This is a genomic window from Hydrococcus rivularis NIES-593, assembly GCF_001904635.1.
GTDB lineage: Bacteria > Cyanobacteriota > Cyanobacteriia > Cyanobacteriales > Microcystaceae > Hydrococcus > Hydrococcus rivularis.
In genome coordinates, this window is record NZ_MRCB01000002.1 from 172,805 (window position 1) to 230,475 (window position 57,671).

Annotated in this window: 49 protein-coding genes and 1 other RNA gene (2 of these 50 running past the window's edge); 28 read left to right on the plus strand and 22 right to left on the minus strand. The window is 43.7% G+C overall.

What is annotated here, in order from left to right; translation table 11 throughout:
- Window positions 1–241, minus strand: the 5' end (the start) of a protein-coding gene (locus NIES593_RS03145; protein ID WP_073598195.1) for a hypothetical protein. The gene continues 332 nt to the left of window position 1, outside the view; the window shows 241 of its 573 coding nt (coding positions 1–241); it begins with the start codon at window positions 239–241; its stop codon lies off the left edge, out of view.
- A 134-nt stretch (window positions 242–375) separates the two neighbouring features.
- Window positions 376–576: a fimbrial protein gene (locus NIES593_RS03150; protein WP_073598196.1), complete on the minus strand. Its 201-nt coding sequence runs from the start codon at window positions 574–576 to the stop codon at window positions 376–378.
- Between the two features lie 257 nt (window positions 577–833).
- Between NIES593_RS03150 and NIES593_RS03155 the strand changes: the two genes are divergently transcribed.
- Complete coding sequence (locus tag NIES593_RS03155; protein WP_073598197.1) at window positions 834–1,595, plus strand: pentapeptide repeat-containing protein; 762 nt, start codon at window positions 834–836, stop codon at window positions 1,593–1,595.
- 51 nt (window positions 1,596–1,646) lie between these two features.
- Here NIES593_RS03155 and NIES593_RS03160 read toward each other — a convergent pair whose 3' ends face one another.
- Window positions 1,647–3,008 (minus strand): TldD/PmbA family protein, encoded by a 1,362-nt coding sequence (locus tag NIES593_RS03160; RefSeq protein WP_073598198.1) that lies wholly within the window; start codon window positions 3,006–3,008, stop codon window positions 1,647–1,649.
- A gap of 151 nt (window positions 3,009–3,159) precedes the next feature.
- On the opposite strand from NIES593_RS03160, the gene NIES593_RS03165 reads away from it, so the two are divergent.
- From NIES593_RS03165 to NIES593_RS03175, 3 genes are all read left to right on the plus strand, one after another.
- Window positions 3,160–4,479: an aminopeptidase P N-terminal domain-containing protein gene (locus NIES593_RS03165; protein WP_073598199.1), complete on the plus strand. Its 1,320-nt coding sequence runs from the start codon at window positions 3,160–3,162 to the stop codon at window positions 4,477–4,479.
- Between the two features lie 227 nt (window positions 4,480–4,706).
- Window positions 4,707–6,062 (plus strand): glycosyltransferase family 4 protein, encoded by a 1,356-nt coding sequence (locus tag NIES593_RS03170; RefSeq protein WP_073598200.1) that lies wholly within the window; start codon window positions 4,707–4,709, stop codon window positions 6,060–6,062.
- Window positions 6,063–6,144: 82 nt separating this feature from the next.
- On the plus strand, window positions 6,145–7,029 hold the full coding sequence (locus tag NIES593_RS03175; RefSeq protein WP_073598201.1) for a 3'(2'),5'-bisphosphate nucleotidase CysQ family protein: 885 nt from the start codon (window positions 6,145–6,147) through the stop codon (window positions 7,027–7,029).
- 26 nt (window positions 7,030–7,055) lie between these two features.
- Here NIES593_RS03175 and NIES593_RS03180 read toward each other — a convergent pair whose 3' ends face one another.
- On the minus strand, window positions 7,056–7,577 hold the full coding sequence (locus tag NIES593_RS03180) for a phosphoribosyltransferase (protein ID WP_073598202.1): 522 nt from the start codon (window positions 7,575–7,577) through the stop codon (window positions 7,056–7,058).
- A gap of 67 nt (window positions 7,578–7,644) precedes the next feature.
- Window positions 7,645–7,941: a hypothetical protein gene (locus NIES593_RS03185; protein WP_073598203.1), complete on the minus strand. Its 297-nt coding sequence runs from the start codon at window positions 7,939–7,941 to the stop codon at window positions 7,645–7,647.
- Between the two features lie 208 nt (window positions 7,942–8,149).
- Between NIES593_RS03185 and pyrF the strand changes: the two genes are divergently transcribed.
- The 9 genes from pyrF to NIES593_RS03230 all read left to right on the plus strand — a co-directional run bounded on the left by pyrF (window position 8,150) and on the right by NIES593_RS03230 (window position 14,404).
- The gene (gene pyrF, locus NIES593_RS03190; RefSeq protein ID WP_073598204.1) at window positions 8,150–8,851 is read left to right on the plus strand and encodes an orotidine-5'-phosphate decarboxylase; all 702 of its coding nucleotides are present in this window, start codon (window positions 8,150–8,152) and stop codon (window positions 8,849–8,851) included.
- Window positions 8,812–9,384, plus strand: coding sequence for a hypothetical protein (locus NIES593_RS03195; RefSeq protein ID WP_073598205.1), 573 nt, complete (start codon window positions 8,812–8,814; stop codon window positions 9,382–9,384). Before pyrF ends, NIES593_RS03195 begins: the two co-directional genes overlap by 40 nt.
- A gap of 79 nt (window positions 9,385–9,463) precedes the next feature.
- Window positions 9,464–9,787 carry an ArsR/SmtB family transcription factor gene (locus NIES593_RS03200; RefSeq protein WP_073598206.1) on the plus strand — a complete coding sequence of 108 codons (324 nt, stop codon included), beginning with the start codon at window positions 9,464–9,466 and terminating at the stop codon, window positions 9,785–9,787.
- The gene (locus tag NIES593_RS03205; RefSeq protein WP_073598207.1) at window positions 9,784–10,371 is read left to right on the plus strand and encodes an SRPBCC family protein; all 588 of its coding nucleotides are present in this window, start codon (window positions 9,784–9,786) and stop codon (window positions 10,369–10,371) included. Before NIES593_RS03200 ends, NIES593_RS03205 begins: the two co-directional genes overlap by 4 nt.
- 231 nt (window positions 10,372–10,602) lie before the next feature.
- Window positions 10,603–11,376, plus strand: a complete 774-nt coding sequence (locus NIES593_RS03210) for an alpha/beta fold hydrolase (RefSeq protein ID WP_073598208.1) — start codon at window positions 10,603–10,605, stop codon at window positions 11,374–11,376.
- Window positions 11,377–11,388: 12 nt separating this feature from the next.
- A complete protein-coding gene (locus NIES593_RS03215; RefSeq protein ID WP_073598209.1) occupies window positions 11,389–12,414 on the plus strand; it encodes an NAD-dependent epimerase/dehydratase family protein in 1,026 nt (341 codons plus the stop codon).
- A 131-nt stretch (window positions 12,415–12,545) separates the two neighbouring features.
- Entirely contained in the window at window positions 12,546–13,340 is a 795-nt protein-coding gene (locus NIES593_RS03220; protein ID WP_073598210.1) for a class I SAM-dependent methyltransferase, read from the plus strand.
- Between the two features lie 5 nt (window positions 13,341–13,345).
- Window positions 13,346–13,951, plus strand: a complete 606-nt coding sequence (locus tag NIES593_RS03225) for an ATP-dependent Clp protease proteolytic subunit (protein WP_073598211.1) — start codon at window positions 13,346–13,348, stop codon at window positions 13,949–13,951.
- 138 nt (window positions 13,952–14,089) lie between these two features.
- Window positions 14,090–14,404: a hypothetical protein gene (locus NIES593_RS03230; RefSeq protein ID WP_217651796.1), complete on the plus strand. Its 315-nt coding sequence runs from the start codon at window positions 14,090–14,092 to the stop codon at window positions 14,402–14,404.
- A gap of 6 nt (window positions 14,405–14,410) precedes the next feature.
- Here NIES593_RS03230 and sbcC read toward each other — a convergent pair whose 3' ends face one another.
- A complete protein-coding gene (sbcC, locus tag NIES593_RS03235; protein WP_073598213.1) occupies window positions 14,411–17,434 on the minus strand; it encodes an exonuclease subunit SbcC in 3,024 nt (1,007 codons plus the stop codon).
- Window positions 17,435–17,613: 179 nt separating this feature from the next.
- A complete protein-coding gene (locus tag NIES593_RS03240; RefSeq protein WP_073598214.1) occupies window positions 17,614–18,864 on the minus strand; it encodes an ABC transporter ATP-binding protein in 1,251 nt (416 codons plus the stop codon).
- 281 nt (window positions 18,865–19,145) lie between these two features.
- On the opposite strand from NIES593_RS03240, the gene NIES593_RS03245 reads away from it, so the two are divergent.
- Entirely contained in the window at window positions 19,146–19,391 is a 246-nt protein-coding gene (locus NIES593_RS03245) for a hypothetical protein (RefSeq protein WP_073598344.1), read from the plus strand.
- On the opposite strand, the gene NIES593_RS03250 is transcribed toward NIES593_RS03245, so the two are convergent.
- The 4 genes from NIES593_RS03250 to NIES593_RS03265 all read right to left on the minus strand — a co-directional run bounded on the left by NIES593_RS03250 (window position 19,388) and on the right by NIES593_RS03265 (window position 23,179).
- Window positions 19,388–20,734, minus strand: a complete 1,347-nt coding sequence (locus NIES593_RS03250) for an AAA-like domain-containing protein (protein ID WP_073598215.1) — start codon at window positions 20,732–20,734, stop codon at window positions 19,388–19,390. The two genes, NIES593_RS03245 and NIES593_RS03250, sit on opposite strands and share 4 nt — an antisense overlap.
- A 598-nt stretch (window positions 20,735–21,332) precedes the next feature.
- The gene (locus tag NIES593_RS03255) at window positions 21,333–22,052 is read right to left on the minus strand and encodes a glutathione S-transferase family protein (RefSeq protein WP_245817254.1); all 720 of its coding nucleotides are present in this window, start codon (window positions 22,050–22,052) and stop codon (window positions 21,333–21,335) included.
- A 106-nt stretch (window positions 22,053–22,158) separates the two neighbouring features.
- Window positions 22,159–22,255: signal recognition particle sRNA small type (ffs, locus tag NIES593_RS03260), an RNA gene on the minus strand.
- Window positions 22,256–22,273: 18 nt separating this feature from the next.
- Window positions 22,274–23,179, minus strand: a complete 906-nt coding sequence (locus tag NIES593_RS03265) for a hypothetical protein (RefSeq protein ID WP_073598217.1) — start codon at window positions 23,177–23,179, stop codon at window positions 22,274–22,276.
- 283 nt (window positions 23,180–23,462) lie between these two features.
- On the opposite strand from NIES593_RS03265, the gene NIES593_RS03270 reads away from it, so the two are divergent.
- Entirely contained in the window at window positions 23,463–24,299 is an 837-nt protein-coding gene (locus NIES593_RS03270) for a tetratricopeptide repeat protein (protein WP_073598218.1), read from the plus strand.
- Here NIES593_RS03270 and sipA read toward each other — a convergent pair.
- From sipA to NIES593_RS03295, 5 genes are all read right to left on the minus strand, one after another.
- Window positions 24,296–24,565, minus strand: a complete 270-nt coding sequence (sipA, locus tag NIES593_RS03275) for a regulatory protein SipA (RefSeq protein ID WP_073598219.1) — start codon at window positions 24,563–24,565, stop codon at window positions 24,296–24,298. The two genes, NIES593_RS03270 and sipA, sit on opposite strands and share 4 nt — an antisense overlap.
- A gap of 120 nt (window positions 24,566–24,685) precedes the next feature.
- Window positions 24,686–25,690 (minus strand): sirohydrochlorin chelatase, encoded by a 1,005-nt coding sequence (locus tag NIES593_RS03280; RefSeq protein ID WP_073598345.1) that lies wholly within the window; start codon window positions 25,688–25,690, stop codon window positions 24,686–24,688.
- A gap of 221 nt (window positions 25,691–25,911) precedes the next feature.
- Window positions 25,912–26,223, minus strand: a complete 312-nt coding sequence (locus NIES593_RS03285; protein ID WP_073598220.1) for a hypothetical protein — start codon at window positions 26,221–26,223, stop codon at window positions 25,912–25,914.
- A 545-nt stretch (window positions 26,224–26,768) separates the two neighbouring features.
- Window positions 26,769–29,075: a 1,4-alpha-glucan branching enzyme gene (gene glgB / locus NIES593_RS03290; RefSeq protein ID WP_073598221.1), complete on the minus strand. Its 2,307-nt coding sequence runs from the start codon at window positions 29,073–29,075 to the stop codon at window positions 26,769–26,771.
- Between the two features lie 126 nt (window positions 29,076–29,201).
- Window positions 29,202–29,501 carry a hypothetical protein gene (locus NIES593_RS03295; RefSeq protein WP_073598222.1) on the minus strand — a complete coding sequence of 100 codons (300 nt, stop codon included), beginning with the start codon at window positions 29,499–29,501 and terminating at the stop codon, window positions 29,202–29,204.
- Window positions 29,502–29,705: 204 nt separating this feature from the next.
- On the opposite strand from NIES593_RS03295, the gene NIES593_RS03300 reads away from it, so the two are divergent.
- From NIES593_RS03300 to msrB, 3 genes are all read left to right on the plus strand, one after another.
- On the plus strand, window positions 29,706–31,349 hold the full coding sequence (locus tag NIES593_RS03300) for an alpha-keto acid decarboxylase family protein (protein ID WP_073598346.1): 1,644 nt from the start codon (window positions 29,706–29,708) through the stop codon (window positions 31,347–31,349).
- Window positions 31,350–31,528: 179 nt separating this feature from the next.
- The gene (locus tag NIES593_RS03305; protein WP_073598223.1) at window positions 31,529–31,951 is read left to right on the plus strand and encodes a VOC family protein; all 423 of its coding nucleotides are present in this window, start codon (window positions 31,529–31,531) and stop codon (window positions 31,949–31,951) included.
- Window positions 31,952–32,024: 73 nt separating this feature from the next.
- Window positions 32,025–32,528, plus strand: coding sequence for a peptide-methionine (R)-S-oxide reductase MsrB (gene msrB, locus NIES593_RS03310; RefSeq protein ID WP_073598224.1), 504 nt, complete (start codon window positions 32,025–32,027; stop codon window positions 32,526–32,528).
- A gap of 199 nt (window positions 32,529–32,727) precedes the next feature.
- On the opposite strand, the gene NIES593_RS03315 is transcribed toward msrB, so the two are convergent.
- The gene (locus tag NIES593_RS03315) at window positions 32,728–35,154 is read right to left on the minus strand and encodes a glycoside hydrolase family 31 protein (RefSeq protein WP_073598225.1); all 2,427 of its coding nucleotides are present in this window, start codon (window positions 35,152–35,154) and stop codon (window positions 32,728–32,730) included.
- Between the two features lie 54 nt (window positions 35,155–35,208).
- On the opposite strand from NIES593_RS03315, the gene NIES593_RS03320 reads away from it, so the two are divergent.
- On the plus strand, window positions 35,209–36,036 hold the full coding sequence (locus tag NIES593_RS03320) for a class I SAM-dependent DNA methyltransferase (RefSeq protein WP_073598226.1): 828 nt from the start codon (window positions 35,209–35,211) through the stop codon (window positions 36,034–36,036).
- Between the two features lie 169 nt (window positions 36,037–36,205).
- Window positions 36,206–36,595: a hypothetical protein gene (locus NIES593_RS03325; protein WP_139253611.1), complete on the plus strand. Its 390-nt coding sequence runs from the start codon at window positions 36,206–36,208 to the stop codon at window positions 36,593–36,595.
- A gap of 79 nt (window positions 36,596–36,674) precedes the next feature.
- On the opposite strand, the gene NIES593_RS03330 is transcribed toward NIES593_RS03325, so the two are convergent.
- Window positions 36,675–38,894: a serine/threonine-protein kinase gene (locus tag NIES593_RS03330; RefSeq protein ID WP_073598228.1), complete on the minus strand. Its 2,220-nt coding sequence runs from the start codon at window positions 38,892–38,894 to the stop codon at window positions 36,675–36,677.
- 450 nt (window positions 38,895–39,344) lie between these two features.
- On the opposite strand from NIES593_RS03330, the gene NIES593_RS03335 reads away from it, so the two are divergent.
- The 4 genes from NIES593_RS03335 to NIES593_RS03350 all read left to right on the plus strand — a co-directional run bounded on the left by NIES593_RS03335 (window position 39,345) and on the right by NIES593_RS03350 (window position 43,646).
- On the plus strand, window positions 39,345–40,175 hold the full coding sequence (locus tag NIES593_RS03335) for a 2OG-Fe(II) oxygenase (protein WP_175561019.1): 831 nt from the start codon (window positions 39,345–39,347) through the stop codon (window positions 40,173–40,175).
- Window positions 40,176–40,221: 46 nt separating this feature from the next.
- Window positions 40,222–41,631: a hypothetical protein gene (locus tag NIES593_RS03340; RefSeq protein WP_073598229.1), complete on the plus strand. Its 1,410-nt coding sequence runs from the start codon at window positions 40,222–40,224 to the stop codon at window positions 41,629–41,631.
- Window positions 41,632–41,758: 127 nt separating this feature from the next.
- Window positions 41,759–42,721, plus strand: a complete 963-nt coding sequence (locus NIES593_RS03345) for a glycosyltransferase family 2 protein (protein WP_073598230.1) — start codon at window positions 41,759–41,761, stop codon at window positions 42,719–42,721.
- A gap of 10 nt (window positions 42,722–42,731) precedes the next feature.
- Entirely contained in the window at window positions 42,732–43,646 is a 915-nt protein-coding gene (locus NIES593_RS03350; protein ID WP_175561020.1) for a sulfotransferase domain-containing protein, read from the plus strand.
- Window positions 43,647–43,692: 46 nt separating this feature from the next.
- On the opposite strand, the gene NIES593_RS03355 is transcribed toward NIES593_RS03350, so the two are convergent.
- Window positions 43,693–45,813 (minus strand): cadherin-like domain-containing protein, encoded by a 2,121-nt coding sequence (locus NIES593_RS03355; RefSeq protein ID WP_073598231.1) that lies wholly within the window; start codon window positions 45,811–45,813, stop codon window positions 43,693–43,695.
- A 400-nt stretch (window positions 45,814–46,213) separates the two neighbouring features.
- Here NIES593_RS03355 and NIES593_RS03360 point away from each other — a divergent pair, with 400 nt between their 5' ends.
- A complete protein-coding gene (locus NIES593_RS03360) occupies window positions 46,214–46,933 on the plus strand; it encodes a sugar transferase (protein WP_139253612.1) in 720 nt (239 codons plus the stop codon).
- A 69-nt stretch (window positions 46,934–47,002) separates the two neighbouring features.
- Window positions 47,003–48,766, plus strand: coding sequence for a cellulose-binding protein (locus NIES593_RS03365; protein ID WP_245817255.1), 1,764 nt, complete (start codon window positions 47,003–47,005; stop codon window positions 48,764–48,766).
- Window positions 48,767–48,773: 7 nt separating this feature from the next.
- On the opposite strand, the gene NIES593_RS03370 is transcribed toward NIES593_RS03365, so the two are convergent.
- From NIES593_RS03370 to crtH, 3 genes are all read right to left on the minus strand, one after another.
- Complete coding sequence (locus tag NIES593_RS03370; protein WP_073598233.1) at window positions 48,774–50,456, minus strand: ABC1 kinase family protein; 1,683 nt, start codon at window positions 50,454–50,456, stop codon at window positions 48,774–48,776.
- Between the two features lie 9 nt (window positions 50,457–50,465).
- Window positions 50,466–51,902, minus strand: coding sequence for a sensor histidine kinase (locus tag NIES593_RS03375; protein ID WP_073598234.1), 1,437 nt, complete (start codon window positions 51,900–51,902; stop codon window positions 50,466–50,468).
- Between the two features lie 184 nt (window positions 51,903–52,086).
- Window positions 52,087–53,625, minus strand: a complete 1,539-nt coding sequence (gene crtH / locus NIES593_RS03380) for a carotenoid isomerase (RefSeq protein ID WP_073598235.1) — start codon at window positions 53,623–53,625, stop codon at window positions 52,087–52,089.
- Window positions 53,626–53,951: 326 nt separating this feature from the next.
- Here crtH and NIES593_RS03385 point away from each other — a divergent pair, with 326 nt between their 5' ends.
- Window positions 53,952–55,073: a hypothetical protein gene (locus NIES593_RS03385; protein ID WP_073598236.1), complete on the plus strand. Its 1,122-nt coding sequence runs from the start codon at window positions 53,952–53,954 to the stop codon at window positions 55,071–55,073.
- A gap of 16 nt (window positions 55,074–55,089) precedes the next feature.
- Window positions 55,090–57,671: the 5' portion of a tubulin-like doman-containing protein gene (locus NIES593_RS03390; protein WP_073598237.1), read on the plus strand. It continues 754 nt past the right edge of the window; only the first 2,582 of its 3,336 coding nucleotides appear in the window; the start codon lies at window positions 55,090–55,092; its stop codon lies off the right edge, out of view.

Consider the following 57,671-nt stretch of genomic DNA (forward strand, 5'->3'; position numbering starts at 1 on the left):
CTTTTTTCTCTAAAAAACTTCTGAGATCGGGCGAACAAAATCCGTAAGTTAATTGAAATCGATCCCGTCCAAAATAATCGATGACTGGATCGATAATAAATTGATTGAGATCTTTTATAGCAGCAATGGTTTCTGAATTTTTAGGAAAAGGATCGATATTTGCTGCATATTTTTTGTAAGTATTAGTACAAGTACAAAACTCTTCTAAAGTTAAATATTTCCCAATTTTAGTTGCTCCCATCAGCGAGTTTTTAGAAAATAATGGAATTGAGCATATCAGTAATCAGTAATTAGTGAAGGGCACAAATGAATGCAAGCCCCGCTCCTGGATTGATAGGGATTAACTGATAACTGATAATTGATTACTGAACACTGTTAATCGCAGCGTTTATCTGACTCATCCAACGCTTCTACTGGTTTAACCACGACCTTTCCATCTTCAACAACCGTACAATTCTCAGTTTTATTTTTATAAGGAGTGGCTGGAGCGTCGTCAGATCGATTTACCTTAGAAATATCTTGCTCTCGTTGTTGGTTGAGAACAACAACGCAAGGAGCAGCATTAGGAGATGACATTTGAAATATCCCAAACTCTACAGTAATTGTAATCGTTACAAGATTTCTCGCCGTAAGAATTACTATATCTATTATCTCACGAGAATCTTTACCAAAGAAATAATCGAATCAATGGTTTAGTTAAAGTCTCTACCAAAAGGTAGACGCAAAAGTAGAGGAATATTTTTTTAGGATAGAATAGCTAGAAAAACCTACGTTTGTAGCTTTTACATAAAAGTAGGCGTAGGCGGGAATATCAAAACCGAGCGAATTGTTAAATGGCTAATGTAGAGCATCTTTCTCGAATTCAGCAGGATGCAAAAAGATGGCTGGAATGGAGCAATAATAACCAAAAGATTTCTCTCGATCCTGAAACAGCGGCTCGTTTAAATGGAGCTAAGCTATATGAAATCGAACTAACAAGCGATCGCTTCAGTGAAGATAATCTTCAAAATGCCGAACTGAGCAATGCTAATTTAGTAGGAGTTAATCTAAGCGGAGTCGATCTCAGCGATGCTAATTTGATCGCCGCCGATTTGAGCGAAGCCAATTTGAGCAGTGCCGATTTGAGTCATGCCAATCTGATTGGAACTGTATTGAAAAAAGCCAATCTAAGGAAAGCCGATCTCAGCGCTGCCAAACTCATCAGAAGCAATCTCAGCGAAGCCAACTTGGTAGAGGCAAACTTGAACGAAGCCGATCTCAGTCAATCTAATCTATACGAAGCTGAAGCGATTGGGGCGTGTCTCTACCGAGCAACTTTATATAAAGCTAAACTCGTTGAAGCTCACTTAAGCAAAGTTTACCTCGTTGGTGCCGATTTGAGGGAAGCTCATCTCTATCGCACCGATCTGCGGTATGCTCACCTCAATAAAGCGAATCTAGGCGGCGCTCATTTGCTAGAAGCTAACTTAAGCGGGGCTAATCTTCGGAAAGCAAATCTACGAGGTGCTAATCTGCAAGGAGCCGATCTCAGATGTGCTAATCTTTGCCAAGCCGATCTAAGAGGTGCTAATCTTCAAGGAGCGTTATTCGATTAAGCGTTTTGAAAAGCGAGCGATCAAGACGATCGCACTACAAAATATACTACATCAAACGCTATCGGTCACGCTACTGAAATTAAACGCCTTCACCTTGACTCCAGGAACGACCGTATTATCAAACCGCTGCACGCTGCTGATGGCTTCGATATCTCTGAGCATGTCGGGCAAACATTGATTAAAGCGAAGATTTTTGATGGGGTAAGCAATTTGACCGTTTTCAATCCAAAACGTCCCGTCTCGCGTCATTCCCGTCACTTCCAGGGTGCGAGGATTGACGTAGCGAACGTACCAAGAACGACTGACGAGAATTCCTCTTTCGGTTTGGGAAATCAAATCGGAAAGACTTTGCTCGGAACCTGTCATGACGATAGGCGACATACTCCCTGTGGGCTGCTTTCCTTTTTCCTGCGCCCAGTAACGATTGTAAGCGAGGGTTTGAGGAATTCCGTCTTTGACGATTTCTAGATAGCCATTGCTCAAGCCATCGTCAAAGAATGTCCCGGATTGTAGTAATGGATGGGCGGGATGGCGCTGTACTTGCACTAGAGGGCTAAACATCGCTTCGCCGACGCGATTGCCGATAGGATGTCCCGCTTCGTCGGTACGAGACATAAAAGAACGTCCTTCATCGGCTGCCCTTGCATCCAAATTCCAAATGACCCAGGGAAGTAAGCCGGAAAAAGCCGCCGCATCGAAGACGACGGGGTAAACTCCTGGTTGAATTTCGCGAGGATTGCACGAAGCGATCGCTCTTTGGATGACTTGTTCGGTTATGTCTTCTATGGGCAACTGCGCGATCGCAAAAGCTGTTCGATTGCCCCAACTCGAACCGTTATTCAGACGCGCCGTGACGCTGAAATCTGCCTCAGTCGTGCGATTATAGGCTCGCAATCCCAATGAATTACCGATCGCTCGTACCGAAGCCTCTGTACTAAGCGTTCCAGAACCGTTTGCCTTCGCTTGGCGGCAGAGGGAGCAGACTTGTTTGACGATTTCTCCCCTCTCCAGAGGAGAAAGGTTTGCCGTCTCCAGATCGAAAGCAGGAGAACGCTTTTCGTAGGTTTGGGGTTCTAGTAAAGGCACCCATTCCGGATCTTCTGGCGCAATGCGAGCGAGATCTTGAGAACGCCGAATCGTTTGTGCGATCGCGTCTGAACTGAGTTCTGTTGTAGATGCAGAGGCACTGCGCTGGCCAAAATAGCTAGTTACAGTGAGACTGAAGCGATTTTTGCCGATATTCTGGCTAATTTGATTTTCTGAGAAGCGGCTGAGGGAAGATTCGCTGGAACTGAGACTGACGAAGACTTCTTCTGCCTCGGATTGTTTGATGACCGATTCAATTAAGGAAATAGCTTCATCTTCGCTCAAAAGTGTAGGAACACTGGCAGTTTCGGATTGAAGAATAGACATCGGTTCTGGGATTGAGAGGATAATTTATCCCTTATCGTAGCAAGGGCAATTCGTTTTCATCAGATTGGCGATCGCGACTTCTCTGTCGGTCAGTAAGATTAAGATAGATCAATCAACTGTTAATACTTCTACACAAAATAACAATCAAAACATGGGCATCGATCGCAGCGAATACCGTCAGCGTCGGGAACGATTCATGGAGAAGATAGGCAGTGGGACAGCAATCTTTCGCAGTGCCCCCACCGCCGTGATGCACAACGATGTAGAATACATCTATCGCCAGGATAGCGATTTCTTTTATCTGACTGGGTTTAACGAACCAGATGCAGTAGCAGTCATTGCCCCACACCATCCAGAACACCGCTTTATTCTCTTCGTACAGCCCAAAGATCCAGCCCTAGAAACCTGGACGGGCTATCGTTATGGGATAGAGGGGGCAAAAGCGATCTTCGGCGCAGATGAAGCGTATTCGATTGCCGAACTCGATGAAAAATTACCTCAGTATTTAGAAAAAGCCGACCGGATCTATTATCACCTGGGACGCGATCGTGCTTTTAATGAAAAAATTCTCTCCCACTGGCAGAGATTGATTGCTACTTATCCCAAACGGGGAATGGGACCAGTTGCGATCGAAGATACCAATCTCATCTTACATCCCATGCGGCAAATCAAGAGTCCTGCCGAATTGGAAATGCTGCGCAAAGCGACGGCCATTTCTGCCGCCGCACACAATCGTGCCAGAGAATTTGCCAAAATCGGGCATTACGAATATCAGATCCAGGCAGAAATCGAACATACTTTCCGACTCGAAGGAGGGATTGGTCCGGCTTATCCTTCTATCGTTGCATCGGGGGCTAATGCCTGCATTTTGCACTACATTGAGAATAATCGCCAACTGCAAGACAACGATTTGTTGCTCATCGATGCTGGATGTTCTTACGGTTATTACAACGGAGACATTACCCGCACTTTCCCCGTTAACGGGAAATTTACCTCAGAACAAAGAACTTTGTACGAAATTGTCCTAGAGGCACAATTAAAAGCCATTGAAGCCGTTCAACCCGGAAAACCCTACAACGACTTCCACGATACAGCAGTGCGCGTCCTGGTAGAAGGATTGATGGATTTGGGACTGCTGGTAGGAGACGTTGAAGAAATTATCAAAGAGGAAAAATATAAGCCATTTTACATGCACCGTACCGGACATTGGCTGGGGTTGGACGTACATGATGTAGGCTTGTACAAGTGTGGGGAAGAAACTTGGCAAATCCTACAACCCGGTCATGTATTAACGGTAGAACCGGGACTTTATATTGCTCCAGATATCAAACCCGCAGAAGGCCAACCAGAAGTTCCCGAAAAATGGCGAGGAATTGGCATTCGCATCGAAGATGATGTTTTAGTCACCGCTGATGGACGGGAGGTTCTGACGGCCGCCGTACCTAAAGCAATCGATGAGATTGAAAAATAGTATCTTTTAGATCGCGTATTGGATTTAGCAGACTCATTATTATTAGCTGGATTCGTGCGCGATCGCTTTTTGTTTTTGCTTTTATAATTTTCATTTATTAATATTTTTTATAAAATAAAGCTTGCTTATAAACAATTCGAGTCTATAGGGAGCAGATTATTATTATAGGGAGCCAATTCTGTCGCGATCGCTACTTTTAAAACTAGAGCAAGAAAATTTAAACAATAATGAGCAACAATCCGCTACGTGTTTTATTAATTATCGAACAATGTAATCCAGAGCGCCCGTCGGTTCCTTTAGTAGGATATAATTTTTATAAAGAAATTGCTAAATTATTTGATGTCACGCTAGTTACTCACGAACGAAATAAAATAGCTCTTCAAAAAAGACTAAGCCACGAAAAAGTCATTTATATCTCGGAGAGTAACTGTAGCAAACGATATTATCAATTAGTAGCAAGATTGACAACATTTCAAGGCAGAAAAAACTGGCCTTTATATAATGCCTTGTGCTATCCCATTTATGAAGAATTTAATCGCCAAGTTTATCGGGAACTCAAACAATCAATCCTGAAAGGAGATTACGATATAGTCCACGCCATTACTCCGATGATGCCTAGATATCCCGTGAAAGTTGTTAAACTGTGTCAGGAAACTCCTTTTATTCTAGGACCAGTCAATGGAGGCGTTCCTTTTCCTCCAGGATTTAAAGCAGTAGCTAGACAGGAATTTGCCTACTTTAATTTTTTAAGAGGAATTGGTCGATCGCTAATTCCAGATTATGCAGAAACTTATCAGAAAGCCGATCGAATTTTGGCAGGTTCGACTTATACTTTTAAGCTTATAAAAAAACTATTTAATCTCCCAGAACGTCGGCTTCAATTGTTTTATGAAAATGGGGTATCAAAAGATTTCTTAATCGAAAAGAAATCAAAAATACAACGTAAAAACTTCATCAATTTATTATTTGTTGGCAGATTAGTTCCGTATAAGGGAGCCGATATACTTCTGGATGCTGTGAGTTGTCTAGAAACAACAATTAAAGAAAAAGTTCGAGTGACTTTTGTGGGAGATGGTTCGGAGAGAAGCGTCTTAGAGAATAAAGTACGAAAAAGACGGTTAACTCATCTTGTAGATTTTGTCGGTTGGCTCGACCAGGAAGATACTCTAAAATACTATAGGCAAGCAGATATTTTTTGTTTTCCTTCTATCCGAGAATTTGGCGGAGCTGTTATATTAGAAGCTATGGCTTGCGGTCTTCCTTGTATTGTGGCTAATAACGGTGGAATTGGCGAATATGTAACTGAAAAAACAGGGTTTAAGATAGAACCAATTTCTAGAGAGTATTTGACTCAGGAATTAGCTGAAAAAATCATCTTATTGGTTAAAGATGAAAGCTTAAGGCAGCAAATGTCTGCTAATGCGATTGAAAGAGCGCGAGAGTTTGAGTGGGGAGAAAAAGCGAAAAAAATTGCGAAAATTTATTATGAAACGGTCGAGAAAAAGAAAGAAATCTCTGGCGATCGCGATTTTATCCAAAAAGATTCAAAAAATTACTCAATAACCCGATTATTACTTTTCTAGAAACAGAGCTATTAACCATTGCAAGCGATCGGCATTCCCTTTTTCGCCTAGAATATTCCACAGACTAAATAAATAAGATCGGATGGTGACTTTGGATACTGATTGGACAGTCAATCTAGAAAAAATTGCAGCGATCGCCCGTTCCGTGGGTTGGGGTGCTGCCGATATTTTGCGTTCATACTACCATAGCCAAAAAAATCCAGAAAATCTGGAGCTAGAAGGAACTAAGAAAGATGGTCCCGTAACAGCAGCAGATCTTGCCACCAATCACTACATTTTAGAAAAACTCCAAGCGAGTTTTGGAGTGCAAAACTTTGGCTATCTAAGCGAAGAAACCCATCAAGGAACCGATCCCGTTCCCTTCCCTTGGGTATGGATTATCGATCCGCTTGATGGCACCAGGGACTTTATCGACAAAACTGGAGAATATGCCATTCACATTGCCCTAACTTATCAAGGTCGTCCCGTCGTGGCAATAGTAGCAGTACCCGAAGCAGAAAAACTATATTTTGCTATTAAAGATAAGGGAACTTGTGTAGAAACCCTTCAAGGTGAAGTTGCGCCAATACGAGTCTCAGAACGCAATAATATCGAAGATTTATCCCTGGTTGTCAGTCGTACCCACAGAGACGAGCGCTTTCAAAAACTGATCGATCGCCTTCCCATCAAAGGACGCAACTATGTCGGCAGCGTCGGCTGTAAAATTGCCACTATCCTAGAACAGCACTCAGATATTTACATCTCCCTCTCTGGCAAATCTGCACCCAAAGACTGGGATTTTGCGGCCCCAGAACTCATTCTCACGGAAGCTGGCGGAAAATTTACCCACTTTAATGGCGATCCCCTCACCTACAACAAGGGAGACGTGAGGCAATGGGGAGGGTTATTGGCAAGCAATGGACTTTGCCACGAAATGCTCTGCCAGAAAGCAATAGAACTCTTAGAACAGATAGATGCAGAAGGCTAATAGGTGATAGAAATTATAACTAACTACTAACTGAGGAGTTGTTCGTGACGCGAAGCGAGTTCGGCAGGTGTTATCAGTTCATATTCTTCAAAGGGCTGGTGAATCCAGGGATTATCTGGTAAATAATCCACATAATAATCTGGCGCGATCGCAGAATGCGCTTTGTACCAGATAACAGCCGTGCGAATCTGTTCGATCTCGCTTCCATAGCGTTCTTCTAGCCAGCGAATCGCTTCTTTGAGGCTAATCCCAGAATCAACTAAATCGTCTACCAGCAGCACTCGACTCCCTAATGTTTCTGTTGTCATCGATAAGTGCTTTGAGAAAACAATTTTTCCTCGAATTCGATTGTCCTTGCCGCCGTAAGACGAAGACGAGAGAATTGCCAGAGGCTTTTTGTATATGCGGCAAAGGATATCTCCGACGCGCAATCCTCCTTTTGCCAAACAGACAATTTGATTGAAATTCCAGCCAGAACGATAGATTTTGACGGCTAAGGTTTCAATATTTCGATGATACTCTTCCCAAGAAACGTATAAATTTGACATCTTCCAAGTCAACTCGCATTTCTTAGAAAGTAGTTCTTGTTTGCTTAATTAGTCAACTTTCTTTAATTCAACTCGCTTGTTGAGCTAGCGAGAAGCGAGCGAGTTCAAATTCGCTATACTCACCGACAACTTTTTCTACTAACTGACAGACAATTGCGTAGAGTTCGGATGGTTTGGTGTGGCTGGTAATATCAGCTTTGGCAACGTAGCCAAAGAAAGAAGTAGGAATTCTGTCTGTGATACTGAAGCTTTCACCGCCATAGTAGTGAAGACAGATTTCTGAAGAAGCGGTTTTTAGTCTTTTTTGAATTTTAGATAGGGTTACAAATACTTTAATTTTCAAGTCGAGCGTATCAATTGGCATTCTCATTTCCAGTAATTACTAGCAATTTCTTTATTTTTATTTAATTATTCTACTTTTTTACTTTTAATAATTCATGGGAGTTATTACCGAAGTTACAACTGCGCCTTTCGCTCGCTTAAGGAGAACTGCTTAAGGGAAACTACTGTTTTCATCCAACTGATGCCACAAACGAAGAGATAATATTATTTGCACGAAGCTATTGAGGCTTATGATATCTGACCGCATTATCGTTCCCTTGGACGTACCCACCCTAGAAGACGCGATCGCAACCTTAGACAAACTCCCTCAAGTTAGTTTTTGGAAGGTTGGATTAGAATTATTCGTCGGTACGGGCACGCAAATTCTCTATATCCTCAAAGAACGCCAAAAACGAATTTTCCTGGACTTAAAATTTCACGATATTCCCAACACCATCGCGGGGGCTTGTCGTTCGGCAAAAGCCTACAACGTCGATTTTTTGACCCTTCACGCTACGGCAGGTCGCCAAGCTCTCCAAGCTGCCGCACAAGCCGTTGGCGTAGATGATTTCCGTCCAAAGTTACTTGCCATTACCGTACTTACCAGTTTAAACTCACGAGAGTTAGCTTTTGACCTAAAAATCCCCTTAGAACTGCCGGAGTATGCACTACAGATGGCACTATTAGCAAAAGAGTCAGGTTTAGATGGGGCAGTTTGTTCTCCTCAAGAAGTCGCCCAACTGCGACGGGTTTGTGGGGATGATTTCTTGCTAGTTTGTCCGGGGGTGCGACCGAGTTGGTCCCAAGCCGGCGATCAACGGCGGGTAATGACCCCCCAAGCTGCTATTAAAGCGGGGGCTGACTATTTGGTTATCGGTCGTCCGATTACGGCGGCAGCTAATCCAGTTGAAGCGTGGGAAAGAATTTGCGAAGAATTAGCCGCGGTTGGATAAAGTTGTGGGTACTGGGAGTGCTAACTGCCGCGAGTTGGTGGACTATTGAGCGTTTAGCCTTCAGCATTGAGCGTTCTTCCTGTCCTGCCGATTTAGAAACCTTAACCGATCTCCTCCTCGAAGATCTCCCTAGTTATGCCAATCGGGTCGTACAACGAGCAAGAAAGCTAGACAGAACTCCTTATTTATCTACCTACGTCATCGTGGCAGGAAGACCGGAATTTAAGCCCCTTCCTCTCAACGGTCGTCAATATCAACCCGTTTTGCCCGACACGTCCAAGCAGGTATTTTTTACAACCTTAGAACGACGGTACAATCGCAATCATGTTGTGGAAGCCCAAAATTATCACTGGTTGTTTCTTACCCAAACGCAAGACGGTTGGAGATTGGTTCTGATTTATACCCAGTTTGGTTCTCCTTCGGATAAGAAACCCCCTACACCTCCCCAAGAAACCAGTAATGGCATAATCGGTCAGGCAATTCGTCTCTGGTTAAGGGATTGTCGTGCGGGTGCGATTAGAAGTCAAGGATAACAAAGAGGATTTGACATTTAAGCAAGTGCTTAACTAAAATAACAATAAATTAAGTATTTGCTTAAATATTAATTTTTAGATGAGCCGACCTACTGCTAGTGCCGATACCTTTATTGCGATCGCAGATCCCACCCGACGAGCCATCTTGGATCGGCTGCGGCTGGGCGAACAATCGGTCAAGCATCTAGCCGAGCCATTTTCGATGTCCCTACCAGCCATCTCCCAGCATTTGCAAGTGCTTGCAGAAGCAGGTTTAGTAACTCAGCGACGAGTAGGACGACAGCGCTTCTATCGCCTGAACCCCGAACCGTTAAAGCAAGTTTCTGATTGGGTTGCTTGTTACGAGCAGTTTTGGGAAGAAAAACTGGATGCCCTCGGTCACTATTTGGAGGAAAACCCATGACTCAAACCGTCAAGATAGATATTTTCTATCCTTATCCACCCGAAAAAGTCTGGAAAGTGTTGACGAACCGCCGCGCCTTGGCAGCTTGGCTGATGGAGAATGATTTTGAACCTCGTTTAGGGCATAAATTTCAGTTTTACGGCGACTCGTTACCGGGATTGAGAACAAGGATTCAGTGCGAAGTAATCGAATTAGACGAACCCCAGCGTCTCGCTTACACCTGGCAAGAGCGACCTACTGCCGAACCTTCTTTAGTCATCTGGACGCTGATTGCTGTAGACGGAGGAACTCAATTGCAATTAAAGCATTTAGAAACGTGTTACGCAGCAGCGATCGCAACTTCTCCCAAAGCGCCAATTGCCATTCCTAAGAGAGTTACGGAGCAAGGAAGCTCTCGATTGCATCCACAGGCGATGATGCTAAATTCTTACGGGTATCCTCTCTATCGAACAACCGACATTCAACCGCCGATACTCATAGCAACTCCCCAACTCTTTGAATGGGATTATTACCTCAACCAAAAACTACTTGAGGTGTTGCAGCGGGAGCAATTAGAAGTCGGAGTTCAGAAGCTGGTTGACTGACAAATCTTTGTCCCCTCATCCCTAAATCCCTTCTCCCACAAGGAGAGAAGGGACTTCAGGCAAAAAGTCTTAAGTTGAGAGTCACTCTCCCACTCTGGGAGAGGGGTTGGGGTGAGGGCGATTTGAGTTTTGCCACTCAACCAGGTTTAGAAGTTCAAAATTGTTAACCTTTCCCCCTTACCTCTTACCCTTCTTTTTTTGCCTTTTGCCTTTTTACTTTTAACTTAACTTATGAGTCTTTTTTGCTTAGTTCACGGTGCTTGCCAAGGCGCTTGGGTTTGGGATTTATTAATTCCTCATCTGAAAGCGCAAGGTCACAAAACAGTAGCAATGGATTTACCCATTGAAGATCCCGATGTCACTTTATCCAACTACGTTGATGCAGTGCTTAAGGCACTTCCAGAAACCGAGGAAGATGTCGTTTTAGTCGGTCACTCAATGGCGGGTACTGTCATTCCCCTTGTTGCCGAACAATATCGGGTTCATCAGCTTGTTTTTATAGGTTCGCTAATCCCTCTCCCTGGTATGTGTTTTCTTGACCAATGTTATGACGAGATCCCCTCTGATTTTCTTGAACAAGCACAATACAAACCACCAAAAGCCGCTAAATTCGAGCAGTTGCGCGATGAGCCAAATGTGCATGTTCCCGCTTCTATCGGTAAATTTATGACCCCAGACGAACCAGGCAAAGTAGTAGCTATGGAGTTTTATTATCACGACTGCGAACCGGATGTAGCAAATTGGGCATTCTCTAAGACGCGAAATCAGCGATCGCTAGCTTATGTTTTTGAGAGCTTTTCTTCAAAAAACTTGCCAGATGTGGAATATGCTTATATCGCTTGTACTGGCGATCGCATAATCTCTCCTGCTTGGCAACGCTACGCCGCACGAAAACGATTGGGGGTTGAAGCGATAGAAATTCCTAGCGGTCACTATCCTCATTTGTCCCGTCCCGCTCATTTAGCTGAGGTGTTGAGCGAAATTACTTCTAAAAAGCATTTGTAACGGAGAAAGGCTATGAAAATTTTAGTCATTGGCGGAACGAACTTTATTGGCCCTGCCGTCGTGCGTCGGTTGTATGCAATGGGACATGAAGTGACGGTCTTCAACCGAAGACAAAATCAAGCTGACTTGCCAGTGCAAGTAAATTATCTAAAAGGCGATCGCAATAACCTTCAAGAATTCAAACCGGAATTTGAGCGTTTAGCACCTCAAATCGTGCTGGATATGATTCCTTTCACCGAGGGAGAAGCTCAAACCTTGATGAATACTTTTCGAGGAATTACCCAGAGGGTTGTAGCTATTAGCAGCATGGATGTCTACCGCGCCTATGATGTGCTGTGGAACAGAGAAAGCGAGATTATGCCAACACCACTGATGGAAGACTCTCCCCTGCGCCAGCAACTCTATCCTTATCGAGGTATGCCAGAAAAACCGCTAGACTTTACAGATGACTACGAAAAGATTCTCGTCGAACGAATCGTCATGGCAGATAGGGACTTACCCGGTACAGTCATCCGCTTACCTATGGTTTATGGTGCTGGAGATCCCCGACATCGCTTTTATGCTTATCTCAAGCGAATGGAGGAAAATCGCCCCGTTATTTTGTTAGAAGAAAGTGTTGCTCGATGGCGCAGTTCTTATGGATATGTAGAAAATGTGGCGCACGCGATCGCCCTAGCTACAACAAACCATCGCGCGATCGCTCAGATCTATCATGTTGCCGAACCAGAAGCACTATCGGAATTAGAACGCATTCGTAAAATTGGAGAGTTGGTAAGTTGGAAAGGAGTTGCGATCGCACTTTCTAAAGATCTTTTACCTAAAGAGTGGAAAGGCGGATTCAATTTTGCTCAACACTGGGTTGTAGACTCATCTCGCCTCCGACAAGAGTTGGGGTATGAAGAAATCGTTCCCGTAGACAAATCACTTCAGCAAGCGATCGCGTGGCAACTATCTCACCCTCCTACCGAGCGATCGTTCTGGGAAGTTCCCTACTTGCTTGATTATGCCACCGAAGACAAGCTTATGTCTGAATTATAAACTTGTATGCCTTTCAGAGAGATAGGAGTGTTTAAGGAGCTTTCAGCTCAATCTTAAACAAGCATATTGTTTAAACAAGCATATTGTTTCAGAATCGTTGAGACTTAGTAGCTAATTAATGGAATAGAAAAATGGAATATATTTTTGAATCTGCCGAGCAGAATGCAGAATTTGAACGGATGAAATTAATCGAGGGTGCATTTGACGAACAAACCAAAGCAATCATCCAAAATACGGGAATTGCGCCAGGATGGAGGTGTCTAGAACTTGGTTCTGGAGCAGGGTCAATTCTTAAATGGATGAGTTTCTCGATCGGCAATAAAGGAAAAGTTGTAGGAATTGATAAAAATATAAAATTTATCGAACCAATTCATGCTAACAACATCAATAAAATCCAAGGAGATATTTTAGATATTGAATTAGAAAATAACGAGTTCGATCTTATCCATTCTAGGTATGTTTTGATTCATATTAAAGAAGCCGAGAAGGTCATTAAAAAATTAATAAAATTCCTTAAACCTGGCGGAGTATTAGTTTTAGAAGAACCTGATTTTACTTCAGCACGAGCGATTGAAGATAGTCTACTGCAAGGACAAGCTCATCAGAAAGTTAATGAAGCGATCGCTCAAATGTTTATTAATCTAGGTTTAAATCCATCATTTGGTCTAAAAGTACCTTTAATTTTACAAAAAAATAAAATCAAAATTGAGAGAGTAATAGGAGAGCAACATTTATGCTGCGGCAACTCAAAGATTGCCAAACTGATGGGGCGATCGGCTGCCGCATTAAAGGATAAATATATCAAAACACAAAAAGCTTCAGAGCAAGATATTCAAATTTACATTGATAATTCAGCTAATGAAGATTTTTGGGAAATATACTATTCAACAATTTCAGTTGTTGGGAGAAAGAATTTTTGGAGCTAGTGAATATGACTCTTCCCGATCGCCCAGATATTCCAATCGCTATTCTGCCTTCAGATAAAGAAGAGAAAACCTTTGATATTTATTCTCGCTTGCTAGCAGAGCGAATGATTTTTTTGAGAGGGGAACTGACAGAAGAAACAGCCAATCTCATCGTCGCACAAATGCTGTTTCTCGATGCTGAAGATCCAGAGAAAGACATCACATTTTTAATTAATAGTTCTGGGGGTTCGGCGATCGCGGCAATGACTGTTTACGATATAATAAACCAAATTTGCCCGGATGTATGCACTGTCTGCATTGGCACGGCTGCTGCAATAGGTGCATTCTTGCTTAGTTGTGGAGCTAAAGACAAAAGATACGCCTTGCCCAATGCTCGAATGATACTTCGCCAACCATCGGCAAACGCTGAAGGACAAACTAGCGATGTTGAGGCAGCAGCAAGAGAAATTATCTATCTCAGAGATTTAGTTAATAGGATACTTGCTACCAATACCGGGAAATCGAAGGAACAGATCGATCGCGACTCAAAACGAGACTTCATCATGAGCGCCGAAGAAGCAAGAGACTATGGATTAATCGATCGCATCGTCAATCATAAGCTGCCTTCTTAAGGGCGTACCAGGCGATGCTTAGCACTAATATCCCCAAGCGAACTTTTTTGGAGCGATCTCAGTCACAGAGTTTTGTGCCTTAACTTGGATCGAATGCCAAGTAAAGTCATATTTTTTTAAGGTTGATCTCACAAGCAAATGAAAACAAATATACGAACATGGGAATCAAATCATTCACTTTCGACAGAAAAATCACTAGCATTCTCAATGAAAATGGAAGCTAAGTTACCCCAATTGCTAAAAAACTTTAGTTTGGAAAATGACAATCCAACAAGTCTAGATGAGCTTATAAATGCTCTTTATTGGTACGCTGATACTCAAGCCCAGCTAGCCAAGAAAAGAAAGCAAATCGAATTAGTGATGCAATGGGAATATCGAGTTAGAGCCTTAGATAAGGCTTGCCAAACTTTGGATGAAATTAACCCAGATGATTTAGAATTTTTGATTTATTAAAACTCGTTAATTTGACAAAATTAACTGCGAACCTCGCTCGGTTTTACGAACTTCGATGCGATGCTGAAAAGCCTCTTTAAATTGAGGCATGTGAGTGACGGTTAGAATGCAGGCAAAATCGGCAGCGATCGCATTAATTGCAGCAATTAATCGGTCGCATCCTTCACTATCTTGTGTCCCGAAACCTTCATCGACAATTAACAGTTGTAAGGCAGTTCCTGCACGCTGAGCTAATAATCTCGCTAAAGCTAAACGAATAGAAAAATTAATCCGAAATGCTTCTCCGCCTGAATAGGTTTCGTAGGCACGAGTTCCTCTAGCATCAGCAATTAAAATATCTAATGTATCAATTAATTTAGAATTTTTTCTCTTAGAATTGCTACGCCCCGCCTTTTGCGTTAAAAATTGTACGTGCAATTGATTGCCTGTCAATCGCGCTAAAATTTGATTGGTTTCTGCCTCTAACTGAGGTAAAATATTTTCAATCATTAGCGTTTGGATACCATTTTTTCCGAACGCCTGCGCTAATTCTTGATAGATTCGATATTGTTTTTTGACTTCTTTTAATTGTTTGCAGTTTTCTTCGTATTGAATTTGCAAGTTTTCTAATTGAGTTAACGTTTGTTCCCAACGTCCCTGCTGGGCTAAAAATTCGTCAATTTGTCGCTGTTGCTGCTGAATTTTTGCTTCTAGGGCTTGAATTTCTTCTCGATTATCGGTAGTTTTTTCCATTTGAGCAATTAGGCTATCTAATTGTTCTTTCATTGTCACGCGATCGCCCAATCTTACTTGTAGAAGTTGCTCTAGTTGTTGGAGGCGATTTTGCAATTGGGGATACTGTTGTTTTGCTTGTTTTAATTCTTGATATCGCAATTGCCAAGGTTGCGCTTGGCGCAAGGAATTGATTAGGTTTTGATGGCGCGATCGCTCGTAACCCAATTCATTAAGATATCGTTCCAATCGCTCGATTTGTCTTTGAATTTCAGAACTGGTTCGCAACTGATTTAGCTGAGTTTGTAAGCGCTCTATTTGTGCGACAAGTTGAGGTTTTTCTGCATCGATAGCACTTTGACGGCGACTGGCATCATCTAGCTTAGCTTGTTTAATTTCTGCCCATCGCCATTTTTCAACTTCCCCTCTGACTAAAGCATGGGTTTGTTCGTCATAATTAAGGCGTTGGATTTCCTGATTGAGTAATTGCAATTCTGTCTGTAAATCTTGAGCATATAGTTCGCTTGATAATAAATATTCAACTCGTGCGATTTCTTCTCGAACTTGCTTTAGCTTACTATTAACTTCACTAACGGCTTCTAACTGTGCTTCTAGCTGTCCGAATTGCTGCTGTAGAGAAGTATAAGAAGTTAATTCTTCCTGCAATTGTTTGTATTCAATTCGTAAATTTTGCAAGTCTCTTTCATAAGCAGTAATTTGTTCCTGAAAACTCCAGATTTGTTCTTGGATTTCTTGCTGTTCATTTCGAGTTTTATAAATAACATTATGGCGATAATGTTCGTCTAAACTCTGTTCGCATAGCGGACAAATTGGATTAGGAATTTGCAGTAGCTTTAGTTTTTCTTTTAATTCTTCTAATTGTTCTTCACAAATCTTTTGATTGGTTTGCAATCGCTCTTTATGACTCTTTCTTTCTTGTCCTTTTTCTTCAATGCGCTTCTGATAAACTTGTTTTTTTTCTAATTCTTGAATTTTAGCATCTACTGCTAGTGCAGCTTGACGTATTTCTGGAACTTTAGCCAATTCTTCTAAATACTGCGCTTCGGAAAAACGGAGTTGTTCTAATTGTGCTGTCAGTCTTGCCTGAACGCGTTCGATATTGGTTTGTAGAGTGTAGCGTCTCTGCAATAAAGGGGAAACCTGATGTTGCAAGTCGTCAAGTTCTCTTAAACGTTGGCGATGGTAGCGAAGTTGTTCTAACCCTGCTTGGATTTCAGCAGAACGAGATAAAATTTGTTGCAGTTCTTGTTCTTGTTGTTGTAAGGATTCTAAACGGGTTTGTCTCTGTTGAATTTGTAAATTTAGTTCGTTAGTTTGTTGAATCAGTTGTTGTTCGAGTTCTTGTCTGTGTTGTTGTGCGTCTTGGTAGGCTTGAAACTTTAAAGACAAGGTTTCTTCTTCTTGTTGTAGGCTTAGTAATTGTTGGTATTCGGCAATAATTTCTGGCTCTCGATCGAGAAATTTTTCTAGTTCGGCAATCTGATTTTTTAGTTCGATTTGTTCGGTTTTGAGCCGCTCGCAGTCTTGCAGTAAATTTTGATATTGAGTTTGTTGCCAAGTCAGTTGCTGATACCAACTTTGTCGCTGATGTTCTCCCGCTTGTAATTGAAGTAATTTCTCGCGATCGCTTTCTTGCAATAGTTGAAATTTTATTAACTCTTTTTCTAAATCAGTCAGTTGAGAAACAACCGTATCTTTTTGCTCTAATTGTTTTTCTATTGGTTGCAAACTTAATTCTAATTGTTCCGCTTGCCCCTTAAATTGTTTCGATATATCTTTAGCTTGCTCGGCTAATTGTTCATAGCGATCCAGCTTGAGTAAATCGGCTAAAATTTGCTTGCGTTCGTTGGGACGGCGCAACATAAATTCATCGGCTCGTCCCTGACGTAAGTAAGCTGAATTAATAAAGGTATCATAATCGAGTTTCAAATAAGAAATAATTTGTTCTTGAGTTGCTCGCAAACTTTTGGCAGTGACAGAACGGAAATCTCCGCCATTTTCTATCTGAAACTCTAAGGAACTATTCCGTCCCCGATTGCGAGCGCGAATAACGCGATAGATTTGACTATTGCTGCTGAATTGAAAATCGACTCGCACGTATTCCGCCCCTGCATGAATGATGTCATCATCGCTAGCAGCCCGACTTTGACCCCAAATTACCCAAGTAATTGCTTCTAGTAAAGAAGATTTTCCCGCACCATTAGCTCCACATATGCAGGCAGTATGTAGTCCCCGAAAATCTAGGGTTGTTTCCCGGTAACTGAGAAAGTTTTTGAGCGTCAATTGTAGCGGAATCATGCAAGATTAGTTGTCATGTCAGTAATTATCGATCGCGCAATTGGAAATCGAACAACATTTTTTATTAATTTTCTTAAGAGTACCCCTGTACTCTTGCCTAGTTTATCGATGCGATCGCGTAAAATTCCAGCGTTAGCGCCGGAAACTTTGCAATTCTTAATAACTCAACTAAAAGAAGCTTATCTTGAATCTTCTTGCCAAATCGCCTTCTCCGTTTGGGGATCGAATAAATGGATTCTCTGTGGCACGGGAGTCAGCCAAATGCGATCGCCGAGATCTACCCGCTCATCTGGAGGAATTCTGGCGATAAGCGAGAGAGTGGAATCGTCAACGGGATGAACGGAGATATAGGTATCGTTGCCCAAAGCTTCGACTAAATCGACTTGCACGGGTAAACTATCGGATGCCGGAGAACTGAGTTTGAAGTGTTCGGGTCGAACCCCTAACAGCAGGGAGCGTCCGTTATAGGGTTGCAGCCATGACGACCAGAGATCGGGTAAGGTCAATCGAAAGCAAGAGTGAACGACTGTGAGGGGCGCTTCTACCTCCACCGAGAAAAAATTCATTGGAGGCGAACCGATAAATTCTGCTACAAAACGATTCGCCGGACGGTTGTAGATATCTAATGGTCGAGCTAGTTGCTGGATCTCTCCCTCATTGATTACGGCAATGCGATCGCCCATCGTCATTGCTTCTGTTTGGTCGTGGGTGACGTAGATAGTGGTTACGCTGAGTTGACGTTGCAGTTTGACGATCTGGGTGCGAGTTTCTGCCCGCAGCTTGGCATCCAAGTTGGATAGCGGTTCGTCCATCAAAAACACCTGAGGATTGCGAGCGATCGCCCTTCCCAAGGCAACCCGTTGTTTTTGTCCGCCTGATAGCTGTCTGGGCAAGCGATCTAACAGTAACTCGATCTGCAACAATTGAGCGACTTTTCTAACCCGTTCGTCGATCGCTTTTTCTTTATGGGTCAGGTAGCGCAATTTTCTAGGCAGATTTCTCGTCACCCCTGCTAGGATATCTTCGATGGAGCTAGTTTTTTTATCTTTACTGCCCATGCGCCGCAAGCCGAAAGCGATATTATCATAAACGCTTAAATGGGGATAGAGGGCGTAATTTTGGAAAACCATGGCGATATCGCGTTCTTTGGGCGGTAAAGGATTGACCAAGCGATCGCCAACCCAAATATTTCCCCCGGTCGGTTCTTCTAAACCCGCGATCAGGCGTAGCAGCGTACTTTTTCCGCAACCGGATGGTCCCACCAGCACCATAAATTCCCCGTCCTCGATCGCGAGGTTGATGGAGCGCAAGACGCTGACATAAGCAGACTTGTCATCTTTTTTCTGGCGATCGGATGCAGGTACGGCTGCCTGTTTCCCCATTCGCTGGGGAAAGCTTTTGTAAATGTTTTCTAAAACAACTTTTGCCACGTTCGGAAATTGTTGACAGCGTTCGGTTAGCTAGAGAGGCGAAACGCTGTTCGCCCATCGCAGTTACAGGTTACAGGTTTTGACCTCGTTCTCGATTTTCTGTTCCCTGTCTTTGTTTTGTCTCAAATGGTATCACTACAGCGATCGCGATCGCCAATCTCGAGCGATCTATATTACAGTTTACCTGCTATCGAGATCGCGATTTTTCTTCATCTATCTCACAGTAGATGCAAAGAAAATCTCCGAAGATGAAAATTATAAGTTAACCAATGAGGATGACTATGTTACCGGCTTCCAAGACTGACAAAAATCTTGATAATGCTATACTCGAATTACTAGAGCGCCACACTGTAGAAGATATTGTCTATTGTCTCTACGGCTATGCCGACGTTCAAGCAGAGTTAGCCAAAATTCTCAATGAGACCCGTACTGCTGCTAAATGGGAGCATCAAGCCGAGGCGTTGCATATCGCTTGTGAAATCCTCGATGAAGTTGACGACGAGGAATTCGACTTTTTAATGGACTAATGGTAACTATTATTGAAATAAGCACGAAAATATTGTGCATACAACTTGCAACTGGGTGTTGCCCGACCGCCCTGCAAACGGACTAATCCCAGACTCTGCAACTTGAAGGCATCGATTAGGTCTAACTCCACTGGTTCGCCTGCCATCACGACTCTAGCAAAAGCTTCTGCTAATCCCGACTGCTTGCTTTGAAGATTCCAGAGTTGTCGTTGCAAGCGATTGCTGTAAATACTGGTTGGGGAAGACAAAATCTGTTCTAGGGTAACTTCCTTACGCCCAAGATAATAGAGGGCCAGCCGCACGAGATAGGGTTGCCCTCCCACCAACGCCATTAACTGTTCTACCTCTTGGGTTGACCAATTCAATCCATACCGTTTGGCTAAATCTAACACCTCTTCGGGCGTAAACTCTGGCAAATCAATCGGCAGTCCTACATTAAAGGGAGATTGATTGACATTGAGGGGAATATAAACTTCTGTTGAATGCACCACCACCAACCGCAGTTTTTTCCAAATCTCGCGATTTTTCGCTTCCTCATGCCAAGCCCTTAGCAGTCCGAAAAAATCGTCTGCCAATTCTGGGTACTGAAACAGCCAATCGATATTATCTAACCCCAGCACGAGGGGGCGATCGAGTTTGGCTAGCAAATATTGCTCGAAGTAAATTTTACAGCTAATTTTACTACCAAACAGTTCGTCCCAAAATCGAGACAGACAATTGGGCAGTTGCGCTCCCAGACTGACGTTAGCACAAAACCACTGTAAAAATCTATCTAAGTCTTGGAAAAGTCCTTTGTCAGCCAGCTGAAAGTTGATGGGAACAGTTTGGCATCTTTCTTTGCCTGCGTAATCCAAAATTCTTGACATCAGAGAAGTTTTGCCCATTTGTCTGGGTGCTTTGATCCGGATAAGCGCTCCCGGTTGTAAAATGGCTTTATAGCAGTTAAATTCAATAGGCGATCGCTCGATATAAAAGGCTGAATCGAGGGGAACTTGCCCTTCTGGTAACTCCGGTTCGCGTTCTCGTTCGGTTTCAACTAACTCGTTTTGGGGTTCGGGTCGGTAATAATCGTTGGCTTCCAAAATCAAATCAAATGCACTAAAACAAGTTTTCAATGTTTGCTTGTCTACTCCAGCTTCACTAGCAAAAACCTTCATTAGCGTATCGACTGCCAATCCAGTTCGTTCGCTTAAGGCTTCGAGAGTGTATCGGTGACCAAAATTTTCTTTGTATTCTGCTTCAGTTTTGGCTTTTTGCAGTTTTTTCAGTCCCTGAGAAGTTAGGATTACTCCTCGCCTGCGTCTGTGTCTTCCTTGCTTGCCCTGCGCCATAACTCTCATCATCGTTTGGGAGGCTTTCTCCCTATCGTTTTAAATTCAAGTGCCTCCGGTTTTATTCCAGAAAATTATTGTTGGCTGAGCAATCGCTCCAAAGCTTAACCGATATAGTTGCAATTCAAAGTCAAAATTTTTTTTGCATAACGCGTTTTTTTAAACTTGGACGCGATCGCTCAATCTTTTATAGATTATTCGCCGCGCCCAAGCCATCGAAGTCAGATTTTTTGAGAGCCTAGATTTAGGCTATTTAACGAAAATTGCTGCAACACACTTAATTGAAGTTTTTATCGTCTTGCGATCGCAAAAGAAAATGTACAAAAATTACATTTTTTTGTCAAATGTTCTTACATCTCTTTGCTTTCATCAAGATCATTAAAGCTTTATCTAATATTTAAATAATCATAACAAAACCTTTTTATTTTGGCAAAAAAGAAATCGCCAGAAATCTAAAATTAATCAACCGCAGATCGGGACTGAGCAAAGCTTAGTCCCTACAAAATCTATTGCCATCAAGAGAATCCCTAACCCAAAACTATGTTAAAAAGATTTTCAAGTCAACTCAAAAATCAAAACTTACTGGGATTTCTTATTACATGTTAAAAAATTAACTAGCCACTCCAACTCTTTTGAAATAATCCAGATTCAGAAAACGAGCATACACTTCCTCGATTTGCTGGGCAGACATCTGGGTTTGGCTACAGCTATCTCGATGGGATATAGCTTCTAGCCAGGCATGAAGATGGGGTAAGTTGAGGTTTTCGAGTTTAAAATTCTTAAAGCTAGCCAAAGCAACATTCATGCGCTGGAAAAAGGGAATAAAAGCGATATCTGCTAGCGTCAGTGCGTCTCCCAAAAAGTAGGAACCTCCCCAGTTGCCGATCGCATTATCTAAAAAATGCAGCTCCTCTTCAAGCTGCGATCGCAATTGGTCATCTTTAGCCTCATCTTCCCCTCGTTGGTGGGAAAGATAGCTGTAGCCCAACTTGACAAACTTTGCATCGCAACGAGACATTAATATTCTCGCTCTGGCGCGATTGGCGGGGGTCGATGGCATTAAATCGCCGCCAAAAACTTCACACAAATATTCGTTAACTACCAATGATTCGTAGACAACGGTTTCGCCGTGTTTGATAGTCGGAACGGTACCATTGGGGTTAAGGGCGCGAAACCAGTCAGTTTTATTGTCCTTACCCAATTCGATCTCGATGGGGTCGTATGCGATCCCCAACTCGATTAAAGCAATCCAACTGCGCTGAGCGTAAGGACAATTGCGATTAAAGTAAAAATGCAGGGTTTCAGGTGCTCGATCTAGAGAATTTGACATAGCCATTGCACTAGGTAGTAGAGCGATCGACACTTTCTTTATCTTTTTTTATATTTTTTTATAGATTTATAGATATTCTCTTAAAATTTAATCTGCCCAGTAACAAAAAGACCCGGAGTTCACGCCTATTACAAGCATCCCGTATTGCTGCTACCTTCCGGTCCTGACAAGGTTTGGGCGTTGTAATCGCATGAGTCCGAGTCAATTCCAGCATAACACATCTAATTATCTTTTTTCTGAGTTGGCTTAGGAAGAAAAGGGCGACCGACTGAAGGCTTATCTCCTTCAGGTGTTCTTCCTCTAGGAATTTCGCGATCCCCTGAAGAAAATTTTCGTTTGTCCGGGCGTTCGGGACGGTCGGAGCGAGATCTCCTCGGCTTTCTAGAAAAAGGTTTTTTCTTGCGAAACAGTTGACCTAAATCTTCAGCCTCTCGAACCATTAAGGTATCGGCTTGCAACCGGGCTTGGAAATCCCAAAAGTGCCCTACCGCTCGTTCGCCGAGAGTTCCTTGGAGTTTTAATTTAAAAAATTTAGGTTTTTCAGATTCTCGCTTAGGAGACTGGCGAATCTTGACGATAATTGTTTCTTTTTCTTGAGAGTAATAAACCACCTCGCCGCGAACTGAAAAATAACCACTCTCGGTCTTAGCAGAAATTTCTTCTGAAGATTGCTCCGAGATTGGAGAGCGATCTTTACTAAGCGTTTCTGGCTCCCAAACGCCAACGATTTGAATGTGTAGATGATTGTCTTTTTGTCGGGTGCGCGGATAGACAACCCACAGATGAGGTTGTTCGAGATCCAGATGATTTTTCACCAAACTGATAACGCGCCCTAGCAATACAGCTTCTATCTCGGTACCATCTAACGTTACCAGGGTTCCCCTGGTCATTTGTTCTTCCGAGCGTCGATACTGACCTCGAATCAAACCGATAGCTCGATATTGTCTGGGATGACTGGGAGGAGGAATGGGTTCTTGCCGCTCTGTCGGTGAAGGATCTTCGCTGGCAGGAACAGAAGTTGGTTTCGATGATGGATAGAGGGGACGTTCGGATAGCTTAGAAGCTTCTGGCGACGGCTTGCCAGAAGGACGGAAAGATTCGGAGGATCGATTCTCGGAGGAATTCATATCACACTCCTAGCGGCGGAGACACACACTCTGACGAACAAAGTAAAAGACGGACGGGAACAAGCGGAACAAATGAAACGAGTTACAATAACTCAGATGAATAATCTAACGCTTGATTACAACATTTTAGGCTTAACTATAAGATCGATTATCTTAGAATCGCTATAGCCCCAAACCAGAATAGATGGCTGTCTGCTCATTGTACTCAATAACGAGCAATGAAAAAGATAAATCAGCAAATTTCACTAAACTAACTCCTATTTTCAAGATAAGCTCAAAAAACATGAAAATTTCTCAACCAAAGCGAACTCGCTGGGTATACATCGGCGTCATCTTGATGTTACTAGCTTTAATTTCGTTTTCAATCCTGCCTCTTGTCAGCAGCATCGCTCAAGAAGCGCGTGTTTTGAATGGTTCGTCTTCAGAATCCACTCAAGCCGAAAAAGCCTTAGAAACGAGGGCTTTAGGCTATCAGTTGGTATTGGAACGCGAGCCAGACAATCAAAATGCACTAGAAGGACTCCTGGAAGTGAGACTTCAACAAGGCGATCTCAAAAAAGCGATCGAGCCGATAGAAAAATTAGCTCAGCTCAATCCTCAACAGACAGATTACACGATCTTGCTCGCTCAGGCAAAACAGCAGGTCGGCGATTATGAAGGAGCCATTGCTGCTTATCGCACTATTTTAGCCTCTCAGCCTACAGACATCCAGGCTTTAAAAGGAATGACCGAACTCTTGCTGGCACAAAATCGCGGAGGGGAAGCCGTTTCTCTGGTACAAAAAACTCTAGTTGAGGCAATTAAAGATAAAGCAGCTAAAACTGATTCTGTCGAAGCTGTTAATGTTACTTCGCTTCAGTTACTATTGGGAGAAATCTATATTGAGCAGGAGCGCTATTCTGAGGCACTTGCTGTTTACGAGCAAGCAATAAAATCAAATGGGGAAGACTTCCGTCCCTTGTTAGCTAAGGCGTTAATCTTACAAAAACAAGGCAAGAACGCAGAAGCCGAACCGATCTTTGACAGAGCAGTTGCTTTGGCTCCCGTCCAGTACAAAGATCGAATTAAAAAGATGGCTCTAGGAGCATCGGATTGGGAGAAAAAAGCACGGGCAAATTAAAAGTCTTTTCTATTTTCTCCCGATGAACTCGGCGGAGTGGCATCGTCCGATACAACCTCGATATACTGATTCTCCATCAAGAAAGCTCCTCGCGCAAAACGAACGCCCCAATAGCCTCCCGGACGACGATCTATAACAGTGCCTTCTTCTCCGATTTCCAAGATATCGGAGGGACGTAGCATCGGCATCGGTTCTGCCGTCTTTAGATAAGGCGGTCGAGCAATCAATCGAACTTTACTGCCAACAGTAATGTCTTTCTCTGTCATGAGTTCTTAGTCATTGGTCATTTGTTCTTATATTAATTACTGTACGGGCGGGTTGAGATTATTGCTACGCAAAGAACTCGATCGCGCCGATCATTAAACCCGCCCGTACTAATAACCGAACTAAGGAGCTTGCCAAATTTTGTTGTGATATTGTTCTAGATTGGCATAGGGATCGGGAGCAGGGCTATCATGGTGGTGATGATGGTGATGGTGGTCGTGTCCGTGACTATGGCTGTGGTTGAGCGCTGCTAGGCGAAACTTACACATTTCGCAGTTCATTTGCACTTGTCCCAGTTGGGTTTCAATTTCTCGTTCTCTGAGTAGTCGCAGCAGTTGGGGCTGAATTCCCATTTCTGGCAAGCACGCGATCGCAATGTCGGGATATTTTTCTTGCTGTTGGTTGGCAATATCAAAAATCTTTTTTACCAATGCCCCAGTAAACAAAAAATAGGGTAGCACGATAATTCGCTTCGGCTGGTATAGGCGAGCGCGGCGAAAACCCTCTTCTAAGCGGGGATGGGTAATCCCGATAAAACATGTTTCTACCGTTTGATAGCCGCTGCCTTCCCAGAGAACTCGCGCCATTTTATAAACATCCCCGTTGGCATCGGGATCGCTAGAACCTCGTCCTACAAACAGCAAAACCGTTTCCGAACGAGGAATATTTCTAGGGTTGCGTTCTGGTTCGTCTAGGAGCGCTAAACGCTTTCGCCACAGTTCTAAAATATTGGGAGTAATGCCAAAATGACGACCGTAGTAAAACTTAAGTTGGGGATGGCGCTGTCGTGCCCGATCTAATTCATTGGTAACGTCAAACTTATTGTGACGCGCTGCAAATAAGAGAATCGGAAGGGCTGAAAGTTCTGTAAATCCCTTCTCTATACAAAGATCGACTCCTTGTTGAATTGTTGGTTCGGTCAGCTCTAAGAAACAGGGTACTACAGGACGCGAGGGATCTAAATTTTGATAAGCTGCCACAAAATCCAGAAATGCTTGTCTTCCTTGCGGATCTCTCGTCCCGTGACCGATCGCGAGTAATGGACGAGCGATCGGTAAGGCTGGTAATTGAAGAGAAAAAGTATCTGAGTCAATCTGTGCCGTTGATGAATGAGAAGTTTCTAACAAATTTAATCCTTTTCCCGTGCGACGCAGGAAGTAGAGTGGACAAAGGAGCAGATGGGCATTCTGGCTTATAGAAATCAAAAAAACGCAGTTTTATTCAATTTCTAATCACAGTTGCGGCACAGCGCCAGGATCGCACTGGACTTTCCCCATACTACCCCAGACTCGTTCATAATACCCGATCGCGTCTTGGCTTGAAATGCAGGGGAGGGGGAATTTGCCCATCAATTATCCATAACTTTTTTGAGTTGAGCTATCCACATATCCGGTGGATTCGAGTAGTAATCAATTTTCTCAACCCGATAGCGAAAAGAATCGGTTCCATTCGACAAAATCAACTCGTCGTCACGTTCGATTCCTTTCCCAGATCCTGTCATATAGCCCTCATTTTCTCCATCGATGGATTCAAAAATATAGTCTTCTCCCCAAACATATTTCGTGTAATTATAGGTTTTTGGCTTGCGCTTCGCTTCCTGAGAAAATATTTTAATTTTTGGTTTACCAATAAAACGAGCGACAATAGGATTTTCTTGCATCGTCACAACTCTTTAACTATGAGAAAACCTTGGCATGGCAAAGAAGAGTCGATCGCTCGTCAGAAAAATCGAACTGTAAACAATTAGTCACTCGATACGCGATCGCCCTGCTCTTAGTTTTCCCTTTTTTCTTTGGAATTGCATAACCAATGATAGAGATCGAGGAAATTTATCATGCAAGGTTTGGTTATTCCAACCCTAGCGGGAGTTGCTCAAAGTGTCATATGCAAAAAAGCGCCAATAGCCAGCAAAACGTCTCTAAATCTCAGAAAAAGTTGGGAAAGCTACCGCTTTCATAGTTATATTAAATCCGGTTAGACAACCACAAAAAAGGAGTGCGACCAACAAAAGTCGCGAGCTTCCAATTCGTACTAGGTTATGGATAATCCAACGGATTTGATATTACCGGGCAACGACTACGGATTCCGTATCTTTAGTGGAATTCTGGCATGACAAGTAATACCAATTTTCATGTTTTTGCGATCGACTATCTGTGTCATTAATGAATGAAAAATGGTATAAGTGCCTAAGTCCTATCGCTCTAACTACTCGCCTCGAACTTGCTTCATCGCCTCTGCTGTCTTAGCGCGATCTAGCTTGAGCACCAAAACCGCTAAAGGCGGCAAACACAAATCCAGAGAATAGGGAAAATTATGAAACGCCCATTCATCCGTCCATTTACCGCCTAGATTGCCCATATTGCTCCCGCCGTACTTGCGAGCATCGCTATTAAATAGTTCGGTGTAGAATCCCGGTTCGGGAACGCCAATGCGGTAGTGACTGTGGGGTTGTGGCGTAAAATTACAAACCGTCACGACAAACTCGGTCGGATTTTTGGCGCGACGAATAAAGGAAACAACGCTATGGCGATTGTCGCTACAATCGATCCACTGAAACCCTTCTTGTTCGAAATCGCGAGTGTAGAGCGCGGGTTCGCTCTTGTACAGGGCATTGAGGTCGGCAAAAAACTGTTTCAGCTTTTGATGGGGTTCGTATTGCAAAAGATTCCATTCGAGATCGCCCCAAACATTCCACTCGCTCCACTGACCGAATTCCATGCTCATGAACATGGTCTTTTTGCCGGGGTGGGCGAACATATAGGCAAACAAACAACGAACGTTAGCATATTTTTGCCATTCGTCTCCCGGCATTTTGCCTATCATATTACTTTTGCCGTGGACGATTTCATCGTGGGACAACGCCAGCATGAAATTTTCGCTGTGGTGATACCACATGCTGAAGGTGATATTGTTCTGATGGAACTGGCGGAACCAGGGATCCATGCTGAAGTAATCGAGCATATCGTGCATCCAGCCCATGTTCCACTTAAGATTGAAACCCAATCCCCCCATGTAGGCAGGCCAAGACACCATTGCCCATGCAGTTGACTCTTCTGCGATGGAAAGTATGCCTGGGAAGTATTGAAAGAGAACGGTATTTACCTGACGCAGGAATTCGACAGCTTCGAGATTTTCTCTACCCCCATATTCGTTGGGAAGCCATTCTCCGTCTTTACGGCAATAATCGAGATAGAGCATGGAAGCAACTGCATCAACTCGAATGCCGTCGATGTGATATTTGTCAAACCAGAAAAGAGCGTTGGCAACTAGGAAGTTGCGAACTTCGTTGCGACCATAGTTAAAGACTAAAGTTCCCCATTCTTTATGTTCTCCTTTGCGAGGATCGGCGTGTTCGTAAAGGTGAGTGCCGTCAAAGAATGCTAAGCCGTGTCCGTCTTTAGGAAAGTGTCCGGGTACCCAGTCTACAATCACCCCAATACCGTTTTCATGGCACTTATCGACGAAATACATAAAGTCTTCCGGATTGCCGTAACGGGAGGTAGGAGCATAATACCCAGTTACTTGATAGCCCCAGGAACCGTCGAAAGGATGCTCGGCGATCGGCAATAATTCTATATGGGTATATCCCATCTCTTTGACATAGGGAATCAGCTTGTGGGCTAGTTCGTAGTAAGTGAGGAACCGCGCTTCCGTGTTCCATTCCGATACTGGTACGGGTTCTCCCTTTCCACGAAGCAAGTGGGGTTTTTCGCTAGCACAAGCGTGCATCCAGGATCCTAAATGGACTTCATAGACGGAAATGGGTTGGGTGAGGGGATCGCTATGGCGGCGTTTTTCCATCCACTCGTCGTCGTTCCATTGGTAGGTGCTCAAATCAGTGACGATAGAAGCAGTTTTCGGTCTGACTTCTTGCTGGAAACCGTAGGGATCGGATTTTTCGTAGATATGTCCCTCCCAGTTTTTGACTTCGTATTTATAATTCGCACCAGCACCAATTCCAGGAATAAACAGTTCCCAAACACTGTTATTGTGTTTTCGCATTTGGTGAAGCCTGCCATCCCAGTTGTTGAAGTCGCCTAAGACGGACACGTTGCGAGCGTTGGGCGCCCAGAGAGCAAAATAAACGCCTTTGACTCCATCGATTTCGGTCAAATGAGCACCTAATTTTTCGTAAATGCGATGGTGATTTCCTTCCGCGAACAAGTGTAGGTCGTAATCGGTCAATTTCGGCGAATGAAAAGCATAGGGGTCGTAAATTACCCGTTCGCGTTCTCCTTCTTGAATCCGCAACTGATAGTTTTTTAGTTCTGGGAGTTCGATCGCGCATTCAAAGAAGTGAGGATGATGCACGGCTTGCATGGGATATTCTTGGCGTTCTATCGGACAAATAACCCATGCTGCTTGCGCTTTGGGTAAATAAGCTCTCACTACCCATTGTTTCGTTTTACCGTTATTGTTCTCTAAGGGATGGCATCCCAATATTTCAAAAGGATCGTGATGCAGGTTGTTGACTATTTGACTGACCTGTTCGGGGGAAATCGTTGTTGACATTAAACTACTAATCTCTTCTTTACAAACGGGAGTTTAAAAGCGGTTTGACTTTGTCTTCGTCTTTAATTGTTAATTTTTTCTACAAATTGTAAATGACACTAGGCGTTTTGTGTCAACTTGATTTTTTCAAAAGGGAAAGAGGATTGTAAAAAACTTGCGGATGTTGAGCAGAAAGATTAACTGCTGTATTTGCGAGCTGAGTTGAGGAGGATAGGAACTTTTGGCTATTTGTGCCTCTAATTGGGCATATTCAGTAGCCGATAAAGGTTGACCGTCAAGAGGCGATCGCGCTTCGATAATTATCTCCGTGCGCAATACTTCCTCTGGAATATCCTCTGGCGGCGGCAGCGCCACACTTGCTTGCATTCCTGTCGAAGCTAATCCTAAGCTAACGCCGATTCCGAAGGAAAGTAATTTTCGATACATCTATTATCGCGATTTTTGTCTCAGCTTCTAGCCGCGATTTTAATTATAAAGAAGATCGGTAAAATCTAGCTATTTCGGGTTTGACTCGCTGATGAAAAGTTACCTGGTTCGCGTTTGCGATCGCAAATAGACTTGCTCGGCGATCGAATTTGCATTTCCAGTAAAAACTTTCACAATAAATACAACAGCGAAATGAAATGCGATATGAACCCTTCAATTAGCATTGGCAATTATTTAATCGAAAAACTTCTTGAATGCGGCGTTCGTCACGCTTTTGGAGTTCCCGGCGATTTCGTCTTGGGGTTTGACAAACTGCTCGAAGAGAGTGCGATCGAGTTTATCAACACCTGCGACGAGCAAGGAGCGGGGTTTGCCGCCGATGCCTATGCTCGCTTGCGGGGATTGGGAGTGGTTTGCATTACCTATTGCGTGGGAGGATTGAAAGTCACCAATACGACTGCTCAAGCTTTTGCCGAGAAATCTCCGGTTGTTGTCATTAGCGGAGCACCTGGAAAGAACGAACGGATTAGAAATCCCCTGTTGCACCACAAGGTGCGCGAGTTCGATACGCAATACAAAGTTTTTCAAGAACTCACTATCGCTTCTACCGTTTTAGATAATCCTAACATCGCTTTCCAGGAGATCGATCGCGTAATTGCTGCGGCTTTGAAATACAAACGCCCAGTCTATATCGAATTGCCTCGCGATATGGTATTCGTGACTGGAAATCCTAACTACCAAGCCGTCAAACAGCCAGAAGCAAGCAATGCCGAGGTTCTCAACGAAGCCCTCAATGAGGCAGTGACATTAATAAATCATGCTCGGCAACCCGTAATTCTTGCTGGCGTCGAAATGAATCGGTTTGGACTTCAGGAAGAACTGCTGCAATTGGTAGAAAAAACAAATATGCCCATCGCACAAACCCTGCTCGGCAAATCGGTCATTAGCGAGTTACATCCCAACTATATCGGTTTGTACCAAGGGGCGATGGGACAGGAATACACTCGCGAATATGTCGAGTCTAGCGATTGCTTAATTATGCTGGGGACGTTTCTATCGGATATCAATTTGGGAATCTTTACTGCCGATCTCAATCCGAAACATTCTATCTACGTTACTAGCGAAAAAACTTCGATTCGTTGGCACAACTACGAAGAAATTCGCCTGCAAGATTTTGTCCGAGGTTTACTGGCAGCCGACATTCGTCGTCGAGAATCTATAGCGACAAATCCTCTCAAAATTCCTGCCAACTTTTCTCCGATTACTGGTCAACAGATAACCATCGATCGCTTGTTTGGGCGATTAAACTCATTTATCGATAAAAATACGATCGCGATCGCAGATGTGGGCGATGCTTTATTTGCTGGCTTAGAATTGTTTATCCATGACAAATCTCGGTTTGTCTCGCCAGCTTATTATGCTTCAGTGGGATTTGCCGTTCCTGCTAGCATCGGCGCTCAATTTGCCAATCCCAACCTTCGTCCTTTAGTTTTGGTAGGAGACGGTGCGTTCCAAATGACGGGTATAGAGTTGTCTACCGTGGTTCGTTACGGTCTCAATCCAATCGTTATCGTTCTCAACAATAAAGGTTACGCAACCGAGCGTCCGATGCGCGATGGTGCTTTTAATGATATATTAAATTGGCGATATAGCCGCGTTACAGAATTACTGGGTGCGGGTTTGGGGTTTGAAGTTAATACCGAAGATGAATTGGAAGCCGCACTGATGCAAAGTCAGGCTCATTGTGAGAGTTTTTGCATTCTCGACGTACATTTAGACCCCCAAGATACTTCGCCCGCTCTCAAGCGATTATCTAGCGCCTTGGGCGAACGCATTGGATCTCAATAACCTGTATTCGGAATCAATCAATACTCACTAAAGAATTATCTCCCGTTAAAATATTCCTGAAATAGGAGGCGCGATCGCGCTTCGTTTCACTAAAAAGCTAGTTGCTATGATGGAAAAAGATAGATTTTGCATCATAACTAACTTCAGCTAAGCCAGCGCTGAAGTTTTGACTTTCACCGATGACCGATATTGGACTAACCCACATCGCTTTGTCTGTAAGTAATGTAGAACGCAGCCTCGCTTTCTACTCAAAGTATGCTGGCATGAGTGTTGTCCACCGTCGTATCGATCGAACCGACACAACATCGACTGAAGTCGTCTGGATTTCAGATCGGACAAGACCTTTTGTTGTCGTTCTCATCCAAATGCCAAAGGTAGATCCCATCCTATCTCCGATCGCCCATTTAGGAGTAGGTTGCCGGAGTCGAGAAGAGGTCGATCGCCTTTGCAGCCAGGCAAGAGCCGAAGGTATCCTATTAGAAGGACCGTGCGATTCGGGGTATCCGGTTGGATATTGGGCTTTCTTGAGCGATCCCGACGGACATACGCTCGAACTCTCTTATGGTCAGGAGGTTGCCCTTACGGTAGCAATGGTGGGTTAGTCGAGTCAACGGTACACCGCCGTGAGACGGAGGAGCCTGCTTGCACTTCATTAATGTTAATTAATGTTAATTTATGAAGAGACGGAATTTTTTCCAGGCTAGCGCTGCAATCGTCGGTGCTGCCTGGTTATGGCGTTATCTACCTTGGAGATCGAGTCTTATGGCAGCTTCAAAAAACAATGAATTCGAGATTACTAAAACAGAAGCACAATGGCGCGAAATTCTAACCCCAGAACAGTTTCAAGTGTTGCGCAAACACGGAACCGAACGCGCTGGTACTAGCCCTCTCGACAAACAATATGCGCCGGGGACATACGTCTGTGCTGGGTGCGGATTGCCTTTATTTTCATCCGAAACCAAGTACGATAGCGGAACTGGATGGCCTAGCTTCTATGCCCCTCTTGAAAATGCGATCGCTACCTCGGTAGATAGATCCCTTTTTATGGTTAGAACTGAGGTTCACTGCCGTCGCTGTGGCGGACACCTCGGTCACGTGTTTAACGACGGTCCAGCACCAACTGGGCAGCGGTATTGTATGAATGGAGTGGCACTCAAGTTTATTCCAGAGCAATCTTGATCTGCTCGATCGGGATAAAAAGAGATAGGAGAGCGAGAAATTTGGGAGATTTTGGCGGAAAAAGAATTATTTGTAGCAGGAATTTCTAAAAACGATATTGGTAGTTAGTTGTTTGTCTTCTTCCTTGTCCTTGTCTCCCGATCTCCTCACCTACCAATCTCTTTATTTTCTTTCAACGCGTCCAACCTCTAAACAGTCTCTACGTCGTTATGACGACAGACCATTTAGCCGCCTGAGGCACATTTTTCAGAGTCATTTCTAATCGATTTCCTACCCATTGACGAGACGCGATCGCAACGCCTTGAGCCTCAACTCGATAGACTTTTTTCAGTCCGATCCAGCGAATCTGAAAGTCTCGTTCCGAAGACATTTCTCTGTAACTGCCTCGAACTCGATCGCAACTCAAGCGATGATACTCTCCCTCGGAGTCTAACCTAAAAAGGCGCTGGCTGCCTCCCTTACTGCGGTAGTCTAAGCTTTCCCCATCGTCTTCATAGAAATCTAACTCTCCAGACGCGCCTACATAAACCTCTAAAATCAGGAGATTAGGAGGCGCATTGCCAACACGAAGCGCAACGGGTTGAAGCGGCAGAATCGACCCGGATTTAACAAAGACTGGCACGCGATCGATGGGAACAAAAAGATTTAAATGTTGACAACCCGAATAGGGCGTTTCCGTTTCCCGCTCCCGCCAATTGCCTGCCGGAAGATAAACAGAGCGATTACCCCCAGATTCGACCACTGGCGCGACTAGAATGAAATCCCCTAGCATATATTGCGTTAGTGCTTGGTAAGCTTCTTCATCCTTTGGATAGTTCAAGTAGAGGGGGCGGCACAAAGGAAGACCTTTTTGGTAGGCGATATAGCTGAGGTGGTAGAAGTAAGGAAGGAATTGAACGTGGTTGTGAAAGGCTCGACGGATAGCTTCGAGAACCTTGCGTCCGTAAGCCCAAGGCTCTCGCCGCCCGTGGTCTGAATGCAATCGCACTATCGGAGTCCAGCAGCCAAATTGTACCCAGCGCACGAACAATTCTGGGTCGATGTAGGGTACGCCTAAAATCTGATTGAAAAATCCGCCTAAATCGTGCGACCAGTAAGCCACTCCTACATTACCCGATCGCGCGGTAAACTCGACGAGAAACTGAAGCACTTCCCAGTGGGAATAAGTATCGGCAGAAAACTGAATGGGATAGCGATGAGAACCGATGCCGCCAGTGCGAGAGAGGATTAAAGCGCGGCGATCGCGCTGACTTTCTAGGTGAGTATAGTAAACGTGGTTCGTCCACAGTTGAGCGTTAACGCCCGCATGGGTGGCATTGGAGCCATCAATCCACCAAAAATCGATGCCATCTTCCTCGCGCGGACGATGAAGCTGCTCCATAAACGGGCGAGCTTCTGACTGTCGAGCAAGATTGAACAAAAGCCAGCCTTCCTCTAATTCGTCTTCCGTAGGTTTGTAAGAGCCGATGCCATCAACATGCCATGGCTCAAAAATCCAGTCAGCCGTGGGATTTTCGATCGCAAAGACGCGCCCTGCCTTAACGGCTTCTGGATCGAGTCCTCGCGATCGACAGAGATCCGAGAAATGGCTGTCGGATGGCGGCAAGCCTTCGAGATGAACGTTAGCGCCGACGTGCAGTCCGAGTTGATGCACCCATTGCAGGAACTGACGGGGATTGGGTAACAAGTCTTGATTCCAATCCCAACCGCACCAGCCCCAAAGATGCCAATCTACATCGAGAATCAGTACGTCTAGGGGAAGATTTAATTCTTCAAATTGCCTTAGCAGTTGGCGATAATCTTCTTCGCTCAGCTCGTCGTAGAGAGAGAACCAGATGCCAAATGCCCAGCGCGGCAGCATGGGAATTCGCCCGCACAATTGCACGAAATCCGCTAAAGCGCGACTGTAATCGAGTCCGTAGGCGAAAAAATACCAATCTTGATTGTTAAAGCGATCGCGATCGCTTATCCATCCATCAACGATTGGAGCGCTGGCAGAGTCGTTGAGAACGCTGTATCCGCTGCGGCTGAGCAATCCGGGCGGGAAATGATGCCATTGTTGGAGATGTTCTTGGTCTTGGGGAGTTAAGTCTGACTGGCGAAAGCGCTCCAAATACCACAGGGGCGGCTCTTCAAAGTGGGTTGTCTCTCCTCGCTCTCGCAGATGCCGATGAATCGATTTGAGAGGCGTGTAGAGCCACTGTTGGGCATGGGAATAGCTCAATCCCACCGAAGCTGGATGAACGCCCTTGGGAAGCCAATTGCGATGGATGAGATCGAGGCTGGTAAAAGTGCCGCCTAAGTTCTGGAAATCAATGGTCGAAGGATGCCAAGTGCCGCAGCGATCGCCGCACTGCCAAGTAATCTTTAAATTAACATCACTAAAAGGTACAGAATTGGGTTGATAGGTAATATGAATCAGTTCGGTTTTCAGGTGTAAAATTCCTTCCGAATCGGTGGAAATTTCCTGAAAAGGGATCGGTTCGGATCGAGCGATCGCTTGAACGGTGGGGCGATTTTCAAATTTTCCTTCAGCTGACCATTCCAAGCGAACTAACCCTTGGCTCAAAGCACTAAAACGCGCCGTTCCACAAATCACGCAATTCCCCTCTTTCTGATAGTCCACGCCGATTGCTCCGCTAAAATTATTCTTTATATCTCCTTTTCTATTATTCCTTGTATGTCAAAAGATTCTGCGAATAATTCACAAGAAAAGCAAGCCGAACAAATTATTTCTACTTGGGATTCTCTTGCCCTTGCTTACGATCGCTTGCTCGAAAAACACTCAATTTTTTCTGTCATGGCAAGTCGTCTCATCGAGTTAGCCAATGCAACTTCTTGCGAGTCGGTAATGGATCTCGCTGGCGGATCTGGACTTCTTTCTAAAATGCTGCTGAGTGCTTCGGCAAAAACAAAAATTTATTTTGTAGAACCCGCTCCTCAAATGATGACATTAGCAAAACAGCAATTAGATCCTGCCAAAACGATTTTCTATCAAGCTAAAGCGACAGAGATAGATAAATTTGACTTAAAGGTGGATGCGATTTTAAGTAATGCTGCTATGCATTTAGTCGATCTAGAAAAGGTTTTCAAATCTGTATCGACTGTATTAGAAGCAGGAGGAATATTTATTTTCAATTTGTGGTGGCATGCCTTTGAAGAAACCGCTCAAGAGGGAAAATCTCTCGATTGGCGACCCGTATTAGAAAAAGTTCTCAAAGAATATAATGAAGAGATTCCTAAGTGGTCTAACTCGAAATCAAAAAAGCCATATAGTCGAGAAATGTTGAGAGAATTAGCAACGCGATCGCGCCTTAAACTAGAACGAGTCATTCTCGATCGCGATCCAATTGACCGCAATTTTTTCATCGATTTTATGAGTATGTATCCTGACTTGCCGAAAGCAGGTTTGGGAGATAAGCGCTCTCAAATCATTCAAAGAGCCAAAGAAATTTGCACGGGAAAGGCAATTGTCACGACAGTCCGGTTTCTTTTTCGTAAGACATAAGAAAGACTCCACTGAAGTGACTGGCGGACTTCCCTCCTGGTTTGTGTACTTTCTGTAAAGTTTTCTAGCAAGGGACAAAAAATTCCGAGATATTACTTAGATGTCTTTATACATCTAGTAGGCATACTAGCTATAGAAGGAAATTATGGATTGCTCGAAGGGTTGGAAAATGGCTGCAATGCAAGGGATCAATGCCGAAAAATCATTAGAGGAGTTTATCGAAAAAGATTTACCGCTTCTAGTTAAGCCGCATTGCAATGATACAATTAAAATTCTTACCAATGCCATTGAAAGTTATCATATTTCTTTCAAAGATGTTCTTGCAAGAAATCCTGTTTTTTTAGAGTGGGTCAAACAAAGAATTTACCTTTACTTCGCAAGCCATATCAAAAACTTAGACCCCACTAATAATGAAGAATTTTATGCCTGTTACGGAGCTATTGCCTTGCAATACCAAAGAGAATATATTTATTCTTTTACCGAGGTTCAATTACAAAATCTTATGAATAACTTAGACGATTTGAAAGGCATTCATTCGACAACTGCCAAGGTAAAATAAAAAGTTTTAGGCGTGTTTTTTAAGATTTTTAAAATCAAAATACCTTAGCAATTCTAGAATTTACTATATTTCTGAAGTTTTAGTTTTCAGTATTTTCTATTCCCTCATTTTCTCTTTCTTCATTGTTTTCGTTCTCTTGTTGCTCCTGAAGTTTTTGCTGTTCGGATCGCAATAAAGATTGAGCTTGTGCTTTTCCTTCTTGCGCTTGTCGATAATCGGGTTGGTAGCGCAAAGCGCGATCGTAGGCACGAATTGCCTCATCATATCGCTTGAGTAGAAGTAGGGCATTGCCTTGGCTATTCCAGGCTTGATAGTAGTCTTTTTCGATCGCAATGGTTTGCTTGTAGGCAGCGATCGCCCCTTCGTAATTGCCTAAGTTATATAAAACATTGCCTTTGTTATACCATGCTTGGTAATCGCTCGGTCGCAAGCGAATGACAGTATCGTAAGCTGAAATAGCTTCTTCATAACGCTTGAGTTGATGTAACATCCAGCCTTTTTGATACCAAGCTTGAGCATAATTCGATTTAACTTGAGTGGCTTGAGAATAAGCTGCGATCGCCTCTTCGTTGCGTCCCAATTTACTTAAAGCAATTCCTTGACTGTACCAGGCTTGATGCAGTTTGGGTTGAAACTGTACTGCTTTTGCATATGCCTCAACCGCCTTTTCATATTCTTCTAAATTCATCAACACATTGCCTTTCTGATACCAAGCCGATGATAAGTCCGGCTTAATGTCTACTGCCTTATCGTAGGATTTTATCGCTTTTTCATACTCTCGTAAATTTTGCCACGCCCAACCTTGTTGATACCAAGCCCATGAATTTTCGGGTTGCATTTTTAGCAGGCGATCGTAGGATTCTATCGCTTCTGAATATTGATTTAACTCCATTTGGACTTGAGCGAGTCCCAGCCAAGCTTCTGCTACATTATCTTTAATTTTAATAACCTTTTTATAAGTCTCAATCGCTTCTTGATTTTTTCCTAATTTATCGAGTACTTGAGCGCGACCTAAGCGAGGTTGCCAACGATTGGGCTGAATTTGAATCGCTTTTTCGTAAGCAATCAGAGATTCTTTATAGCGTTTTTGAGCTTGAAAAACATCGCCTTTTCCTTGCCAAGCTTCTCCATATTCTGGGCGAATTTTTAAAGCTTGTTCATAGGCAGCTAAAGCGCGATCGTAATCTTTCAGTTCATACAATATATTGCCTTGCCGATATAAATCTGTGGCATTATTGGCAGCGAGAAAATGATTAATGCCAACAAAGATGGCTGCCCCTACTCCCACAATTCCCATAGAAATCGTTCCTTTGGCTAACCATCCCCTTATTCTTGTTAAGTCAATTTGAAAATTAGAGAAAGATTTATTGTTGCCAACAACCAGTGTTTTTCCTCCAACAGTTTTATTACTAGAAACAGCAATCGTTTTCCCGCCAATGGTTTTGCTATTAGAAATCCTCAATTTTCTAACCGCTTCCAATGCTTCTGTTGCCGAGGCATAGCGATCGCGAAAATCATAGCGAACCATCCTATCTAAAACATAAGTCAATCCAGGATTAACTTTAATTAAACTGTGCCAGTTAATTTCTCCTGTCTGGGAATTGCTAGGAATTTGTTCGGGCGAGCAACCTGTCAGCGCTTGGATTCCAATAATTCCCACTGCATAGACATCGCTACTCAATTTAGGAGAACCCATCGCTTGCTCGCTAGGAAAATAGCCGGGAGTTCCAATCGCAACTGTATAATTTTTTCCGCTCGCTTGTACCATTTGAGTAGTAATTTGCTTGACCGCACCAAAATCAATTAAAACTAATTTTCCATCCTCTTTGCGTCGGATAAGATTATAAGGATTGACATCGCGATGGATAACATTTTGTTGGTGAACGAAAGCTAAAATTTCTAAAATTTCATATAAGAGATCGATGACGCTCTCTTCGCTTATTCTCTGCTTGGAATGTAATTCTCGATCGAGATTTTCTCCTTCAATATATTCCTGAACCAGATAAAATTCTTGATTTTCTTCAAAATAAGCAAATAACTGGGGAATTTGGGGATGGGTGCCGAGTTTATATAAAATTTGCGCTTCCGTGTCGAATAAACGTCTGGCAACTTGTAACGAATCGGGGTCGGTTGCTGAAGGTTGCAACTGCTTGACGACGCACTTGGGTTGACCGGGTAAATATAAATCCTCCGCTAAGAGAGTCCTACCAAATCCTCCTTGTCCTAGCTGAGAAAGAATTTGGTAACGTCCGCTTAATTTTTGACCGGGTGCTAGGTTTGTAGAGCGAAAACTGTTCATATATCCTTTACATTCCCCACAGAGCGATCGATCCGATCGTAGCTTTTCGTCTCTAAAATTCGGGAGAGATGCTAGATTTTCCGAAAATTGATACGACGTTCACAATCTTTAACTGGTAGGGATTTATATTACCATTACCAGAAAAGAAGTCATCGCCAAACATGTCGCTACAGCAAAGGGATGCTTGGTTGTTATGCCGATTATTTCGCGCACGGTTGATATTTTAGTGCTAGCTGGTATTTCGTCCGTTGCCATTTTAAGATTTAATCGATCGATTAGCTTTTTGTCAGCGAAAGTGTAGAACGGATAGGCATGTGTAATCCCTACCTTTAATTTTGCTTGTTTTTATCTTTACGAGAAATAAACAGTCTTCGCGCTATTATCTTCAGAACCACTCTGTTCATCAGCAAACTCGGACATTTGAGTAACGCTAGAAAATCGGAGAATTTTATGCAATCTACCTCGATGTTCTGTCTAAATCCAGACTATTTAGATGATTTAGCCACTAAATATCGGGAAGTTTACGCGCAAGCTCAGCCCTTTCCCCATGTCATTATCGATCGATTTCTTCCTGAAACCGTTTTGAACGGGATTCTTAACGAGTTTCCCAAACCAGGGGCAATTCAGTGGAAAAAATTTGAGAACGTTGCCGAAAAAAAACTTGCCTCTACTTCCGAGCTACAAATGGGAGAAATTACCCGTTTGCTCCTGTATCAATTGAATTCTTCAACCTTTGTCAGTTTTTTGGAAAAACTCACGGGAATTGAAGGACTTATTCCCGATCCCCACTTTGTTGGCGGAGGCCTTCACCAAATTGAAAAAGGCGGTTACTTGAAGATCCATGCAGACTTTAATCGCCACGAGCGATTGCTTTTGGATCGTCGCTTAAATCTCCTGCTCTATCTCAATAAAGACTGGCAAGAGGAATATGGCGGACACTTAGAGTTGTGGGATCCCGAGATGATTGGATGCCAGAAAAAAATTCTGCCAGTTTTTAATCGCTGCGTCATCTTCAATACAACCGATTTTTCCTATCACGGACATCCCGAACCGTTAAATTGTCCTGAAGGAAGAACGAGAAAATCTTTGGCACTCTATTATTACAGTAACGGACGACCTGCCGAAGAAGTCTCTGGGCAGCATTCAACCTTATTTCAAGCCAGACCAGAAGAAGATTTAACCAAAAAATCTTCTTCTTCCTCCTCGGTAAAAGCGTTTCTGAAAAAGCTAGTTCCTCCCATCATCCTTGAAGCCAAGCGATCCTTAAGCAATAATAAATGATTTAAGTCAAACTAAAAGTTAGTTTATTGTTTTACCGGGCAAGCCGATGTCTCCTCAAGCCCAATTAGTAATGATCCTTTGGTTGCCGATCGTTCTGTTTTTTTTCGTCCGTTTTCCACCTCGGACGGCAATTATAGTCAGTTTTATCGGCGGCTTGCTCTTTTTACCCCAAAAAGCCGGTTTTAAATTGCCGCTCATTCCCGATTATCAGGGAGCGCTAGCAACTTGCTATGCTATCTTGCTGGGAATTTTTTTGTTTGATTTCGGGCGCTTACGAACCTTTAAGCCAGCCTGGGTCGATTTGCCAATGCTACTATGGTGTATTTGCCCGGCTTTTTCATCGCTGTTAAATGGTTTGGGTGCTTACGATGCCGTTAACGAAACCCTGGGGCGTTCGGCAGCTTGGGGATTGCCCTATTTCATCGGTCGTCTCTATTTGGGCAATTTGGCTGGATTGAAGGAGTTGGCTATCAACATCGTTAAAGGCGGACTCCTTTATGTGCCGCTGTGCCTGTATGAAATTCGCATGAGTCCCCAGCTCCACAATACGATCTATGGCTACTACGCTCATGGTTCGGGAGTTGCTCAAGCTATACGCCAAGGGGGATGGAGGCCCATGGTGTTCATGGAGCACGGACTCGTCGTCGCTCTGTGGATGATGACAGTAACCTTGATAGCAATTTGGTTGTGGAAAGCCGAACAGCCGAAGACTATCTGGGAGATTCCATTACACTATGCGGTAATTGCATTCATTGCGACGTTTGTTTTGCTCAAATCGTCAGGAGCTTTGTTATTCCTTATGTTCGGAATGACGGTGCTGTTTGTTGCTAAATGGGGTCGCACGAACTTGCCACTGTTGTTTTTGATTGTGGGAATCTGTTTTTACCTCTATCTGGCAGTTAGCGGAAGCTTTGATGGAGACAGGATCGTCTCTTTGGCATCCCAACTCTTTAGCTCAGAACGCGCTCAGTCTTTGCAATTCAGATTTGATAACGAAGAACTTTTGAGAGCGAAGGCGATGGAAAAAATGGTTTTCGGCTGGGGAGGATGGGGTCGCAGTCGGGTTCTGGAGGAGAACTGGGAAGGAGACATGGTAGATATATCCGTTACGGATAGTTTATGGATTATTGCTTTTGGGGTGAACGGACTGGTCGGCTTGGTGAGTTTAACCGCTTCGATGCTCGTCCCAGTTATCTGTTTTGGCTGGTTTGGCTATCCGGTAAAAACTTGGTTTAATCCCAAAGTCGCCCCCGCCGCAGCCTTGGGAGTCTCTTTAGTTTTATATATGGTAAATTGTCTGATTAATGGTCATTTTCTGCCGATATATCCGATGATTAGCGGAGGACTATCGGGATTGGCATTGAGTAAAAAAGATAAGTCCGTGGCATCGGGCAGCCGTGCGAGCTATCGCCATCGCACGCTCAAAACGAAGCGTTCTCTAGCTCGACTAAGATAGTTTTAGGAAGGAAGTCTTTTTACTACAAGCGTGTTAAATTTAAAATCAATGCGATTAAAATAGTCTATTTCAAGCGATTCTCAACAATTTTATCTCAAATCTATTCTCTCAAATCTAGAGTACCTTGATGCGTCTTGCCATAATTATCATTAACTATCGTACTCCCAAGCTAGTCATCGACTGTTTGACTTCTCTCCAAACTGAAATTGAAGTCGGTCGTGATGCAGTGGCGATTGTTGATAACGCCTCGGCTGACGACTCGATCGCGCAAATCGAAGGGGCTATTGCCGAAAACGGCTGGAGTCAATGGGTAAAAGTAATCGCCTCTCCAGTGAATGGGGGATTTTCCGCCGGAAATAATTTGGGCATCGCAGCCTTGACAGCCGATGCTTATCTGTTATTGAATAGCGATACGATCGTGCGACCGGGCGCGATCGCCAAGCTTCTGAGTGCCAAAGATAACCATCCAGAAGCCGGCATTATCGGTCCTCGCCTGGAATGGCTCGACGGTACGCCCCAAAGAAGTTGCTTTCGCTATCATTCCCCAATCGGCGAATTGATCGATGCAGCGGCAACCGGACCGATTACCAAGCTGCTCAAAAAGTATGAGGTTTCCCTTCCCGTCGCCGACGCTCCCATCGAACCCGACTGGATCAGTTTTGCCTGCGCGTTAATTCGGCGCGAGGTTATCGAACGGGTTGGGTTGATGGATGAAGGATATTTTATGTATTTCGACGATACCGACTACTGCCGGCGAGTTAGGAGGGCAGGATGGAAAATTCTTCACTACCCCTATGCTCGGGTCGTTCATTTGCGCGGGGGAAGTAGCCCTGTCAAATCGGCAATCGCAACTCGCAAGCGTCCTCCAGCCTACTTGTATGCTTCGCGATCGCGATACTACAGAAAATTTTATGGCGCGCCCGGATTGTGGCTGGCTAACCTATTTTGGCTAGCCGGTCGCAGCGTTTCGCTGGTTCGCGAATTGGTAGGCAACAGACAGTCCCATATCAGCGAACGAACAGCTAGAGATATTTGGACGAACTGGCGCAACCCTCTGCAATCTTCATTCCTTTGTGTTAAGAAAAGTTAAATAGAAACCAATGAGCGGTAATAACTTGAGCAAGCCTCCTGACTTTATGATTATAGGTGCGATGAAGTGTGCAACTAGCACGCTTCACGAACAACTAGCCATACAACCGGGCATTTTTATGACCGAGTTGAAAGAACCCAATTTTTTCAGCGACGACGACCAGTATGCTAAGGGCATAGAATGGTATTTATCCCATTTCGAGTCAGCCCCAGTAGGCGCTCTTCGAGGGGAATCGAGTACTCACTACACCAAGCTACCAACCTATCCCAAAACTATCGAACGCATCAAGCAACATCGACCGGATGTCAAGCTGATTTATGTGATGCGCCACCCCATCGATCGCTTGGTATCTCAGTATATTCACGAGTGGACTCAACGGGTAATTTCCGTCGATATTAATCGAGCGATCGCAAAACATCCAGAACTCATCGAGTACAGCCGATACAGCAGACAACTCGAACCCTATTTTGAAGCTTTTGGTCGAGAGCGAGTCCTACCCGTATTTTTCGAGCGAGCGATTAAATTTCCCCAGCAAGAACTCGATCGGGTTTGTCAGTTTATCGGTTACGCGGGTCAACCCGTTTGGGACACCCAATTGAGCGCTCAGAACGTTTCTGTCGAACGCATGCGCAAGAGTAATTGGCGGGATTTTCTAGTCGAAGCGCCTCTGTTGAGCGATTTGCGAAAGCAGTTCGTGCCTAAAAACTTTCGCAATTGGGCAAAAAGTTTATGGACGATGAAAAAGAAGCCAGAACTGCAACCCGAACAAATAGAACGACTGAAAGCTATTTTTGATGAAGATTTGACCGTGCTGGGGTCTTGGTTGGGACTAGAGCTGTCTTGCGATAACTTTAAAGCCGTAGCGCAAGCAAGTCCTCCCAATTGGGTTAACATCGCTAGCGCGAAATCTTCTCCCAAGGTTTAGAGCGCAGAACATGTAGGGGCAGTTCTCGACCCCCTACTTTTGAGCTTTATGTTGGCGAGGATGCTGCATCGATTAAAGATATCAAGGCATCGTATTTGGGAGACCCCGGTTGATTGACATGTTCTAGCGCTCCAAAAGTATTGAATTTGTTGGGAAGAGAGATATCGCTAAAGTGGGCTATTAAACCACCGCCTAACTCGTTCCATTTATCGTAATACTGTCGGTAGATTTCTCCTATTCGAGGATCTTGGTTGGCCTTAGCAAACAGGTTGGTAATCGCTGCATTATTTTCGACCCCTTGTATGCCTACGAGACTCTGACCGCTTTCAGCGCCGAGCAACTCTAACCCTTCTCGCTTTGCTAAAGCTGAGTAAGCTGCTATCCGATCGTAGGCTTGTTTGAGCGATCCTCCTTCATATCCGTTGCTGAGGACACCTCCTTGGGTAATTTCATCAAACAGCTTATTGAGTCCGCCATCTGAATCTTTCGTCCAACTTTCGACTTCACTGGCATTCTTACGAGTGCCCAGTTCGTATCCAATATAGGGAGCGATCGCGATCGCATCGACACCGTATTCCTTATTGGTTTGAGGATTGGATGCCCAGGCATATTCAAGAACTCTTTCAGCGGTTGCTATGTTGGCAGATTGCGCTCCAATTACGCCAACGACACGGTCTGGATTATCCGCAAACACCCGCTCCCAAATTCCGAACACTTCAGTGGAACGTTTGCCGTACCAGTCCAATCTCAGATTGAAGTCGTTCTCGCCAGAATTTGGAAATTCCTGTTTTGCCTGCTCTAGGGCATATTGATGTTGAGCAAAGTCGGGATTCCAAACTTCATTGGAAAGTTCCACGTAAACTTTGCGTCCCGGTTCGAGATTGTTTTCGACATACTGGGCAAAGTTGGCGATATACTCGTCGCTTGCCATGTGCGGCATGGTAAACCACGGATCGCTATCAATTCGGTTAGCCAGCTCGACCATTGTTTCGACTGGCACGCCCTTGATATCATATTTTGCATTGTCTGGCGTTGGGCGATCGCTCCACTCCTTTTGCTCGGAATTATTGGTGTCCATCCAGTCCATAAAGCGCAATGCGGCAAAGGGCTGGGTTTTTTCTAGAAAGGCTGGGTTAAAAGGTTCAGTTTGATAGGTATTTTCGGCATTGGCGGGAATCACCCGAATGTTACGGATATAATTGCCATTGTTATTGGGATCGGTAGCAGTGATTCTCAGAAAAATACCGCTTTGAGAAGGGGTGACATTAATCACGTCTCTGCCCGGAGTGGAAGCAGCTTCATCTTTTTTGGCATCAAAGCCGTATTCGAGACTTCCTTCTCCATCATAAAGTACGACGTACTGTCCGCCGGGATAGAGATACTCTCCTTGGTTTCTAAAGAGTATGGTACCGACAGAATCGTATTGAGGTGCTGCTTCCGGTGCTGGTAGCGATCTAACCCAACCGTTTTCATCGAGATCTAAGAGCTTCGATTCCCCAGTATCAAAAGTTCGATCGTTCTGAGTTACCCAAGCTTTAGCAGATTTGAAAGCATTAATAAAGGGCTGTTGGGTCGAATAATAGGCAATCCCGCTCAAATTGGTGCCTATCTGTAGGGAGCCTGACTGGGCAGGGGCAACAGAAACAGTTACTGTCGCAGCATCTCGTCCCCCGCTACCGTCATCGACAGTGTATTGAAAACTGGCATCGCCAGTAAAACCCGCTGTAGGCGTGAAGACAACATTTCCCTCATTATCCAAAGCAACCTCGCCGTTAGTGGGATTAGTTACCTCCGCTATTTTCAAAGAGTCGCCATTGGGATCGCTGTCATTTTTCAATAAATCTGTAGCCGGAATCGTTACTGGAGTATCGGGAAGGGTCGTACTCTGGTCGTCGTTGGCTGTAGGAGCGCTATCGCTTGGCGGAGTGGAAGTGTTCTCGGAACTTCCATCAGTTGCCTGATCGTTTGCCTCATTCTGCTCGCCTGAAGCTGTTTGTGCATTTGCCGTTTCTATCTCAGAAGTCTCTTTAGACGGCAAGTCTCTTAGCAGTCCGTCATCGGATACTTCACCAGCAAGGGGAACTATGCCGCTTTCTGACAAGTCACCTTCAAGAGTTCGACTCGGAATTTTTCTGCGAGTCAGAGAGTCAAATTTAGTTTCTGCCATTAGTAATTCGCAAACAAAAGGTTGTTACGGTTTCCTAGTGAAAATTTGTCGTCGCTATTATAGCCTTTTTCTGTAAATTTTCCTTGTATTTTTGCTTTTTAAAAGACAAGATTTAAGAATACACGCCTAGCTCCGGCGCTTGCACCGGGCTTTGTCCGTCCTTGCTTACTAACTTCAAAAGAAACAATACCTTACCAGAAAATCGAGATTTTTTGTAGTTTTTTGTTATCAACCATACAATAAAAAAAATTTATTCAACAAACAAAGCTAGCAACATCTTTTACGCGAGCAAGGCAAAATCTGGCTTCTCTGTATACACTGTGTATACGCGATCGCGAACATTATTCCTATATCTTCATTGATATAAGTAAGGTGTTAAGGAGTGTTAAAACGCTGAAAAATGGTTTCTTACCCTAAAGTCTCCGAAATTTCAGAGATTGACGCTCAATTACTCAAGTATTTATCCCAAGAGGGGCTTGTTGGTGACAGTTGGGATTTTTATTCCGGTTTGGTACATCCCTCAGTCACAAGTAAAGTGAAGCGCTTAATCGATATTGTAGGGGCAATAGCAGGCTTGGTACTGACCGCGGGGATCGCGATCGCGGTTGCGATCGCCATGGCAGTTTTCGACCCAGGTCCGCTACTATATAGTCAGATCCGTTGCGGTTTGAACGGAAAACCTTTCCAAATTTGGAAGTTTCGCTCGATGGTAGTCGGTGCTGACCAAATGAAACATCTTGTCGAAAATGAAGCTAGCGGACACATCTTCAAAAATGAAAATGACCCGCGCATCACCAAAGTTGGGAGATTTCTGCGCCGCACCAGTTTGGACGAGTTTCCGCAGTTTTGGAACGTGTTGATGGGAGACATGAGTCTTGTCGGTACGCGACCGCCAACGCTAGATGAAGTTAAGCACTACGAAAATCACCATTGGGAGCGTTTAAAAGTCAAACCGGGAATTACTGGGGAGTGGCAAGTCAAAGGCAGATCCAACATCAAAGATTTCGAATCGATCGTCGAAATGGATCTTCACTACCAACGTCAATGGTCGATCCTGTATGACATCAGTTTAATTGTCAAAACGATTGCGGTAGTCTTCAACAAGCGTGGCGCTTGCTGAGGAGAAACCCTTGTCAATTTCACGCTCTAAACAAAACTGAGGTTAGGCTTGGTACTCAACTCCAATAAGATGATGAGAAAATATAAGTTTGCGATAATTTTTGCGATCGCCGCTATCTCAGTCTTAATCGTTTCCTATCTCATCTCGAATTTCGATTCCCCGCCTGCCTCAAAACTTGAGACTCCATTACCGCAAATCTCAAAATCTAAAAACCCAGTTACTCCAACCGTCAAAAGCGAACCATCCATAGGAACCAATCTCAGCAGCATCAGCTACTGGTCGTCTCAACACCCTTTTCTCGATGCATTTAAATCCTCTGGAGCTTGGATAACGCAAAATGAGAAAGTGTGGGATACCAAAGAATCGGATCGGTTAGATTTAGACGAAAATGGCTGGGTCAAATCTCTACCCCGTACCGGCAGCGGTTCTCAATACACTAGCGTCGGTACCCTCATGTTCCGAGATCTACAAGGACGTTATCCCGGCGGACAATACGTCGTTCTCTATCAAGGACAAGGTACGATTGAATACGGCTTTGACGCTAAAAAAAATCAAGCTGCCTCTCGTTTTGGGCGAGATGTTATCGATGTCACTCCCTCCAATGCTGGCATCTGGTTAAAAATTACCGCCACCGACCCCAACAGAACAGGCAACTACCTTCGCAACATCCGCGTCGTTCCCATCGCTGACGAAAACAGCTACCAACGTCAAATCTTCAATCCCGACTTTATCGAGAAAGTCAAAGCTTTTAAAGTCTTCCGTTTTATGGATTGGATGGCGACCAACGGTTCTACCCAGCGTCAATGGAGCGATCGCCCGACTCCGCAAGACGCTAGATACTCCATCAAGGGCGTTCCTGTGGAACTCATGGTCGAACTCTCCAATCGCACCAATAGCGACCCCTGGTTTACCATGCCGCACATGGCAAGCGACGAATACGTCGCCAACTTTGCTCGCTACGTCAAAGACCATCTCGAACCGGGACGCAAAGTCTATGTAGAGTATTCAAACGAGGTCTGGAATGGAAAATTTCCACAAAATCGTTGGGCTTTGCAGCAGGGAAAAGCATATTTTAGCGGCACTCAAGGCTCCGACTACACCAAAGCAATGCGTTGGTACGGCAAGCGCACCACAGAAATTACCAAGATCTGGGATCGGGTTTTTGGGAAAGACAAAGATCGAGTCATCGGAGTCATGGCGGGACAAGCTGCTAATCCCCAAGTAGTTAAGGATGCACTCTCTTATCCACGAAGCGATCGCCCGCTATCTCATCAAAAATACGGCATCGATGCGATCGCGATCGCTCCCTACTTCGGCGGTTATCTAGGTTCGCCAAAGCATCAAGACCAAGTAGTTATTTGGACGCTTGAAGCCGATGGCGGACTCGATTTGCTTTTTGAGGAGATCGCCAAAGGAGGGGTCTTGAGTGACGGTCCCTCCGGCGGTGCCTTGCAACAAGCCTATAACTGGATTGAGACTCATGCCGAGTTGGCCCGACAAGAAAATTTACAGCTTCTCGCCTATGAAGGCGGTCAGCATTTGGCGGGAGTTAATGGAGTCGAAAATAACGATGCCATTACCGAGTTGTTTATTCAGGCAAATCGCAACCCGCGCATGGGAAAGATCTATAAGGAGTACCTCAAGAAATGGTTTGAGTTAGGTGGCGGATTGTTTGTTAACTTCAGCGACATCGGTCAGCCTAGTAAATGGGGCAGTTGGGGAATATTGGAATACGTCGAGCAAGATAGTGCCCCCAAGTACGACGCTTTTTTGGATCTGCTCGATCGCTTTTCTAGCTCGAAACAGCAGAAGTCCCAGCGATCGAACAGTTAATATTTAATTATTTATCCGCCAATCGATCGAGCTTTTCTTGAAGCGCTAAAGCAATTAAAGAACGCAGTAAAAATAAACTAAACAGTCCCGCTCCCCCAAAAGCAATAATGGCAAATTTACTGTATGCCGTTGATAGCAAAACTGTTGCAGACAGCAAGGTCAACCCGGTCAAGCAGGCATAAATTAAACTTTTAATTGCCATATAAATTCGTTTGAGGGTTCGTTCGTTTTCTAAGGAACGAATTCGTAACTGCAATTCTCCCCGCTCGATTTTTTCTTCCAACCGTCGCAGATATCTTTCAGTAGTGTTAGGTTGCTGCCATTTATTTTTAATAAATTCTCTAGCTTGTTTTGCCAATGTGCTGACTAAACTTCCTTTACCATTAGAAACAGCAAGACTTCGGACAAAAGGTTGGCTCGCTGCTAATAAATTATATTGGGGATCGAGGGCACGAGCGATGCCATCGAGGGTAGTAATTGATTTAATAATAAAAGTCATCTGAGCGGGAAGGCGAAAAGGTTGCTGTTTAAACATCAAATAAACTTCTTCTCCCACTCGCTCGAAAGCTTTAATATCGACGGGTTTATCGCGAAATTCTTCTAATAAAAAAGCAACGATTCGTTTAACGGGAGTCAGATCTCGCATTGGTTCGATTAACCCCATATAAATCATCGTTTCAACGACTTTATCAGTATCTTTTCTGAGGACGGCAAAAAATGTTTCTATCATTTGGTCTTTAGCAACTGACTTCACTTCTGCCATCGTGCCAAAATCATAAAAAATTAGGTCACCGCTACTACTAACTGCCATATTGCCGGGATGGGGATCGGATTGAAAAAAGCCATCTTGCAATAACTGTTTGAGATAAGAACAAATTCCTAATTGAATAATTTCGTCGAGATTAATTCCTTTTGCTTCTAAACTTTGGCGATCGTCAATTTTAATACCAGGTAGATATTCTAAAGTAAGTACCTTTTTGGTCGTGTATTGCCAATAAACTTTGGGAACTTTAATGCGAGCATGATTTTTAAAGTTTTCTTGGAAGCGATCGGCATTTTTGCCTTCGTGAATATAGTCGATTTCTAAAAAAAGCAGTTCAAAAAACTCCTCATAAATTGCTTCTAAATCGTACTTTTTTAGAGCCGGTAAATAACGTTTTCCCGCTCTGATCAGTTGATGGAGAACTTCAAAATCTAAATTAAACAGTTCTTCTAATCCCGGACGCTGAACTTTGACGACAACTTCTTCTCCCGTATGCAGTCTCGCTTTATGAACTTGTCCCAAACTCGCAGATGCTAGGGGTGTAGACTCAAACGCTTGAAATAGAAAATCGATCGGTTTACCTAATTCGGATTCGATAACGGCGATCGCTTCTGCAATCTCAAATGGCGGCACTCGATCTTGTAATTGCTGTAATTCCTGTACGTACTCTATGGGAAGGAGATCGGCGCGGGTAGAGAGCGATTGTCCGATTTTAATAAAAGTGGGTCCTAAACGAACTAATTGTTTGACTAACCACTGAGCACGGCGATGCCTCCGCCTAGAGTCGTTATTTCCGGCGAACTTATCCCATCCCAAGTAAAAGAGAAATTGGGTAACGACACTAAAAACTTCAAGCTGACGCGCGAGGGGAGAATATTGATGGCGTTGCCAACTTAGGAATTTAGACTTTCCACTCCTGACGAGCATGACAATTATCTAAGTCTGGCGATCGCAAAATTGAGGTAGCGTAAGAGTAAAAGAAGTAACATGAGTATCTGAATTATCCGTAGGACGGCTAGCAACCTCAATCTTACCATTGAGAAGCTCGACTAACCTTTTGATTAGAGACAATCCCAATCCAACTCCAGGTATCGACTGCTCGATCGCGTCTTCTCCTCGACGAAACGGTTCAAAAATATAAACCCTCTCTTGAGCAGAAATCCCGCGACTGATGTTGCTCGCCGCGATCGCAACTTGACCTTCCTCTTCTCTAACGCTCAGAGATACTGTCGTCCCCGGTAAGGAAAATTTGCCAGCATTGGTCAACAGTTCGCTCAAAATACTGCGCAGATGTTGGGGATCGGTATAGGCAATCAGCGACAAGTCCGATTGCGGAGCAATCGCGATCGTTAATTGCTTGCGCCGATCTTCTTGCCACTGCTGTTGAAATAACCGAACTAATTCTTCGATCGGGGGTTTGAGGGCAACTGCTTCGGGCTTAAAGACGACTTCGTGGGACTCTAATTTCTTGAGAGTCACGATGTTATTAATCAAATCGTTCAGTCGCTGCCATTCTTGTTTGAGAATATCCCAGTACCTTGCTTGAGATTCTGGCGGCAGGGATTGACTGCGATCTTTACTGAGCATTTCTATCGCCAGTTTCATACTCGCCAAGGGATTTCTAGCGCGATCGCTGATAGCAGTAATAATTTCGTCTTGAAGTTGATTTAAATGTCGCTGCTGTTCGAGTTGTTGGTGAGTTAGGTCGTACCATTTTTTAAACAATTGGTTGCTCTCCAGGGGAAAAACCTTGCTCGTTCCTGATAGAGAGTCTTTCGCAAGATTAATTTTTGTCACTTTCTCCAATTGAGAGATATGATAAGCGATCGCTCCAACTTCAGCAGCTACTTGTAACCATTGATGCTCTTTTGCCGTCCATTGATGGGGTTGCCAATATCCGACCACAATTATTCCATTGGCATTTTCTTGAAAGTATGTCGTTATTCCCAGCAGGGCGCGTAGCGGCATGTTGTTTAACCAATCTGCCATAGCCCGCTCCCGATCTCGTACCGACGCAGAAGCAAGAAACCCAGGCGGCGCAACATTCATGCCGTCCGTCGCGGGATTTAGAGTCGCCTGAAGATCGGCAATCTCTAACGGCTCGATTCTGGTTAAAATATCTGCGATCGGAGGATGGGAAAAAAACTGTTTGGTTATCTCAAAAGGAAGTATCGAGGAATCTTTGTTATCCCAAAAACCTGCCTGAATCTTTGGTCTAGCACTGGTACTCGCTACGAATAAGCAAACATCCGCTCCGAATGTTTGCCCTACGGTACGAGCCATTTCCGAAAAGAGCGATCGAGCACCGATGCTCGATTGAATTAGTTTCATGAGCTGGTAGGCTAGCTGGTTAGACTCGGCGGGATAAGACATTTCAGTTGCACAATATTTCTGCTGAACCAGGGCGAAATAGCCAGACTGCTCGATCCGATTGTCTTTGCTAGATTCATCAGACTGATTTCTTTATCCCTCAATCATCCGCTTCTCTCATGCTTATCCCAAGCGTAAATCCACGGAATTCGGCAGCCAGGCATAAAATTAGCTTACTAGAAACTAACTAAAGTCCTAAATCCACTGCTATGCGATGACCGCAGGCAAACCCCGAAAATGCCACCGCATTTAACCCCTGTCCCGGAAAAGTACTATCTCCTACGCAATAGAGTCCGGGAATAGCAGTTCGGTTAAACGGCATTCCTAACAAACCTGCTAACTTGCCGCGAGGGATCGGTCCGTATGTCCCGTCATCGCGACCCAAGAAGCGGCGATGAGTGCGTGGCGTTCCCACCTCCTGATAATCTAATCCAGCAGTCAAACCGGGAAAAATTTTCTCCAACCTCTTAATTATACGTTCTGCTGCTTCTTCCTTCTTGTGTTGATACTCTTTTGGGGAGAGTCCCTGCCATTGTTCCATCCAGCTAGGCGTAAATGTGTGAATGATATGATGTTCCGGCGGCGCTAAATCCGGGTCGAGCAAAGTCGGAATCGAGACAAAAATCGTTCCCTCCTCGTCTTCCATCTTCTCCCAATCTTCCAATAAAATGTGGTGGCAATCCGTTCCCGACGGTAGGACTTCTGAGTTGACCCCTAAATGCAGACTTAGAAAACTAGGTGATTTCTGATACCGCTTTTGCCACCGTTTTTCGGAAGCAGGCATCGCCTCAGACGGCAGCAATTTCTCAAATGTGTCCCAACGAGTGGCGTTAGAAACAATCCGCTTCGCCCGATATTGTTTCCCGTTGGCTAATTTAACGCCGACTGCTGTGCCATCCTCAAGGATAATTTGCGTAACTCTCGCTCCATACTGAATTTCGCTGCCTGCTTTAACCAATCCTTCGACTAACTTCCCAGCGATTTGACCCACGCCGCCTTTGGGATAGTTAATTCCTCCATAATGTCTGTCAGAAAAGACCATTCCTGCGTTAATCATGGGAGTGCGATCGGCTGGGACGACCGACCAACAATAACACTCCATATCGATAAATTTCAGTAGTTGCGGGTCGCTGATGTAACGACGGGCAATATCTCCGGCGTTTTGGGGCAGGTATTTGACTAACCCCAAACAAGCGAAGGGATGCTGGAAGAAAACTCGCATTAGATATCGAGGTTCTTCTAGGGAAAGCAACTCCATCGCGTTGAGACAGTTAAAGACTTTCCAGCACTCGTCGTAGAAACGGCGAATTCCTTGTTGTTCGTGGGGGAAATGAGAGGTTAACTCTTGCAAAAATTTCTCATAATCGCGATGGACTTTTAACTCCAATCCGTTGGGCAAGTGATAGTGAATCTGCACCGAGTCGGGAATGGTTTCTAGACTCATATTGACGGCTTTGAGGGCACGGGTGAGGAGGTTGGTGGTGCCATTAGTCCCGAAGCCAAAAATCATCGAAGCTCCGACATCGAAGCGATAGCCTTCTCGCTCAAAGTAGCCAGCACTGCCGCCCGGAATGAGATATCGCTCTAAAACTAAGACTTTTGCGCCTTTGGAGGCAAGCTGGGTGGCGGTAACTAATCCGCCAATACCAGACCCTATGACAATAACGTCGTATTCTGAGGCATTCACTGGTTCGTTAGACTGGAAAGCTGAAGATACGGCACTCATATAATTGGTTATGCAGACATATAGAAAAGATCCCTGAGCTTATAGTTTATCGCTAAAAAAAACAGGGGAGCCGCCCTTATACTGTCTTAGCGGTCCCACCTGCCGATCCTTGAGAGGAGAACACTTTAGAATCAATATAGCCTTATTAAGAACCTTTGTCAATATAATTGCAATCTATTCTCAATAATTTGCCAGTTCTGCGACAAGGAAGGATAGGGATAGGGCGGGAGCCAAACGATAAAGCTGAACTTCTAATACTGTTTGTTACTTTTGCCAAATCTATGGGAACTCTATGACAGTAGCCTTTAGTTTTTAGCAAAACCGCCTTGAGTACTACCTGTCAAGCAGTTGCTCCCAGTCAGCAAAATCTTAATTTCTGGCAAAAAGCGGGATTAGAATTAGTCGCTCTTTTTCGCGGACGAGATGTTGTATTGGCGATCGATCTGACGGAGAGCGTCGGTTTGAATGATGAAGGGCGCATTCGTCTGCGTCAGCTTATTGAAGATAGCTTGCAAAAGAGAGATTCTGTCTATGTGGTTCCTTTTGCATCAACAGTTAACCCTCTCGCATCGACGGTTAATCCTATTTCCCTGGAAACCGCTATTTCCTTCCAGGGAAAACCAGAGGAAATCGATCGCATCTTAAAAACCGTTCCTTTCCAATCTAATGCAACTCAGCAGTGGACGGATATTCAGTTAGCCGAGTCATTTATTTATCGAGAACTCGCACAAGTTAACCAATGTCGTCTAGTCCAAAATAAATCCATCAAGCCTCAGTCGGTGGTTTGGCTGACAGATGCACCTCTGTTTACCGAACCGGGAATTGCTTCGGATGTATGGATTGAAACTCCTGCTGATAGTCCCTTTCGAGTACAAAACTCGCTCCCCAGCCAAGAAAGAAAGAAGTGGCTGGATACTTTACCCTTGCAAAAGCGATCGCAATCCATTGACAACTATCAGCTTACAGTAGTTGATATTGCTCCTACCGTTCAAGAATTTTGCACCCCAGCACCAGGCGGAAAAGAAACCTGTTTAGTAACTCCTTATTTGATTGGGCAATTATGGTTTCCTGCTTTAGTGTTTTTCTCAAGTTTGGCTGCGATCTTAGTTTTCGGGGGGTTGGGCATCAAATATTTAATGAGCCTCAAGAAAACCTGGCAATTAAGAATTACTTATGAAGATAGTCAAGAGGAGCAAATTCGTTTTTTACGACATCAACAAAGCCTTGCGATCGGCGACGACATTGATTGTCCTGGGTCAGAAGTAAGAGGATATTTAAAACGGGAAGGAACCAATCTTTATTTAGAACCGATTTCCCAAAGTTTACCGATTTCTTACCGAGGTCGAGAAATTACCCAACGTCAACTACTAAAGGGAAATTATATTAAACTAAATTGCCCTTATAAATCTCGCGATTTCGATTTAATTATTCAAGTCAATAAACAATAATCTAATCAGGAAAAATATGGGAAATCAATCTTTGAAAAATGAAAAGCAATCTCGCCAAATTAAGCGGACTCTTTGTATTGGCTTAGGAGGAACGGGTCGAGATGTTTTGATGCAAATTCGCCGATTAATTATCGATCGCTATGGCAAATTAAGCGAACTACCAGTGGTGAGTTTTGTCCATATTGATGCAGATAAAGGAGCAAGCCAAATCTCTGGCTTGCGGACGGGGAATACTTATCATGGCGAAGATATTTTATTCCGCGATGCCGAAAAAGTTATAGCGACAATGAGCAGTCAAGAAGTTAACGATTTAGCTCAAGGTTTGGAACGTCGTTCGATCTATGAAAGAGAGGGACCTTACGATCGCATTGGGTGCTGGTTTGCCCCACAGCTTCTCAAGAATATCAAAGCCATAGAAGATGGAGCAAGCGGGATTAGACCTGTAGGAAGATTAGCCTTTTTTCAAAATTATCGCAAGATTCAAAAAGCCATTGAAACAGCCGAAAATTGCACCAGAGGACATGACAAAAAACTCCTCGAAAAAGGGCTTATTCTCGAACCGGGACTGAATATTTTTGTCGTCGGTTCTCTATGTGGGGGAACGGGAAGCGGCATGTTTTTAGATGTCGCTTATAGTCTCAGGCGGGCTTATAGCGATAAAGAAAATCAAATTGTTGGTTACTTAATAATTAGTCCAGAGTTATATGGCAATACTCCTAGTATGAATGCCAATACTTATGCGGCATTAAAGGAATTGAATTATTATGCTTCTGAAAATACTACGTTTGAAGCACGTTACGACTCTCAACACTTAATTGATGTCAATGAAACTCGTCCGCCTTTTGATTTTGTTTATTTGGTTTCAAACCAAACTGCCAACGATCATAAAATCATTGAAAAAAGCAAGCTTTCTAATATTATTGCTCATAAAATTTATTTAGATTTTGCTGATGAATTATCGCCAATCATTCAAGGACAAAAAAATAATTTTCTGGAAAAACTTTCTAGAACAGATGAGCATCCTCGCCGTAACGTGCAGCGTTATTTAACTTTTGGACTCGCAAAAATTTATTTTCCTCGCGATTTAACCGTTCAAGTTTCTTTAAATCATATTAAATTAAAGCTATTATCTTTCTGGTTAAATGGCGAAGGGCAAAGTCCAGATACTCAAGCTTTATTAGAAAGGTTTTTGCTTAATTGGCGTTCTGACAGAGATGGTAGAGATATTTTTACTCTCAAACTAGAAGAAGCTGCTCAAGATAATAATAAAACTTTCGTCCAGACGATTAATAACTGGAAAAATCAATTAGAACAACGAATTTTGGCGTGTCAAAATCAAAGCGATCGCCAAAAACTAATTCAGCAGTTGCCAGGAGATTTTCGCTCTCAATTTCGCAAAGTTCAGCCAGGGGAAACTGAAAGCACTAGGGGAGTGTGGCTAACAACTCTACAACAAATAAATCATCGCGTTGCAGCGAAATTTCAACAAGATATCATGCAGTTTTTAACCGATTTACTCAATCCTGCTAATGCTGATTTTTCCTTAAGCAGTACTCGTAGTTGGTTAGAAGCTTTGCTTACAGAACTGAATAAATATCAAAGAAATTTAGAAGATAAGCTTCAGAATCTTAGCAATCTGTATTGCATAGAGGATGTTGAAAGAAAATGGCAAGATGCGAGTCAAATCCTTCAAGATATCGAACAAAAAAAAGGTTTGTTTGGGATTAATACTCAAAAAAATAGCCAGTTCCAAGAAGAATCTATGAGAGTTCTTCAAGATGTTTGTAAGCTAACCAAACATAATTTTGATTATGCACTTAACCAAGAAGCCCTAAAAATTGTCAAAAATTTACAGCAAATAGTGCAGGCGATCGCTACCCAAGCTAATAATTTTGACAACTTATTAAAAATCTTACAAACTGACTACGAGAAAAGAGGTGACGATCTAGAACACTTGAATGAAGATCGAATGAATGGAGAGGCTATTTTTGCCGATAAAGATACGAATGAATGTTACGAAAGTCTTCTTGCCAATAACGAACGGCGATCGCAATTAATTGCCGTCAGTGCCAAAATTACCGAACCAATTAACTTAGGAGAGTCTTTAATTCACTTTTTAACCCAGGATCGCTTAATCGATGAAAAACAACTACAAGAGAAAATTGATGAGATAGTTGAGAGTTTATTTGGTTCTCGTACTTTGAATATAGTTCAGTCAGTCATTAAGCGTTTCCTGCAAAAATATCCTTTTTCAGATGGGGAGACTCGTCTAGCACAAATTATTCGAGAAGCCGATCCCTTGCTTCCCCTCAATTTAAGCGCACCTTACTTTTTTAATGAGGCAGGTAAAAGTTTTAAAATAATTGGTTTTAAGGATACAGACGAACGAGAAGTTAAACAATTTAGAGATTTACTAACTAGAAATTTAGGCATTGCAGATAACGTTCTCAAACCGACTCAAACGGAAGACGAAATTGTCATAATTAATGAATATGCTGCATTTCCTCTGAGACTAATTAGTGGTCTCCAGCAGATGAGAGAACAATATAATCGCCAACAAAAGTATGAATCTATTTTGTTGCATAACGACTATCGCAA

Excerpts from the sequence above, each read along its gene's own strand:
- NIES593_RS03150 (WP_073598196.1), bottom strand. The coding sequence starts at position 576 with ATGTCATCTCCTAATGCTGCTCCTTGCGTTGTTGTTCTCAACCAACAA.
- NIES593_RS03155 (WP_073598197.1), top strand. The coding sequence starts at position 834 with ATGGCTAATGTAGAGCATCTTTCTCGAATTCAGCAGGATGCAAAAAGA.
- NIES593_RS03160 (WP_073598198.1), bottom strand. The coding sequence starts at position 3,008 with ATGTCTATTCTTCAATCCGAAACTGCCAGTGTTCCTACACTTTTGAGC.
- NIES593_RS03165 (WP_073598199.1), top strand. The coding sequence starts at position 3,160 with ATGGGCATCGATCGCAGCGAATACCGTCAGCGTCGGGAACGATTCATG.
- NIES593_RS03170 (WP_073598200.1), top strand. The coding sequence starts at position 4,707 with ATGAGCAACAATCCGCTACGTGTTTTATTAATTATCGAACAATGTAAT.
- NIES593_RS03175 (WP_073598201.1), top strand. The coding sequence starts at position 6,145 with ATGGTGACTTTGGATACTGATTGGACAGTCAATCTAGAAAAAATTGCA.
- NIES593_RS03180 (WP_073598202.1), bottom strand. The coding sequence starts at position 7,577 with ATGTCAAATTTATACGTTTCTTGGGAAGAGTATCATCGAAATATTGAA.
- NIES593_RS03185 (WP_073598203.1), bottom strand. The coding sequence starts at position 7,941 with ATGCCAATTGATACGCTCGACTTGAAAATTAAAGTATTTGTAACCCTA.
- pyrF (WP_073598204.1), top strand. The coding sequence starts at position 8,150 with ATGATATCTGACCGCATTATCGTTCCCTTGGACGTACCCACCCTAGAA.
- NIES593_RS03200 (WP_073598206.1), top strand. The coding sequence starts at position 9,464 with ATGAGCCGACCTACTGCTAGTGCCGATACCTTTATTGCGATCGCAGAT.
- NIES593_RS03205 (WP_073598207.1), top strand. The coding sequence starts at position 9,784 with ATGACTCAAACCGTCAAGATAGATATTTTCTATCCTTATCCACCCGAA.
- NIES593_RS03210 (WP_073598208.1), top strand. The coding sequence starts at position 10,603 with ATGAGTCTTTTTTGCTTAGTTCACGGTGCTTGCCAAGGCGCTTGGGTT.
- NIES593_RS03215 (WP_073598209.1), top strand. The coding sequence starts at position 11,389 with ATGAAAATTTTAGTCATTGGCGGAACGAACTTTATTGGCCCTGCCGTC.
- NIES593_RS03220 (WP_073598210.1), top strand. The coding sequence starts at position 12,546 with ATGGAATATATTTTTGAATCTGCCGAGCAGAATGCAGAATTTGAACGG.
- NIES593_RS03225 (WP_073598211.1), top strand. The coding sequence starts at position 13,346 with ATGACTCTTCCCGATCGCCCAGATATTCCAATCGCTATTCTGCCTTCA.
- NIES593_RS03230 (WP_217651796.1), top strand. The coding sequence starts at position 14,090 with ATGAAAACAAATATACGAACATGGGAATCAAATCATTCACTTTCGACA.
- sbcC (WP_073598213.1), bottom strand. The coding sequence starts at position 17,434 with ATGATTCCGCTACAATTGACGCTCAAAAACTTTCTCAGTTACCGGGAA.
- NIES593_RS03245 (WP_073598344.1), top strand. The coding sequence starts at position 19,146 with ATGTTACCGGCTTCCAAGACTGACAAAAATCTTGATAATGCTATACTC.
- NIES593_RS03250 (WP_073598215.1), bottom strand. The coding sequence starts at position 20,734 with ATGATGAGAGTTATGGCGCAGGGCAAGCAAGGAAGACACAGACGCAGG.
- NIES593_RS03255 (WP_245817254.1), bottom strand. The coding sequence starts at position 22,052 with ATGTCAAATTCTCTAGATCGAGCACCTGAAACCCTGCATTTTTACTTT.
- NIES593_RS03265 (WP_073598217.1), bottom strand. The coding sequence starts at position 23,179 with ATGAATTCCTCCGAGAATCGATCCTCCGAATCTTTCCGTCCTTCTGGC.
- NIES593_RS03270 (WP_073598218.1), top strand. The coding sequence starts at position 23,463 with ATGAAAATTTCTCAACCAAAGCGAACTCGCTGGGTATACATCGGCGTC.
- sipA (WP_073598219.1), bottom strand. The coding sequence starts at position 24,565 with ATGACAGAGAAAGACATTACTGTTGGCAGTAAAGTTCGATTGATTGCT.
- NIES593_RS03285 (WP_073598220.1), bottom strand. The coding sequence starts at position 26,223 with ATGCAAGAAAATCCTATTGTCGCTCGTTTTATTGGTAAACCAAAAATT.
- glgB (WP_073598221.1), bottom strand. The coding sequence starts at position 29,075 with ATGTCAACAACGATTTCCCCCGAACAGGTCAGTCAAATAGTCAACAAC.
- NIES593_RS03295 (WP_073598222.1), bottom strand. The coding sequence starts at position 29,501 with ATGTATCGAAAATTACTTTCCTTCGGAATCGGCGTTAGCTTAGGATTA.
- NIES593_RS03300 (WP_073598346.1), top strand. The coding sequence starts at position 29,706 with ATGAACCCTTCAATTAGCATTGGCAATTATTTAATCGAAAAACTTCTT.
- NIES593_RS03305 (WP_073598223.1), top strand. The coding sequence starts at position 31,529 with ATGACCGATATTGGACTAACCCACATCGCTTTGTCTGTAAGTAATGTA.
- msrB (WP_073598224.1), top strand. The coding sequence starts at position 32,025 with ATGAAGAGACGGAATTTTTTCCAGGCTAGCGCTGCAATCGTCGGTGCT.
- NIES593_RS03320 (WP_073598226.1), top strand. The coding sequence starts at position 35,209 with ATGTCAAAAGATTCTGCGAATAATTCACAAGAAAAGCAAGCCGAACAA.
- NIES593_RS03325 (WP_139253611.1), top strand. The coding sequence starts at position 36,206 with ATGGCTGCAATGCAAGGGATCAATGCCGAAAAATCATTAGAGGAGTTT.
- NIES593_RS03330 (WP_073598228.1), bottom strand. The coding sequence starts at position 38,894 with ATGAACAGTTTTCGCTCTACAAACCTAGCACCCGGTCAAAAATTAAGC.
- NIES593_RS03335 (WP_175561019.1), top strand. The coding sequence starts at position 39,345 with ATGCAATCTACCTCGATGTTCTGTCTAAATCCAGACTATTTAGATGAT.
- NIES593_RS03340 (WP_073598229.1), top strand. The coding sequence starts at position 40,222 with ATGTCTCCTCAAGCCCAATTAGTAATGATCCTTTGGTTGCCGATCGTT.
- NIES593_RS03345 (WP_073598230.1), top strand. The coding sequence starts at position 41,759 with ATGCGTCTTGCCATAATTATCATTAACTATCGTACTCCCAAGCTAGTC.
- NIES593_RS03350 (WP_175561020.1), top strand. The coding sequence starts at position 42,732 with ATGAGCGGTAATAACTTGAGCAAGCCTCCTGACTTTATGATTATAGGT.
- NIES593_RS03355 (WP_073598231.1), bottom strand. The coding sequence starts at position 45,813 with ATGGCAGAAACTAAATTTGACTCTCTGACTCGCAGAAAAATTCCGAGT.
- NIES593_RS03360 (WP_139253612.1), top strand. The coding sequence starts at position 46,214 with ATGGTTTCTTACCCTAAAGTCTCCGAAATTTCAGAGATTGACGCTCAA.
- NIES593_RS03365 (WP_245817255.1), top strand. The coding sequence starts at position 47,003 with ATGATGAGAAAATATAAGTTTGCGATAATTTTTGCGATCGCCGCTATC.
- NIES593_RS03370 (WP_073598233.1), bottom strand. The coding sequence starts at position 50,456 with ATGCTCGTCAGGAGTGGAAAGTCTAAATTCCTAAGTTGGCAACGCCAT.
- NIES593_RS03375 (WP_073598234.1), bottom strand. The coding sequence starts at position 51,902 with ATGTCTTATCCCGCCGAGTCTAACCAGCTAGCCTACCAGCTCATGAAA.
- crtH (WP_073598235.1), bottom strand. The coding sequence starts at position 53,625 with ATGAGTGCCGTATCTTCAGCTTTCCAGTCTAACGAACCAGTGAATGCC.